At 64.3% G+C, this 55,908-nt stretch carries 56 protein-coding genes and 1 riboswitch (2 of these 57 running past the window's edge); of the genes, 27 read left to right on the top strand and 29 right to left on the bottom strand.

All coding sequences use genetic code 11. The features are described 5' to 3' along the window. Together IG122_RS17850 and IG122_RS17845 are read right to left on the bottom strand one after the other, a co-directional pair. Positions 1–1,292, bottom strand: the 5' portion of a protein-coding gene (locus IG122_RS17850) for a YncE family protein (protein ID WP_193186821.1). 76 nt of this gene lie to the left of the window's left edge; only the first 1,292 of its 1,368 coding nucleotides appear in the window; its start codon is at positions 1,290–1,292; the stop codon falls past the left edge of the window. A gap of 115 nt (positions 1,293–1,407) precedes the next feature. Beyond that, the gene (locus IG122_RS17845) at positions 1,408–2,421 is read right to left on the bottom strand and encodes a methyltransferase (protein WP_193186818.1); all 1,014 of its coding nucleotides are present in this window, start codon (positions 2,419–2,421) and stop codon (positions 1,408–1,410) included. Positions 2,422–2,657: 236 nt separating this feature from the next. Here IG122_RS17845 and IG122_RS17840 point away from each other — a divergent pair, with 236 nt between their 5' ends. Next, positions 2,658–2,897 (top strand): hypothetical protein, encoded by a 240-nt coding sequence (locus tag IG122_RS17840; protein WP_193186815.1) that lies wholly within the window; start codon positions 2,658–2,660, stop codon positions 2,895–2,897. Between the two features lie 57 nt (positions 2,898–2,954). On the opposite strand, the gene IG122_RS17835 is transcribed toward IG122_RS17840, so the two are convergent. From IG122_RS17835 to IG122_RS17815, 5 genes are all read right to left on the bottom strand, one after another. Then, positions 2,955–4,664, bottom strand: coding sequence for a methyl-accepting chemotaxis protein (locus tag IG122_RS17835; RefSeq protein WP_193186812.1), 1,710 nt, complete (start codon positions 4,662–4,664; stop codon positions 2,955–2,957). A gap of 113 nt (positions 4,665–4,777) precedes the next feature. Beyond that, positions 4,778–6,574 (bottom strand): phosphomethylpyrimidine synthase ThiC, encoded by a 1,797-nt coding sequence (gene thiC / locus IG122_RS17830; protein WP_193186809.1) that lies wholly within the window; start codon positions 6,572–6,574, stop codon positions 4,778–4,780. A 116-nt stretch (positions 6,575–6,690) separates the two neighbouring features. Then, a riboswitch (TPP riboswitch) is annotated at positions 6,691–6,811 on the bottom strand. A 39-nt stretch (positions 6,812–6,850) separates the two neighbouring features. Continuing rightward, positions 6,851–7,789 carry an amidohydrolase family protein gene (locus IG122_RS17825; RefSeq protein WP_193186806.1) on the bottom strand — a complete coding sequence of 313 codons (939 nt, stop codon included), beginning with the start codon at positions 7,787–7,789 and terminating at the stop codon, positions 6,851–6,853. Positions 7,790–7,798: 9 nt separating this feature from the next. Next, a complete protein-coding gene (locus IG122_RS17820) occupies positions 7,799–8,287 on the bottom strand; it encodes an NUDIX domain-containing protein (protein ID WP_193186803.1) in 489 nt (162 codons plus the stop codon). 19 nt (positions 8,288–8,306) lie between these two features. Next, positions 8,307–9,854: a UxaA family hydrolase gene (locus IG122_RS17815; RefSeq protein WP_193186800.1), complete on the bottom strand. Its 1,548-nt coding sequence runs from the start codon at positions 9,852–9,854 to the stop codon at positions 8,307–8,309. Between the two features lie 125 nt (positions 9,855–9,979). Between IG122_RS17815 and IG122_RS17810 the strand changes: the two genes are divergently transcribed. Both IG122_RS17810 and IG122_RS17805 read left to right on the top strand, forming a co-directional pair. Beyond that, entirely contained in the window at positions 9,980–10,720 is a 741-nt protein-coding gene (locus IG122_RS17810; RefSeq protein WP_193186797.1) for an SDR family oxidoreductase, read from the top strand. Next, on the top strand, positions 10,720–11,673 hold the full coding sequence (locus tag IG122_RS17805) for a threonine ammonia-lyase (RefSeq protein WP_193186794.1): 954 nt from the start codon (positions 10,720–10,722) through the stop codon (positions 11,671–11,673). Before IG122_RS17810 ends, IG122_RS17805 begins: the two co-directional genes overlap by 1 nt. A 3-nt stretch (positions 11,674–11,676) precedes the next feature. On the opposite strand, the gene IG122_RS17800 is transcribed toward IG122_RS17805, so the two are convergent. Continuing rightward, a complete protein-coding gene (locus tag IG122_RS17800) occupies positions 11,677–12,276 on the bottom strand; it encodes a LysE family translocator (protein ID WP_193186791.1) in 600 nt (199 codons plus the stop codon). 137 nt (positions 12,277–12,413) lie between these two features. Between IG122_RS17800 and IG122_RS17795 the strand changes: the two genes are divergently transcribed. Beyond that, positions 12,414–13,148 (top strand): AraC family transcriptional regulator, encoded by a 735-nt coding sequence (locus IG122_RS17795; RefSeq protein ID WP_193186788.1) that lies wholly within the window; start codon positions 12,414–12,416, stop codon positions 13,146–13,148. 9 nt (positions 13,149–13,157) lie between these two features. Here the strand turns inward: IG122_RS17795 and IG122_RS17790 are convergent, their stop codons facing one another. Together IG122_RS17790 and IG122_RS17785 are read right to left on the bottom strand one after the other, a co-directional pair. Further along, a complete protein-coding gene (locus IG122_RS17790; protein WP_319024921.1) occupies positions 13,158–14,720 on the bottom strand; it encodes a DHA2 family efflux MFS transporter permease subunit in 1,563 nt (520 codons plus the stop codon). 13 nt (positions 14,721–14,733) lie between these two features. Next, positions 14,734–15,864, bottom strand: a complete 1,131-nt coding sequence (locus tag IG122_RS17785) for an HlyD family secretion protein (protein WP_193186785.1) — start codon at positions 15,862–15,864, stop codon at positions 14,734–14,736. A 189-nt stretch (positions 15,865–16,053) separates the two neighbouring features. Here IG122_RS17785 and IG122_RS17780 point away from each other — a divergent pair, with 189 nt between their 5' ends. Continuing rightward, positions 16,054–16,722, top strand: a complete 669-nt coding sequence (locus IG122_RS17780; RefSeq protein ID WP_226893713.1) for a TetR/AcrR family transcriptional regulator — start codon at positions 16,054–16,056, stop codon at positions 16,720–16,722. Here IG122_RS17780 and IG122_RS17775 read toward each other — a convergent pair. Next, on the bottom strand, positions 16,719–17,195 hold the full coding sequence (locus IG122_RS17775) for a cache domain-containing protein (RefSeq protein WP_193186782.1): 477 nt from the start codon (positions 17,193–17,195) through the stop codon (positions 16,719–16,721). The two genes, IG122_RS17780 and IG122_RS17775, sit on opposite strands and share 4 nt — an antisense overlap. A 75-nt stretch (positions 17,196–17,270) precedes the next feature. Here IG122_RS17775 and IG122_RS24130 point away from each other — a divergent pair, with 75 nt between their 5' ends. Then, positions 17,271–17,414, top strand: coding sequence for a hypothetical protein (locus IG122_RS24130; RefSeq protein WP_226893712.1), 144 nt, complete (start codon positions 17,271–17,273; stop codon positions 17,412–17,414). Positions 17,415–17,431: 17 nt separating this feature from the next. On the opposite strand, the gene IG122_RS17770 is transcribed toward IG122_RS24130, so the two are convergent. The 7 genes from IG122_RS17770 to speB all read right to left on the bottom strand — a co-directional run bounded on the left by IG122_RS17770 (position 17,432) and on the right by speB (position 24,090). Continuing rightward, positions 17,432–17,665: a sulfurtransferase TusA family protein gene (locus IG122_RS17770; RefSeq protein WP_226893711.1), complete on the bottom strand. Its 234-nt coding sequence runs from the start codon at positions 17,663–17,665 to the stop codon at positions 17,432–17,434. Next, positions 17,577–18,575: a DUF1194 domain-containing protein gene (locus IG122_RS17765; protein WP_226893710.1), complete on the bottom strand. Its 999-nt coding sequence runs from the start codon at positions 18,573–18,575 to the stop codon at positions 17,577–17,579. The genes IG122_RS17770 and IG122_RS17765 overlap by 89 nt, the downstream gene beginning before the upstream one ends. Positions 18,576–18,886: 311 nt before the next feature. Beyond that, entirely contained in the window at positions 18,887–19,987 is a 1,101-nt protein-coding gene (locus IG122_RS17760) for a hypothetical protein (RefSeq protein ID WP_193186776.1), read from the bottom strand. Beyond that, positions 19,987–20,526 carry a hypothetical protein gene (locus tag IG122_RS17755; RefSeq protein WP_193186773.1) on the bottom strand — a complete coding sequence of 180 codons (540 nt, stop codon included), beginning with the start codon at positions 20,524–20,526 and terminating at the stop codon, positions 19,987–19,989. Before IG122_RS17755 ends, IG122_RS17760 begins: the two co-directional genes overlap by 1 nt. Beyond that, positions 20,523–22,181, bottom strand: coding sequence for a hypothetical protein (locus IG122_RS17750; RefSeq protein ID WP_193186770.1), 1,659 nt, complete (start codon positions 22,179–22,181; stop codon positions 20,523–20,525). The genes IG122_RS17755 and IG122_RS17750 overlap by 4 nt, the downstream gene beginning before the upstream one ends. 117 nt (positions 22,182–22,298) lie before the next feature. After that, positions 22,299–23,129, bottom strand: coding sequence for a hypothetical protein (locus tag IG122_RS17745; protein ID WP_193186767.1), 831 nt, complete (start codon positions 23,127–23,129; stop codon positions 22,299–22,301). Between the two features lie 4 nt (positions 23,130–23,133). Further along, on the bottom strand, positions 23,134–24,090 hold the full coding sequence (gene speB, locus IG122_RS17740) for an agmatinase (protein WP_226893709.1): 957 nt from the start codon (positions 24,088–24,090) through the stop codon (positions 23,134–23,136). A gap of 124 nt (positions 24,091–24,214) precedes the next feature. Here speB and IG122_RS17735 point away from each other — a divergent pair, with 124 nt between their 5' ends. Both IG122_RS17735 and IG122_RS17730 read left to right on the top strand, forming a co-directional pair. Further along, on the top strand, positions 24,215–25,333 hold the full coding sequence (locus tag IG122_RS17735; protein ID WP_193186764.1) for a serine hydrolase domain-containing protein: 1,119 nt from the start codon (positions 24,215–24,217) through the stop codon (positions 25,331–25,333). 93 nt (positions 25,334–25,426) lie between these two features. Then, the gene (locus IG122_RS17730) at positions 25,427–27,742 is read left to right on the top strand and encodes a sensor histidine kinase (RefSeq protein WP_193186761.1); all 2,316 of its coding nucleotides are present in this window, start codon (positions 25,427–25,429) and stop codon (positions 27,740–27,742) included. A gap of 19 nt (positions 27,743–27,761) precedes the next feature. Here IG122_RS17730 and IG122_RS17725 read toward each other — a convergent pair whose 3' ends face one another. Then, positions 27,762–29,165, bottom strand: coding sequence for an FAD-binding oxidoreductase (locus tag IG122_RS17725; RefSeq protein WP_193186758.1), 1,404 nt, complete (start codon positions 29,163–29,165; stop codon positions 27,762–27,764). 196 nt (positions 29,166–29,361) lie between these two features. Here IG122_RS17725 and IG122_RS17720 point away from each other — a divergent pair, with 196 nt between their 5' ends. The 4 genes from IG122_RS17720 to IG122_RS17705 are packed head-to-tail and all read left to right on the top strand — an operon-like array spanning position 29,362 to position 33,567. Next, positions 29,362–30,105, top strand: coding sequence for a TerB family tellurite resistance protein (locus IG122_RS17720; protein WP_193186755.1), 744 nt, complete (start codon positions 29,362–29,364; stop codon positions 30,103–30,105). 3 nt (positions 30,106–30,108) lie between these two features. After that, a complete protein-coding gene (locus IG122_RS17715) occupies positions 30,109–31,968 on the top strand; it encodes an ATP-binding cassette domain-containing protein (protein WP_193186752.1) in 1,860 nt (619 codons plus the stop codon). Further along, positions 31,965–32,837, top strand: coding sequence for a DMT family transporter (locus tag IG122_RS17710; RefSeq protein WP_193186749.1), 873 nt, complete (start codon positions 31,965–31,967; stop codon positions 32,835–32,837). Before IG122_RS17715 ends, IG122_RS17710 begins: the two co-directional genes overlap by 4 nt. Positions 32,838–32,844: 7 nt before the next feature. Then, the gene (locus IG122_RS17705) at positions 32,845–33,567 is read left to right on the top strand and encodes an N-acetylmuramoyl-L-alanine amidase (protein WP_193186746.1); all 723 of its coding nucleotides are present in this window, start codon (positions 32,845–32,847) and stop codon (positions 33,565–33,567) included. A 130-nt stretch (positions 33,568–33,697) separates the two neighbouring features. On the opposite strand, the gene IG122_RS17700 is transcribed toward IG122_RS17705, so the two are convergent. Next, the gene (locus IG122_RS17700; protein ID WP_193186743.1) at positions 33,698–34,450 is read right to left on the bottom strand and encodes a thioesterase family protein; all 753 of its coding nucleotides are present in this window, start codon (positions 34,448–34,450) and stop codon (positions 33,698–33,700) included. A 162-nt stretch (positions 34,451–34,612) separates the two neighbouring features. Continuing rightward, entirely contained in the window at positions 34,613–35,518 is a 906-nt protein-coding gene (locus IG122_RS17695) for a branched-chain amino acid aminotransferase (protein WP_193186740.1), read from the bottom strand. 124 nt (positions 35,519–35,642) lie between these two features. On the opposite strand from IG122_RS17695, the gene IG122_RS17690 reads away from it, so the two are divergent. The 3 genes from IG122_RS17690 to IG122_RS17680 all read left to right on the top strand — a co-directional run bounded on the left by IG122_RS17690 (position 35,643) and on the right by IG122_RS17680 (position 38,345). Next, the gene (locus IG122_RS17690) at positions 35,643–36,167 is read left to right on the top strand and encodes a MarR family winged helix-turn-helix transcriptional regulator (RefSeq protein WP_193186737.1); all 525 of its coding nucleotides are present in this window, start codon (positions 35,643–35,645) and stop codon (positions 36,165–36,167) included. Next, positions 36,164–36,880 carry a response regulator gene (locus IG122_RS17685; protein ID WP_193186912.1) on the top strand — a complete coding sequence of 239 codons (717 nt, stop codon included), beginning with the start codon at positions 36,164–36,166 and terminating at the stop codon, positions 36,878–36,880. The genes IG122_RS17690 and IG122_RS17685 overlap by 4 nt, the downstream gene beginning before the upstream one ends. A 106-nt stretch (positions 36,881–36,986) precedes the next feature. Then, positions 36,987–38,345, top strand: a complete 1,359-nt coding sequence (locus IG122_RS17680) for an ATP-binding protein (RefSeq protein ID WP_193186734.1) — start codon at positions 36,987–36,989, stop codon at positions 38,343–38,345. 7 nt (positions 38,346–38,352) lie between these two features. On the opposite strand, the gene IG122_RS17675 is transcribed toward IG122_RS17680, so the two are convergent. The 6 genes from IG122_RS17675 to IG122_RS17650 form a co-directional block, all read right to left on the bottom strand. Next, on the bottom strand, positions 38,353–38,688 hold the full coding sequence (locus tag IG122_RS17675) for a tRNA-binding protein (RefSeq protein ID WP_193186732.1): 336 nt from the start codon (positions 38,686–38,688) through the stop codon (positions 38,353–38,355). Positions 38,689–38,818: 130 nt separating this feature from the next. Next, on the bottom strand, positions 38,819–39,244 hold the full coding sequence (locus IG122_RS17670; RefSeq protein ID WP_193186729.1) for a phasin family protein: 426 nt from the start codon (positions 39,242–39,244) through the stop codon (positions 38,819–38,821). A 187-nt stretch (positions 39,245–39,431) separates the two neighbouring features. Beyond that, positions 39,432–40,031, bottom strand: coding sequence for a TetR/AcrR family transcriptional regulator (locus IG122_RS17665; protein ID WP_193186726.1), 600 nt, complete (start codon positions 40,029–40,031; stop codon positions 39,432–39,434). 64 nt (positions 40,032–40,095) lie between these two features. Beyond that, positions 40,096–40,908, bottom strand: coding sequence for a pyrroline-5-carboxylate reductase (proC, locus tag IG122_RS17660; RefSeq protein ID WP_193186723.1), 813 nt, complete (start codon positions 40,906–40,908; stop codon positions 40,096–40,098). Between the two features lie 7 nt (positions 40,909–40,915). Beyond that, positions 40,916–41,419 (bottom strand): type III secretion system chaperone family protein, encoded by a 504-nt coding sequence (locus IG122_RS17655; RefSeq protein WP_193186720.1) that lies wholly within the window; start codon positions 41,417–41,419, stop codon positions 40,916–40,918. Between the two features lie 229 nt (positions 41,420–41,648). Beyond that, entirely contained in the window at positions 41,649–41,996 is a 348-nt protein-coding gene (locus IG122_RS17650; RefSeq protein ID WP_193186717.1) for an accessory factor UbiK family protein, read from the bottom strand. Positions 41,997–42,156: 160 nt separating this feature from the next. Here IG122_RS17650 and rfaD point away from each other — a divergent pair, with 160 nt between their 5' ends. The 10 genes from rfaD (at position 42,157) to ychF (ending at position 51,753) form a co-directional block, all read left to right on the top strand. Continuing rightward, positions 42,157–43,149: an ADP-glyceromanno-heptose 6-epimerase gene (gene rfaD / locus IG122_RS17645; RefSeq protein WP_193186714.1), complete on the top strand. Its 993-nt coding sequence runs from the start codon at positions 42,157–42,159 to the stop codon at positions 43,147–43,149. Between the two features lie 18 nt (positions 43,150–43,167). Beyond that, positions 43,168–43,983 carry a prolipoprotein diacylglyceryl transferase gene (gene lgt, locus IG122_RS17640; RefSeq protein ID WP_193186711.1) on the top strand — a complete coding sequence of 272 codons (816 nt, stop codon included), beginning with the start codon at positions 43,168–43,170 and terminating at the stop codon, positions 43,981–43,983. Beyond that, positions 43,980–45,092, top strand: coding sequence for a class I SAM-dependent methyltransferase (locus IG122_RS17635; RefSeq protein ID WP_193186708.1), 1,113 nt, complete (start codon positions 43,980–43,982; stop codon positions 45,090–45,092). Before lgt ends, IG122_RS17635 begins: the two co-directional genes overlap by 4 nt. Before the next feature lie 16 nt (positions 45,093–45,108). After that, positions 45,109–45,873: a peptidoglycan editing factor PgeF gene (gene pgeF / locus IG122_RS17630; RefSeq protein ID WP_193186705.1), complete on the top strand. Its 765-nt coding sequence runs from the start codon at positions 45,109–45,111 to the stop codon at positions 45,871–45,873. Between the two features lie 4 nt (positions 45,874–45,877). Then, positions 45,878–47,026 carry a M24 family metallopeptidase gene (locus tag IG122_RS17625; protein ID WP_319024919.1) on the top strand — a complete coding sequence of 383 codons (1,149 nt, stop codon included), beginning with the start codon at positions 45,878–45,880 and terminating at the stop codon, positions 47,024–47,026. Positions 47,027–47,132: 106 nt separating this feature from the next. After that, positions 47,133–48,065 carry a hypothetical protein gene (locus tag IG122_RS17620; RefSeq protein ID WP_193186702.1) on the top strand — a complete coding sequence of 311 codons (933 nt, stop codon included), beginning with the start codon at positions 47,133–47,135 and terminating at the stop codon, positions 48,063–48,065. 144 nt (positions 48,066–48,209) lie between these two features. Next, on the top strand, positions 48,210–49,145 hold the full coding sequence (locus tag IG122_RS17615) for a ribose-phosphate pyrophosphokinase (RefSeq protein ID WP_319024922.1): 936 nt from the start codon (positions 48,210–48,212) through the stop codon (positions 49,143–49,145). A gap of 153 nt (positions 49,146–49,298) precedes the next feature. After that, on the top strand, positions 49,299–49,937 hold the full coding sequence (locus IG122_RS17610; RefSeq protein WP_193186696.1) for a 50S ribosomal protein L25/general stress protein Ctc: 639 nt from the start codon (positions 49,299–49,301) through the stop codon (positions 49,935–49,937). 56 nt (positions 49,938–49,993) lie between these two features. Continuing rightward, positions 49,994–50,647, top strand: a complete 654-nt coding sequence (pth, locus tag IG122_RS17605) for an aminoacyl-tRNA hydrolase (RefSeq protein ID WP_193186693.1) — start codon at positions 49,994–49,996, stop codon at positions 50,645–50,647. 2 nt (positions 50,648–50,649) lie between these two features. Next, the gene (gene ychF, locus IG122_RS17600; protein WP_193186690.1) at positions 50,650–51,753 is read left to right on the top strand and encodes a redox-regulated ATPase YchF; all 1,104 of its coding nucleotides are present in this window, start codon (positions 50,650–50,652) and stop codon (positions 51,751–51,753) included. Positions 51,754–51,768: 15 nt separating this feature from the next. Here ychF and IG122_RS17595 read toward each other — a convergent pair whose 3' ends face one another. Beyond that, the gene (locus IG122_RS17595) at positions 51,769–52,254 is read right to left on the bottom strand and encodes an AAA family ATPase (RefSeq protein WP_193186687.1); all 486 of its coding nucleotides are present in this window, start codon (positions 52,252–52,254) and stop codon (positions 51,769–51,771) included. A 263-nt stretch (positions 52,255–52,517) separates the two neighbouring features. On the opposite strand from IG122_RS17595, the gene IG122_RS17590 reads away from it, so the two are divergent. Together IG122_RS17590 and IG122_RS24500 are read left to right on the top strand one after the other, a co-directional pair. Next, on the top strand, positions 52,518–53,186 hold the full coding sequence (locus IG122_RS17590; RefSeq protein WP_193186684.1) for a dienelactone hydrolase family protein: 669 nt from the start codon (positions 52,518–52,520) through the stop codon (positions 53,184–53,186). A gap of 95 nt (positions 53,187–53,281) precedes the next feature. Continuing rightward, on the top strand, positions 53,282–54,892 hold the full coding sequence (locus tag IG122_RS24500) for a cation:proton antiporter domain-containing protein (protein WP_193186681.1): 1,611 nt from the start codon (positions 53,282–53,284) through the stop codon (positions 54,890–54,892). Positions 54,893–54,916: 24 nt separating this feature from the next. On the opposite strand, the gene IG122_RS17580 is transcribed toward IG122_RS24500, so the two are convergent. After that, on the bottom strand, positions 54,917–55,908 hold the 3' portion of the coding sequence (locus IG122_RS17580) for a long-chain-fatty-acid--CoA ligase (RefSeq protein ID WP_226893707.1). It continues 646 nt past the right edge of the window; the window shows 992 of its 1,638 coding nt (coding positions 647–1,638); its start codon lies beyond the right edge, outside the window — the gene reads right to left on this strand; its stop codon occupies positions 54,917–54,919.

Raw genomic sequence — 55,908 nt, 5'->3', positions numbered from 1 at the left:
GGCAGGTCGAGATGACCGAGTGGGATCTGGGCGACGAAGCGGGGCGCGAAGGGATCGCTCACATCGAAGGCGGAGCAGACGGTCTGCCCCGCGTGTGGTGTGCCCGGCAGCTCGTCCTGCTCGTGCGCGACATAGAGCAGCGTATGGTCCGGATTGGTCCAGAGCCCGTGCGACTCCCGGCCATGGCTGAAGAAATGGCCGGCCACGGACCGGCGTCCCGCCGGCGCGCTCCGGTCGATGATGGCGATGCGGCTGGAGGCGACACCGCCCGGACCGTCATCGTCGATCCGCCCGAGGCTGGCGTAGATCACCTTGCCTTTGGCGTTTTCAACGAACTCCACGTGGTTCGGCCGCGCTTTCTCGCCAAGCGGCACATGGTCGAGCAGCGCGTGACCGTTCTCGAAACCGCGCGCCGAGAGCCCGTCGCCGATCTTGTGCGAGAACCACATCTCCTGCCCGTCCGGCGACACTTTCTGGAACGGCGTGAAACCGAACGGATCCTGCTCCCGGATATCGAGCAATGCACGGCTCTTCGGATTGCTGAAGCCGTCGGCGCCGATCCCGGTATCGAAGACCTCGATCATCGGGACCTTCTGGGAGATCACGAAGGCGATGCTCCCGTCCTTCGAGAACCAGACCTGGGCCGGACCGAGGATGGTCGGCACGTAGCCGCGCACGGCGCGGACGTTCTCGCCGGCGGATTCCCGTCTGGCGAGTTCGGTATCGACAATCGCGATCCGGCTCTCGCCGCGCAGCGCCACCCAGATCTCCTTGCCGTTGCGGCTCCAGGTCGGCTCGTGCGGCTCGCGCCCGACCAGCACTCCGCTGGTCAGCCGGGTCGCCAGCGTGGTCTCTCCGGCCTGCGGATTGGGCCCGTTGCCGATCGCCGCCATTGCCTTCACGTCGATAAGGTAGATGTTGCTGGTCCCGCGTCCGGTGACCGCGGCCATGGTCTGGTCCGGCGAAGGGGCGCCGCCATGGATATTGATCGCGCCGTGATAGAGCGGCTTGGTGACCATCGCGGCATGGGTCGGGATCGTCCCCCCGGTCGCGAAGCGGAAGGGCGGACGCGGATCCTCGTCGAAGCTGGTGAGGTTGACCGTCCCGGCGACCGCGTTGCGGGCCGGGTCGATCACGGTCAACGTGTTGGAATCCTCGTTGCAGACGAGGACCCGGTCCTCTCGCGCCACCGCTTCGGTCCCGGCCGCGAATACGCGCCCGGGTGCGCCGGCCGCACCGATCACGGCACCTGCCGCGGCTCCGGCGAGGACATCCCTTCGTGAAATTCCCATCAGCTCTCATCTCCGTATCATGCTTGGTTTGCCCCCTTCCCTCATCGGAAGAGGCACAGCACTTACGAAAGACGGAGCTGAATATTCCCGGGCTCCGGCGACACTCACGCCGAAGTTACCGCGGCTTCACCGCCTCCGCGAGCATGGTCATGCCCGGGATCATCGGCTCGACCTTCACATGCGTGAAACCGGTCGCCTCCAGTTCCTCCTGCAGCCACGCGTCGTCGAGCGACCGTGCCTCCGGCGTGAAGGCGGTGTGCTGGAGCTGCCAGAGCGCCGCGAGCTTCGGGCCGGTGCGGTCGGCGGTGACGATGAAATCGTGGATCAGCAGGCGACCGCCGGGGACCAGCTTGTTCCAGGCGCCCTTCAGCAGGTTCTCATGCTCGTCGCCGGGCACGCCGGAGAAGAGATAGGACATCAGGATCGCGTCCTGCCCCTCCGGCCAGTCGGTGCGGAGCGCATTACCGCGGATGTACTTGATGCGGTCGGTGAGCCCGGCCTTCTCGATATACTGCTCGCCGAGATCGGCGACGTTGGGAAAGTCGACGATGGTGGCCGTCAGGTCCGGAAAGGCCTTGCAGAGCGTGATGGCGAAGGCACCGGTGCCGCCGCCGACATCGAGCAGCTTCTTAGCCTGCGAGAGATCGATCTGCTTTGCGAGCCCGCGCGCCGGACCGAGGGAGCCCGCATGCTGGCTCCTCGAATAGAGCTTCGCCTGCTCCGGATCGGAAAACCACTGGGCGTAGGAGCTGGTCGCGTCGTCGGGCAGGTTGTTGGCGATCGCGTCCTCGATCTGGTCGAGCAGCCCGTACATCTGCCGGTCGACCTGAAGGCGGAGATAGTCGCCGAAATCGTACTTCGCCCCCTTCACCAGGAACGCCTCTGCCGCCGGCGAATTGGCGAAACGGCCGTCCTCTGAGGAGACGACATCGAGCGCGGCGAGCGCTGTCAGCAGGGTCTGGACCCGGTCCGGGTGGAGTCCGGTCGCCTCGCCGATCTCCTCGACGGAGAGCGGGCCGTCCTTCAGGGCGGTGAAAATGCCATGATGCAGCGCAGCGAAAAGCGCCTTCGACCCCATAAATCCGAAGGCGATGTCGGATATCTCTTCCGCTTTGGTGAGCAGCGTCATGGTCCAAACCTCTCCTGTTTATCGTTTTATCGACATAACTTATCCGATAACGACAAAAGAGGCAAAACGGCTGGGGTTTTCCAAGGCGGGACATGGGCTTAGGGGTCGTGGCAGCGCGCAATTCTTGCTGCAGCGCAAACATCTTCGCGCGGCCGGCCCACAGACGCGACGCATCGCTTGACCTGCACGCCCATCGGTTGAACCATGATGCAATCCGATGGCGAAAGGAGGCCGCGATGGCACTCTACAAGGACGATCGGTATCTCGTGAAAACCGACGAAGACGCGTTCGACTTCCTGCACCGGCCGGCGGACACGGCGCCTTTTTCCGGGATCTACCGCTGCGAAGGCTGCCGCAGGGAGGTGGCCTCGAACGAGGGCGACCCGCTGCCGCCGCAGAACCACCACCAGCACGACGAGGCGCTCGGCGACATACTCTGGCGGCTCGTCGTCTACGCGGATCACGATCCGAAATAGCGGAAAGAGAGGCCCTCTCCCCTTGCGAGGAGAGGGCGGACAGGTGAGCCGGCGTGCCTAGTCGCGGATGCTCGTGAGGAACTGGCGGATCTCTTCCTTCAGGCGATCCGCATCGCCTGTCAGACGCCGGGTCTCGTCGCGGATCTTCGAGGCGGCGTCGCCGGTCTGGTGGACCGACTGCGAGACCTCGGAGATGGTCGAGGAGACCCGGGCGGTGCCGGCGGAGGCTTCCTCGACATTGCGGGCGATCTCCTGCGTCGCGGCGCTCTGTTGCTCCACCGCCGCGGCGATCGCGCTGGCGATCTGGTCGACCTGCTCGATGGTCTGGGTGATCGCCGCGATCGCGTCGGCGGACTCGCTGGTCGAGGACTGGATGCCCTGGATCTGCGCGGAGATCTCCTCCGTCGCCTTCGCGGTCTGGTTGGCGAGGTTCTTCACCTCGGAGGCGACGACGGCGAAGCCCTTGCCGGCCTCGCCCGCCCGGGCGGCCTCGATGGTCGCGTTCAGCGCCAGAAGGTTGGTCTGCTCCGCGATTTCGGTGATCAGGCCGACGACCTCGCCGATCTTCTGCGCCGCCTCGGCGAGGCCCTGGACCTTGCCGTTGGTGTCGGCCGCCTGCCGGACAGCGCCGGAGGCGACATCGGAGGCCTGCGAGACCTGACGGCCGATCTCCGAGATCGAGGCGGTCAGCTCCTCGGTCGCGGACGCCACCGTCTGGATATTGCGGGCGGCGCTGTCGCTGTCCGACACCACCACGGACGACTTGGCTTTCGCGTCGTCGGCGGAAGCCGCCATGCCGTCCGCCGAGCCGCTGAAGGCGCGGAGCGCGTCCGCAACCTGCTCGACCGTGCGTGCGACCGTGCCTTCGAACTCGTCGGCGGTGCGGATGCGCATCTGCCTGCGGTCATCGCTCGCCTTTTCAAGCGCATCCGCGCTCTCCTGCGCGATGCGGCGGCGTTCGAGGGTCGCGGCCTTGAAGGTCTCGACGGCCTTGGCGAGATCGCCCACATCGTCGCGGCGCTCGAGATAAGGCACGTCCCGGTCCATCTCGTTGGCCGAGAAGCGCTGGATGATCTCGCGGAGCACTGGGAACGGCTTCATGATGGCGCCGATGACGACGAAGGCGAGGCCGGCGGTCACCAGCGCGACGACGACCATCAGGGTCAGCAGGCTGATGGTCAGCTCCTGCTCGATCGCTGCGATCGCCTGCTTGCCGACGCCGACATAGAGGATGCCGATCACCTTCGATGTCTCGGTCGTGGAGAAGATCGGCTGGTAAAGGGTGAAATAATCCTTGCCGAGAATGGTGGCGACGCCGCGATAGGTCTCGCCCTTGGTGACGATGGGGAAGACGCGCCCCGTCTTGCCAAGCGGGGTGCCGATCGCGCGGCTGCCGTCATCCTTCTTGATGTTCGTGGTCCGGCGCCAGAAGTCCCCGCTTTCCTCGTCCCAGGCGAAGATCGTCGCCGTCTCGCCGGTCGCGAGGCCGACAGTGTCGATCGCGTCATGGGTCTCGAAGGCCGGAATGGAGCCTTCCCAGGAAAGCGAGAGCCCGTCCGCTTTCCGCGCGACCTTCAGCTGCCCATAGGTCTTTTCCAGCAGCAGCGCGGCCGTGTTCAGGTTCTGACCCTGCGCGCGGGCAGCCTGTTCCTGGACATAGGAGCTGATGAGGAAGATCGAGGAAAACGCCGTCGCCAGCATCGCGACGATGACAAGAAGAATGGTGACCGCGGTCACCTTGCTACGCACACTCAAGCCGGACAGCATTGCAAACCCTCTCCACCGGACAAAGACTCCCCCGTCACGCGGGGGTTGCGCGCAGCATAAAATCTTTAAGGTAAATTTTATCTTACCAAGCGGCGAACGGCCGCCGGCGCCCCCTATTCGCGCGTACGCATATAGAGATCGCCGCCGGCGCGGTATTTCTCCGCCATCGCCGCCATGCCTTCCTTCTGCGCCTCGCCCCGGATCTCGTGGCTGATCCGCATGGAGCAGAATTTCGGCCCGCACATGGAGCAGAAATGCGCAAGCTTGTGCGCCTCCTTGGGCAGGGTCTGGTCATGGAAGCCGCGCGCCGTCTCCGGGTCGAGCGAGAGGTTGAACTGGTCCTCCCAGCGGAATTCGAAACGGGCACGGCTGAGCGCATCGTCCCGCCTCCTCGCCGCCGGATGGCCCTTGGCGAGGTCAGCCGCATGTGCGGCGATCTTGTAGGTGATGACGCCGGTCTTCACGTCGTCCCGGTCGGGCAGGCCGAGATGCTCCTTCGGCGTCACGTAGCAGAGCATTGCCGTGCCGAACCAGCCGATCATCGCCGCGCCGATGCCGGAGGTGATGTGGTCGTAGCCGGGCGCGATGTCGGTCGTGAGCGGGCCGAGGGTGTAGAACGGCGCCTCGCCGCAGACCGCGAGCTGCTTGGTCATGTTCTCCCGGATCTTGTGCATCGGGACATGGCCCGGGCCCTCGATCATCACCTGGCAATCCTTCGCCCAGGCGATCTTGGTCAGCTCTCCGAGGGTCTCCAGCTCGGCGAACTGGGCGGCGTCGTTGGCGTCCGCGATCGAGCCGGGGCGCAGCCCGTCGCCGAGGGAAAAGGAGACGTCATAGGCGCGGCAGATGTCGCAGATCTCCTCGAAATGCTCGTAGAGGAAGCTCTCGCGGTGATGATGCAGACACCATTTCGCCATGATCGAGCCACCGCGGCTGACGATGCCGGTGACCCGATCGACGGTGAGCGGCACGTGATGCAGGCGCAGGCCCGCATGGATGGTGAAATAGTCGACGCCCTGCTCCGCCTGCTCGATCAGCGTGTCTCGGTAGAGCTCCCAGGTCAGCTCCTCGGCGATGCCGCCGGCCTTCTCCAGAGCCTGGTAGAGCGGGACGGTGCCGATCGGGACGGCGGAGTTCCGGATGATCCAGTCGCGGATATTGTGGATGTTCCGCCCGGTCGAGAGGTCCATCACCGTGTCGGCGCCCCAGCGCGTCGCCCAGACCATCTTCTCGACCTCCTCCTCCATGGAGGAGGTGACGGCGGAATTGCCGATATTGGCGTTGATCTTCACCAGAAAATTGCGGCCGATCGCCATCGGTTCGCTCTCCGGGTGGTTGATGTTGGCGGGGATGATCGCCCGCCCGCGCGCCACCTCGTCGCGCACGAACTCGGGCGTGACGAAATCCGGGATTTCGGCGCCGAAGCTTTCTCTGTCGCGCTCCAAGGCTTCCTTGGCTGCGGCACGGCCAAGATTCTCCCGGATGGCGACGAACTCCATTTCCGGCGTGACGATCCCCGCGCGGGCATAGGCGATCTGGGTCACCGCCCGGTCGCCTGTCGCCCGGCGCGGTTCATGGCGCACCGGGAATTCCGGCGTCAGCCGCGCACCCTCGGCGAAACCGTTATCCATCGCCTGCACGCGCCGCCCCGCGTAGCACTCAGTATCGCCGCGCGCCGCGACCCAGTCTTCGCGGAGCCGGGGGAGGCCTTTCGAGATATCGATCTCTGCCGCGGGATCGCTGTAGGGACCCGAGGCGTCATAGACGATCACCGGCCGCTCGCCGGCGCTCGGGTGCAGAGCGATCTCGCGCATCGGCACGCGGATCTCCGGGTGGAGCGTGCCGGGCACGTGGATCTTGCGGGACGCGGGCAGCGCACCGGTGGTCACTTTCGGGTGGATGGCATTCATCGGCTCGGAGCCTCCTCAGCTCGCGTGGGCGTTGGAGACCCAGTTCGCGGAGTGAGGGGCTATGGCTTCGGGTGTTTCGAGGGGCTGTCCCTGTCCGCCTGCACTCGTTCAGAAGTGCTCCGAAGCGCGCACCGTCCCTACGCCAGTATGAACTGGATCAGGTTCGTCGGGTCACTGCGCTGCTCGGGAGAGCCAGCAATATCTCAGCCCCTTGTCGGGACCCCCCGGGTGATGAGGCGATGATGGGAGGCGAAGGGACGGCTTGTCAATGCGCGGCTAGTCGTCCGGCGCCACGGGCCAGGTCGCGAAGCCGTACAGTTCTTCCGGATTGCGCAGCAGGATGCGCGTGCGCACGCCCTTCGAGGGCGCCCATTCGGCCAGCAATTCGAGCATCGTCCGATCGGAGGCATCCTGGCCGTCCTCATCACCGCCGGCTTCGTGCTCCCGATCAAGATGCGGCCAGCCGCTGCCCCAGAGCATCCGTTCCGGCGCCCAGTCGGCGAGGGCCCGGGCCAGCGCCCGGACCTCCGCATCCGCCGCCACCCCGATCTTCGAGATTGCATACGGGCGTGCGAGCTTGACCCAGACACGGCCCCGGTCGATCAGGCGGCGGAGCGCCCGGAATCCGGGCTGGGTCAGGCTGCGGGAAAATCGGAAACCTCCACAGTCGGAGAGGATCGTCTGGCCCGGCCAGTCGCGCATCATCTGTTCCAGGTCGTGCAGGTCGGAACCGTCGAGGGAGATCTCGCGGTTCCAGCCGGTCAGGTCGTGGGTGTGGCGGACGTGGCGGTCAAGTTCGTCCCAGGGACAGGTCAGGCGCCCGCGCAACATGCAGAGGCGAAGCCCGTCGATCCCGGCCCCGGACAGATCGGCGAGACGCTTCGGATCCTCCCCCGGGCCGAGCGTCGCAAAGGCGCGCACGCAATCCTCGACCAGACCGTCGGGCGACGCCGCGAGCGCCTCCTTCGCCCGGAGCAGAAACTCCGCATCCGCTTCCGGTGCGTCCGGCTGGAACAGCACGACACGGGCGAGCCCCATTTCCTCCTGCCGATCACGATAGACATGCGGAGGATGTTCCGGCAGCCCGCCGAGCGCCTCCTCGCCGTCGAGACTGGTGATGGTCACCTCGCAATCGACGGCACCCGGCGGTGGCGCGACCTTCGCCCACTCGTCCGCATCGGAACGCAATTCGCCAAGAAAGGCTTCAAAGGACATGAGACGCCCTCAAAATAGCTGAAAGACGCCGGTTTCCCGGTAACGTGCGAAATACTCAAGCGTCACCTGGTGGGAGGGAAGCATCTCGGGCAGATCGTCCAGCGCAAACCAGTCAAGCGCCAGCGTCTCCTCGCCATCGGCAGTCGGCGTGCCTTCCCAGCGACGGGCGACGAAATCCAGTCCAAAGCCCTGGATCCGGTCGCCGTTCGGGTAGGTCAGAAAGTTGGTCTCCGGATCGGAGGAATGTCCCCAAGGCACCGGATCGAGTACGGTCAGACCGGTCTCCTCGGCGACTTCCCGCACCAAGGTCGTGAGCGCGCTTTCCCCCGCCTCGCAGAAGCCCGCGGGCAGCCCCCAGACATTCATGTCTCCGCGCAGCTGCAGAAGAACGCGGCCGTCCGCATCCTCGATCACACAGCGCGCGCCCGGCATCAGGACGAGCCGGTTTCCGATCAGTTTGCGAAGCTGACCGAGATAGCTCTCCTCGAAATCATTCACGACCGGATCTTCCCGATACTCACATCACCGCCCCGATCTGCCAGGGGATGAATTCGTGATCGCCGATGCCGAGCCGCTCGCTCTTGGTCTTCTCGCCAGAGGCGACGCGGAGCACCTGTTCGAAGATCTGCGTGCCCATCTCCTCGATCGAGACGCCCTGGTCCATGACCGGGCCGCAATTGATGTCCATGTCCTCGGACATCCGCTCGTACATGGCGGAGTTGGTGGCGAGCTTCATCGAGGGAGCCGGCTTGCAGCCGTAGCAGGAGCCGCGCCCGGTGGTGAAGGCGACGACGTTGCTGCCACTCGCGACCTGTCCGGTGATCGACGCCGGATCGTAGCCGGGACTGTCCATGAAGACGAAGCCCTTGGTGTCGATCTTCTCTCCGTACTTGTAGACCCCGGTGAGGTTGGTGGTCCCGCCCTTGGCGGCGGCGCCGAGGCTCTTCTCGAGGATGGTCGTGAGACCGCCCGCCTTGTTGCCCGGCGAGGGATTGTTGTTCATCTCGCCGCCATTGCGCGCGCAGTACTCTTCCCACCACTTGATGCGCTCGACCAGCTTCTCGCCGACCTCCTTGCTGACGGCGCGGCGGGTCAGGAGATGCTCGGCGCCATAGATTTCCGGCGTTTCCGCCAGCACCGCGGTGCCGCCGTGACGGACCAGCAGGTCCGCGGCGTAGCCGAGCGCCGGGTTCGCGGTCATGCCGGAATAGGCATCCGAGCCGCCGCATTGCAGCGCCAGGGTCAGTTCCGAGGCCGGACAGGTCTCGCGCCGGCTCTGGTTGGCGAGCGGCAGCATCTCCTCGATCAGCTGGAGGCCTTTCTCGATGGTCTTCCGCGTCCCGCCGGTCTCCTGCAGCGTCATGGTGCGCAGGCGCGGGCCGCGCTCGAGCTGGTTCGCTTCCAGCAGGAAGTCGATCTGGTTCACCTCGCAGCCGAGCCCGACCATGATGATGCCGGCGAAGTTCGGATGCCCGGCAAAACCCCAGAGCACCCGCTGCAGGTTCGCGTAGCCCTCGCCCGTATCGGCCATGCCGCACCCGGTCGCGTGGCTCAGCGCCACCACGCCGTCGACATTCGGGTATTTCACCAGCAGTTCCGGCGTCACCGCGTCGGCGAGGTATTTCGCCGCCGAGGCCGAGCAGTTCACGCTGGTCAGGATACCGATATAGTTCCGCGTCCCGACCTTGCCGTTCTTGCGGCGGAAGCCCTCGAAGGTCGCGCGCTCCTTTTCCGGCACGTAGTCGGTGTCGCGCCGGTCCATGCAGAAGGCGTAGTCGCGCTCGAAATCCTTCATCGCGACGTTGTGGGTATGCACATGCTCGCCGGGGCGGATGTCGGCGGTCGCGAAGCCGATCACCTGATTGTATTTCTTCACCGGCTCGCCGACGCCGATGCGCCGGGTCGCGATCTTGTGGCCGCGCGGGATCGGCGCGAGCGTCGCCACCATCTCTTCCGCGATCTTGGTGTTCGCCGCGATCTCGGTGCGCGACGTGACGACGTTGTCCGCCGGGTTCAGCCGGACCGTCAGTCTGTCGCCGCCGCGGCCTGCGTCTGCTTCGGCCATCACATGCATCTCCCTCATGATGATTGCTGCGATGATAGCTCAGCACCGGTGCCTCGCAAAAGCTTGCCGCGCGGAATTCCGATGCTTACTGATGAGCGATAATCAAATCAAAACGGGGAGACATCATGGCAGGGCGTCTGCAAGGCAAGAAAGCGCTGGTAACAGCTGCGGCCCAGGGTATCGGAAAGGCCACCGTCGAGGCCTTCAGCCGCGAGGGCGCAGAGGTCATCGCGACCGATATCAACATGGACGCGCTGGCCGCGCTCGACGGCCTCCCGGGCGTCACCCTGCGCAAGCTCGATGTGCTGGACGACGTGGCGGTGACGTCTGCCGCCAAAGAAATCGGCGCGCTCGACGCGCTCTTCAACTGCGCCGGCTTCGTCCATCACGGCACCATCCTCGACACAACCGACGAGGACTGGGATTTCTCCTTCAACCTGAACGTCAAGGCGATGTTCCGCATGTGCCGCGCCTTCCTGCCGGCGATGCTGGAGAACGGCGGCGGCTCGATCATCAACATGTCCTCGGTCAGTTCCAGCCTGAAGGGCATCCCGGCGCGCTGCGTCTACGGCGCCAGCAAGGCCGCCGTGCTCGGGCTCACCAAGTCGATCTCGGCGGACTTCCTGAAGCAGGGCATCCGCTGCAACGCGGTCTGCCCCGGCACGGTACAGTCGCCGTCGCTCGACGGCCGGATCAACGCCTTCGACGACCCGGTCCAGGCGCGCAAGGATTTCATCGCCCGCCAGCCGCTTGGCCGGCTCGGCACCGCCGAGGAGATCGCCGCCATGGTGCTCTATCTCGCCTCGGACGAAAGCGCATACACAACAGGCCAATTCTTTATCGTCGACGGAGGCATTCTGAACTGATGTCGTCTCAATCTCTTACCCGCGTTGACTTTGACGCCGCCGCCGCCCGTATCCGCGGCAAGGTCCGCCGGACGCCCTCCCTCGAGGCCGTGGCGCTGAAAAGCGATCCGGCGCCGGACGCGCGCCTGCTGCTGAAGCTGGAGAACTTGCAGCCGACCGGCTCTTTCAAGGTGCGCGGCGCGACGAACACGGTGATGTCGCTTACGGATGAGGAAAAGGCGCGCGGGCTGATCACCGCGTCCGGCGGCAATCACGGCCTCGGCGTCGCCTTCGGCGCCCGCATGAGCGGCTGTCCTGCTGTTATCTTCCTGCCCGAAAGCACGCCGCCCGCGAAGGCGGCGAAGCTGAAGGAGTGGGGCGCCGAGGTGATCGTCCACGGTGCGGTCTGGGACGATGCAAACGAGGCTGCGCTGGCGCGGGCAGAGGCCGAGGGCCTGACCTACATCCATCCCTTCGCCGATCCGAGGGTCGTCGCCGGGCAAGGCACCATCGCGCTCGAGATGCTGGAGGACAATCCGGAGATCGACACGCTGGTGGTCGCCATCGGCGGCGGCGGATTGATCGCCGGCGTTGCGACGGCCGCGAAACTGCTGAAACCGGGCATCCGCGTGATCGGTGTCGAGCCGACCGGCGCCCCGACCCATCATGCAGCCCGCGCGGCTGGCCATCTCGTGACCCTGGAAAAGATCGAGACGGCCGCCGGCACACTCGCCCCGCGGACGTCGGCGGAGCTCAATTTCGGGCTGATCTCGGAGAATGTGGACGAACTGGTTCTGGTCTCCGATCCCGATATGAAAGCGGCCGCCGAATGGCTCTGGGCGGAGACCGGGATCGCGGCGGAACTGAGCGGGGCGGCGGCGCTGGCCGCACTCAAGACCGGTGCCGCCAAAGCCGAAGCCGGCGGCACGGTCGGCGTCATCGTCTGCGGTGCCGGGACCGACGGGATCGGCTGACCCTCAGAGCCCGCGCAGCGCGAGAGCGACCGAGAGCAGCAACATCGCCGCGAAGGCGATGTTCGCCGCGCGGCCAAGCCGCGGGTCGCTCAGCAGCCGGGCGAAGAGAGAACCGAAAGCCAGCCAGGACGTGTTGACCACGAGGATGACGAGGACGAGCGCTGCGATCTTCGCCAGCGCGTCCGTCAGCGCATCCCCCGGAAAGACCGTCTGGCTGGCAAAGACGGCGCCGATCGCCGCGAAGGCCTTCGGATTGGCGATCGCAAGCGCGAAGGCGGGAACGAAGCCCGGAGCCTTTCCGGCATCGGCAGCGCGCACGCCGACCGGCGCGGACGCGATCTTCCAGGCGAGATAGAGAATGTAGGCCGCTGCTGCGACGGTCAGCGCGGTGACCAGCGCCGGCTCCGTCAGGATCAGCGCCGTCACACCGCTCGCGATCATCAGCAGGACTCCGGTCGTCCCGATTACGATACCCCCGAGATAGGCCAATCCCCGGCGGAACCCGTAGGCGGTCCCGAGCCCGGCGAGGCTGAGGGTCGCGGGCCCGGGGCTGCCCATCAGGGGAAAGGCTGCGAGCCAGAGCAGGAGGAGGCTGCTTGTCATTCGTCTCTCCGTCACGGATGCTGGTCCGGAATGTGCGGCGCAATTGCAGACGCGGTCTTGAACGAATGTGCAGCGGGTGGGCCAGCCAGGAGACGGGGCGAGTACGCTTTCGCACGGCGTGCGACGGATTGCAGATCGTGGAAGCCTCCGGTTTTCGCCATGCCTTCGCGCCGCACCGTCATGACGAATATGTCATCGGCCTGACCACGCACGGGGTACAGAGTTTCAGCTACCGGCGGGAGGAACGTGCCGCCCTGCCGGGCCAAGCCTTCATCATCCATCCGGATGAGGTGCATGACGGCCGCCCCGGAACCGACGGCGGTTACAGTTACCGCGCCGCCTATGTCTCGCCCGCGCTGATCGGCGAGGCGCTCGGCGGGCGGCCAATCCCCTTTGTTGCAGAGGTCGTCGGCACCCTTCCGGAGCTCGTCGCCGCGATTTCGGAAATGCTCGAACTTGCGGAGGGGGAATCCGGCGAGCCGACCGGTGCCGTCACGCAGCTTGCGGATCTGCTGTTGCGCCTTTCCGGTACGCCGACATCCCGCCTGCCGGACAATCGGGAGACCATGCTCCGGATCCGCGATCATCTGGCGGAGAGCTGGTTCGACGGCATCTCCATGGCGGAGATCGAAGCCGAGCACGGACTCGACCGCTTCACAGTCGCACGGCTGTTCCGGCGCCATTTCGGCATCAGCCCGCACCGCTTCCTGACGCTGCGTCGGCTCGAGAAGGCAAGAGAGATGATCGGCGCCGGAGCGGATCTCGCCGATATTGCGGCCGCGACCGGTTTCGCCGACCAGAGCCACATGACCCGTCAGTTCAAGCAGGCCTTCGGCGTCACGCCCGGCCAGTGGCGGCAGTTGCTGAACTGAGCGCCGGGCCTAATGCCCGCCGCCGCCTCCACCGGCCGCCTGCGGGCGGCGCATCAGCGGGGTTGCCAGCACCAGCAGGAGGAACAGCCCGGTCATCAGGTAGAAGACGTCGCCGAACGCCATCACCGTCGCCTCCCGCCGAACCATGCCCGCCACCTGTTTCAGCGCGGCGCCGTCCGCGAGAGATCCGAGGCTGGCCAGCCCACTGGAGATTTTCCCCAGCGTGTCTTCGGCAACCGAGCTGCCCCAGGTCACATGCTCGCGCAGGCGCAGCAGGTGCAGGTCCGTGCGGTCGTTCAGCACCGTGTTGATGATCGCGAGCCCGACCGCGCCGCCGAAATTCCGCGTGACATTGAAGAGGCCGGAGGCGTTCTTGATCGTCTGCGGCGGCAGGGTGCCGAGGGAAAGGTTGGTGATCGGCACCATGCAGAGCATGAGCGAAACACCGCGCAGGACCTGCGGCAGGAACAGTTCCCAGAAATCCCACTCGGCGGTGATCTTCGAGGCTTCCCAGGTGCCGAGCCCGAAGCCGATGAAGCCGATGGCGATCATCAGCCGCGGGTCGAGCTTGCGCGAGAGCCGACCGGCGATCGGCGCGGTGAAGAACATGCAGAGCCCAGTGACGAACATGGTCTCGCCAATCATCAGCGCGGAGTATTCGCGGATCCGGGAGAGATAGACCGGATAGAGATAGGTCAGCCCGTAGAGCCCGATCCCCATCACGAAGCTAAAGGCGGAGCCGGTCGCGAAATTGCGGTTGGCGAAGGACCTCAGATCGACCACGGGCACGGCAGCCGCGAAGGCGCGCCAAAAAAATCCTGCGCCGGAGATAATGGCGAGAACAGCGAAGAATAAGATCGTGTCATCCTCGAACCAGTCGTTCCCCGGCCCCTCCTCCAGCACGAATTCGAGACTGCCGAGAAACCCCGCCATGAAGATCAGGCCAGACCAGTCGAACCGCTCGAGCAGCGACAGTTCCGGCTCGTCGAAATCGATCAGCGTCACCGCGGCGAAGGAAACCAGGATGCCCGGCACGATGTTCACCAGGAACAGCCAATGCCAGGAGAAGAGCTCGGTCAGATACCCGCCGACAGTCGGGCCGATGGTCGGCGCAAGCGTGGCGACCAGCCCGATGACCGGGCTGATCACATGCTGCTTGCTGCGCGGGAAGACCGTGTAGGCGGTCGCGAAAACGGTCGGGATCATGCCTCCGCCGATGAAACCCTGCAGCGCGCGGTAGACGATCATCTCCTCGATCGAACTCGCGGTCGCGCAGAGGAAACTCATCATGGTGAAGCCGGCGCAGGCGAAGGTGAAGAGCCAGCGCGTCGAGAAAGCCCGGGAGAGGAATCCGGAGAGCGGGATCATCACCACTTCGGCGATCAGGTAGCTGGTCTGGACCCAGGAGATCTCGTCGTTGCTGGAGGAGAGGCCGGCCTGGATCTCGCTCAGCGACGCCGAGACGATCTGGATGTCCAGGATCGCCATGAACATGCCGAAGACCATGCAGACGAAGGCAACAACGTGCCGCGTGGGGATGGGCTCCTCGGCGGCGGGAAGAGCGGCGCTCACGACCGGACCCGCCTCAATCCTTGGCGGCGAGCGCGGGTGACCCTGCCTCGGCTGCCAATGCGCCCGAAGTACTGTCGTTGCGGGTGTCGATCGTCACCTCGACGGACATGCCCGGGCGCAGCATGCGGTTGCCGCCTTGGTCGGTGGCGAAGCGGACCCGGACCGGAAGGCGCTGCACGATCTTGGTGAAGTTGCCGGTCGCGTTCTCCGGCGGCAGCAGGCTGAAGACGGCACCCGAGGCCGGCGAAATGCTTTCTACCCGGCCGCGGAAAACATGGTCCGGATAGGCATCGGCGGTGAAGTTCACCTCCTGCCCGACCGACACACGGGAGAGCTGGGTCTCCTTGAAGTTGGCGTCGATATAGACGTCGTGGATCGGCACAACGGCGGCGATCCGGGTACCGGGCATCAGATACTGCCCGACCTCGACCGCACGGTTGCCGACGACGCCGTCGATTGGCGCCCGGATCACCGTGAAAGTGAGATCGCGCTTTGCCTGGTCAAGCGCGGTGCGCAGTTCGCGGAGAATATGCTCCTCCTCGATGCGTTGCGCGTCGAGCACGCCGCGCCCGGCCCGAGCCGACGCGAGACCGGCCCGGGCGGCCGCGAGGTTCGCCTTGGCGCCGTCGCGGGCGGCGCGGGCATTGTCCAGCGCCTGCCGGCTCGCATGGTTCTTCGCCACCAGCTTGTCCTGACGGACGAACTCCAGCTCCGCACGCTCCAGTTCGACCTTCGCAGCGGCGACCTTGGCTCCGGCCTCCTCGATCTCGGCTTCCTTCGAGACCGTTTCGACATCGAAGCGCGCGATGGTCGCTTCCTGTGTCGCGATCTTGTCCTCGGCGCCCTGGAGCGCCAGACGGTAGTCACCGTCATCCACGCGGGCGATCACGTCGCCCTTCTTCACCGCTTGGTTTTCCTCGACCTCGACGGTTGTGACATAGCCGGAGATCTTGGCGGAGAGCATGCTCATGTCGGCGCCAACATAGGCGTCATCGGTGGAAATCTCGAACCGTCCCCGGGTCCACCATTCGTATCCTTTGTAGCCGCTTCCGGTGAGGACGAGGGTCAGCAGCAGCAACAGGATGAAACGCCGCTTGCGGGACCTGCGGACCTCCGGGAGGCCGCCTTCGAACTTGGAGCTCATGTCGGATGTCGATCTTTATTTTGACTGAACGGTTCGGTCAATGATATGAACTATGTAAATTGACTGAACGGTTCGGTCAACGTGAATCTATTGCCAATACGAAAGAGCGGTGCTTCTTAAGCTATGCTTCCCGTGCTTTCCGCCGGGAAGCACGGCACTTTAAGTTGCGCCGCCGAGGAAACACGACCGATGACAATGTCGCCCCAGCTGCAGGATCTCTCCACGTCGGACGACGGGTTCGCCGACACGCCCAAGCGGCGGGAGATCATCGACGGTGCACGTCAAGTGTTCCGGGCGGAAGGGTTCGACGGCGCCAGCATGGGGCAGATCGCCCAAGCTGCCGGTGTCTCCAAGGGCACGCTCTATGTCTATTTCCAGAGCAAGGAAGACCTCTTCCACGCCCTCGTGGTGAACGACCGGCGCGAGGCCGCCGAGCATATGTTCCAGCTCAAGGAACAAGCGGGGCGGCTGGAAACGCGCGAAATGCTCTGCCAGCTCGGCGAGAGCTTCATCACCATGATGGTCCGGCCGGAGCATATCGCCCTCGTCCGCATGGTCATGGGCGCGGCCGAGAAACTGCCCCATGTCGGCCGCACCTTCTACGAGACCGGTCCTTGCCTCGGCATCCGCCGTGTTTCGGAATATCTCGCCCGCGAGGTGGAGGCCGGGCGGCTGGAGATCGATTGCGAGCTCGACCTCGCCGCCGGTCACTTCCTCAATCTTTGCCAGGGCAACCTGATCAAGCCGCAGTTCTTCTGCTCGGAGAAGCCGCCCTCGAAGGAAGAGATCTCGTCCACGGTCGAAAGCGCGGTCACCGTCTTCCTGCGTGCCTTCGGCCCGTCAGCGGAACACTCCTAGACGTCCGCCCCCGCATAACCGGCGCAGACGATCACGCCGCCCGCACGTTTCGCATAGGTTTTCTTCGGAACGAGAGCGCCCGTCACCGGATCGGGCCACATGTAGAGTGTCCAGGCGCCTGAGGGTTGTAATGCCGTCGCCGCGATGATCTCGCGGATGAAATAGGTACCGTTGCGGTCCCTGCTGCCGGAGACATTGTCTCCTTCCGCCCGCTTATCCGGATGCAGCAGCAACGTGCCGCTCTCGTCCATCACGTAGACATAGAGTCCCTCGTCCGGCCGCACCCAGGCCCGGCGCGGGCTGTCTTCCAAAGCTCCCGGAAATCCGTTGGCCGCGATCGCCGCCGCTGCGGTCTCGACCATCTCGACGACAGCCTCGCGCGTGCCGTAGGCATGCCCGATGCCCGGACAGACCAAGGCCGTCGCAACACCGGCGATCAACGTCAGAACTCTTCGGCGTGTCCGGTCGGTCATCTTTTCTCCCCGGTCAGCGCCTGGATCGCCTGCGCCGTCACCGCCGGATCCTTTGCCCCCCCCCGGAAAACCCCTTTGGTGACGGGCCCGGCCTGCACCCCCCCCCCCGGGCCCGCCGCCTTCGCCACCACCGAGAGGATGCGCTCCGGCGCGGAGTTCCTCCCGCAGCTCCGCTGGCTGCGGGAGGAACTCCGCGCGACGGCCCTCGAACTCGCCTGAACGGTCGAGTGACCTGCTCAGGCGCCCTTGCGGATCACAAACGTGAAGGTGCCGCCGGTCTCGTCTTCGCTGACCAGCTCGTGGCCGGAACTGTTGCAGAAATGCTTGAAGTCGAGGGGCGAGGCCGGGTCCGTTGACTGCACGGAGATCAGCTGGCCCGCCTCAAGGCCTTTGATCGCCTTTCGGGTTTTCAGGACCGGTAGCGGACATTTCAATCCGCTCGCATCCAGCGTCAGCGCCGGTTCGCTCATTTTCATTCGCCTCGCAGATGGACTCATGCGCCGAATATTGGGGCGGAAGCAGGCGCTTGCCAATCCCCGCCTGTTCCGGCCCGCGCCCCGTCGGCCGAGCATCGGCGATTTCACGGATGATCTTGGCCAGCAGGACGTCCGCAAAGCGGGTCTCCTCGTCCGCCACCATGACGAAGGCACCGACGCCGCCTATGATGTCCAGACGGTAGTGCATCTCCAGCGGCATGCCTCCGGGTCCCGGGCGGTTCCCGCCCCGGCTCTTCACAGCGAGCGCGTTCACCGTGATCCCGGCATCGACCGCCCGATCTCTCGCCCAGTCTATCGGGCGGCCACCGATCTGCGGGCCGTCCCCGGACACGTCTATCACCAGGCGCGTGCCCTCGTAGGCATTGCCAAGGATCCTGTCGGTCGAATAGGCGATCGCCTCGCTGATCGAATTGTATCCCCAGGCGGCGCGCGGTGCCGTCATCAGCGCCTCGCCGAATGCGCGAGCATCCTCCGGTCCGGCGATTTCCGACCAGTCGACGATGGTATGCTGGGAGGCGGCATCTCCCCATTCGATATAAGTAACCACAATTTTACCCCGGCGACCCGACGCAATGGCGTCGAGGACCCTCCTGTCGGCGAGCGCATCGGCATACCCTTTGCGCTGCAACCGCAGTTCCTCGTCGTCGATGGAACCGGACCCGTCGGCGGCGAATACCAGCTCCAGGTCGACCGGCTCCGCAAAGCTGGGGGACGCCCAGACGGTCAACAGAGCAAGTGCGAACAACTTCGCCCGGCCACCGGAAAACACGCCATACGCGCGACTTAACATTATTGAAACAAAACGGAATTTATCTGTGGATAACTTTTTTCGCGCTGCGGAACGGTGAGAAGCTTCAAATGCAAGAGATCGCGTTCGCCCCATGTTTACCCGCCCCAAAACATTTCGTTTGCAAAGCGCATCGCCCAATTCGGTTTTAAAAACAAAAGAACGACATTATTCACAAGCCATGCACAGCTTGGCGTTTCGCAGCCTCTCTGAGCACCCGATCCGGGTCAAATAAATTTCCGTTTCCGACAGCCCGGCTCGGCAATAAAAACGCGCGAGCGGCCACAAATCTATAATTGAAATGTGGTCAATCTCCAAGATATGGAGGCGCTTTACTGCACTTGTGCGTCGAACCAGATCTTCCATTGCCGCAACCTTAAATAAAAATCCATTGAATTTTAAACGATTCAATAATGAAAATGGCCACTGGGTCGAAGCTCGATACTGCGCCCGGCGAATTGCACCGGCTGGCCGTCCATCGCCAACTGTGTGACTTCAACGTCAAGTCTGAGCGGCTGCCGCATCCAATAAGGGAAATCGATCCGGAGCACCAGCTGGTCTCCGCCGGCGGCAACACGGTGCAATTCCCTGCGATAACGGTCGGCATCCGCATAAGTCAGAAATCCGCCGGAGACGGACGCCCGGATACGGAATTCTCCGTTCCGCCGGACCGTCACGATGCCGGCGCAGGCGGCCCCGTCAAAGACGCCGGTTTTCGGAGGAAGCACGACCGGCACGCCGCATCCGAGCTGCTCCCGCGGCACGATCTCGACCTGCATCATCGAGCCCGCCCCCACGCTCTCCCGCTCGGGCTCCGCCTCCTGATACCGATTGATTGAACCATAAAGAATTGCGGTCAGTCCGCCCGCGACCGCTATCCCGGCCATGACGGCACTGCGCTTTCGCGGACCTGCCCGCTCCTTCCCGTCAGGGGACGTTTGCCGCGAGGCCCCGAAGAGTGTTTCCGAGATGTCCGGCCCGAGGCAGGCCAAGAGGGCCTGTTCCGGATGATCAACCGGCAGAAGGCTCCAGCCTTCGGTACTGTCCGGGATGTCGCCGGAAGCCGGGAGCACGAAGAAGCCATGGCCAGAAGCGGCCGTCCCTGCCCGCTCAAGTTTTGCCCCGACGTGATCGACCGCTCCGACATTGAGGTCCCTGTCCACCCGGCCGGTTACCAGCAGATCGGTCTCGGCCGGCGCGTCACCTTCGGCGAGGAGATCCTCACGCTTCAGCATGTGTGCGAGAAAAAGTCCGAGTTGCCAGCTCTCGCCACCGTCAATCGCCGCCGACAGATCCGTCCGATAGACCGGATGTCCGGTCAGCCGCTCGACCACGCCGGTCGGCTCGCGCACGAAAGAGTCGTAGTCGGCGCTGACAGGCAACGCAGCGAGAGAGCCGGAGAGACAGAGAGCGGACCGGACCGCCGGATTCTCGGCCGAGATCCGCACCACGCGAACCGCCCCGCGGGTCGTCGCGACGAAAACCCGTACCCGTTTCGTGCCGGCCATCACGTCAGGTAAAGCCTGCTGTCCGGATTGCGGAACGCCCGGAGAAACGGCGCATCGGCATCAAACATGAGCTGAAGCGGCAATGTTTCCGCCTCGGGCAAGACGGCATATTCCGGGCGCGCGCGCGGAGGAATGGCGACGAGCACGCGCGGCAGCCCCGTCTCCGGCCGCACCTGCTCGATCAGCAGATATGTCGGTCCGCCCTCGGCAAGCGACGGCGCCAACCGCAGACGGAAGCCGGCACGTTCGCGCATTTCGAGGCCGCCGCTGCTCGCCGCTGCGGCGGCAGGAAACTCGGCCAGGGCAATCCGGCGGAGCAAGGCTTCCGCCGCCGGGGCAAAATTCGGATCATCGAAAGCGCGGTCCAAAACCGCATCCGCTCCCTCCCCCTCCGGCCGCAACAGACAATGCACCAACTCGGAAAAGCAGATCGCGCCGGCGGCCTCCTTCGTCGCGCCACGCAGGTCCTGCGCCAGTGAGGCTGCGGTAAAGAGCGCCCTGGCTAACGGATCGGCCGCCGTTCCGTCCTCGCCGGTCATGCGTGCTCCCGGTAAAGCGCCGCCAGAGCAGTGGCGAAACGGCGGCAATCCTCGTCGAAAACCTGATCCGGCGAGATCAGGTCAAAGTGCCGGCCGAGCGACTTCAGCAGGTCCTGCAGGCTTTCAGCGCAATCACGAACCAGCGGATCACTGACTTCGGCCGCCTCCAGAATCTCGCGCTCCAGCACCCGGCTTTCCTCGAAACCGCGACGGTTGATCTTGGCGAATGCGCCTCGGGCGGCGCGAAAAAACCCGGCTTCGGGTGCCGTCTCCGGATCGCCGGAGAGCGCATGCTCGATCAATCCTCCGACCACCTGCTCCGGGCGAAGCGGGACCACGTTTCCCTCGAAATGTCCTGGACCGGAAACACTCGACTTGAGGGCCGGCGCCATCTCCGGAAAGAGCGAGACCGCAATCGCCAAAGCTTCCGGTCTTCGGTTCCGGAACAGAATGTACATCAAGGCCTTGCGAATTTTCCGGAGATGCGTTGCGATCGTCCCGTAGCTTGTGACGGCGGTCGCGTATGTCTCTTCCGGCGAGGTGCCGATCAGACCGGCCACCAAATCCTGCCCGGCATGCCCGCTCCGCCGGCGCAGCGCTTGGATGATACGCGCCTGATGCGCGCCGAACACTTCGGCGCGCAGGATTGTCAGCGGCAGAATGCCCGCCGCCTCCCCGGCCTCCAGAACGAGTTCAAGCCGCGCCGCCTCCCGCTTGTTCACCGATTTGAGCCGGTCCGCTGGAGGCGAGGAAAGTTCGCTGAGGATGGCCCGTCTTCCGTCTACGACCTCCAGCGCCTCCAGCACCTGTTCGGGATCGACCTCTCCCTGTTCGCGCGATGGCCCGATCGGTGCGGCGCTTTCAACCGCCCGCCGGACCGCAGCCTCCTTGAGCGCCGTCCGGAGCCGGAAACAGTCGAGAGCGACAGTGCGAAATCCCCTGAAGTCCCCACCGTCGGAATGCAGCGCGCAACGCAGTTCCCAGAACGCGAGGATCGTGCGGTCATCGATGGATTCGGCTGTGGGTCTGCGTCCGTTTCGTTCGGCGAGAAAACCGCATATGACGCCGAACTTCCGCTCGTATTGCTGCGAGGGGAGATGCCGCTTCAGAAACTCGTAGAGGCGTCTGGACAAGGCGTTGGCGAGCGCCTGCGCCTCTCCCCGCCCATGCGGGCCTGCAAGAAATGCCGCGATTTCACCGTCCACCGCCTCGAAACCGAGGGCCGTTACGCAAAAATCGAGCAACGCGGCCAGGAAAGGGATCCGGCCATAGCTGATGCGGAATTCCGGCGAGGCGGTCCGGAGGACAAGCTCGTTCGCTCCGGCACGCACCTCGGACCCGTTTAGGTCGCGCCGCACGGAGGCGATCGACGCCGCTTTGAAGGCCGAAGCGGTCGCTGTACGTACGCCCCAGAGATAACCGATATACCCTCCGCGTCCCGCGATCCGGTCCGCGGCGGAGATCAGGAAGGCGAGTTCCAGCAAAGGCCGGCCATAGGCCCTGGCGGCGACCGTCTGGATAAGGGAGCGGCGCACTCTGGCATCGTAGCGCCGTCCGCCATCGCCCGAGGCTTCGACGACCGCGGCGAGCGCCGAGGCAAGCTCGCCGCTGATCTCCGTTCTCAGGCCAGCTGCTCCACCACCATGCTCAAACACGCGCGCAGCCCCTCAAAATCAGTGAGTAATTTTATATTTTCTCGCCTTATGCGTGCTTATCTTGGGTGATTTCCTAACCGACCGCAACACTCCCGTATGCAGCCGGCTTCCCGCGGATCAGGGCGCGGACAGCTCCAACCGCCGGTTGGCGAGATCGACGGAGACGGACACGCGCTCGCCCAGATCGGCGGCAATCTTTTCGAGCCTCCCGGCAAGCACCGTGAGGTCGAGAGCCGTTCTGTAACCAAACGATACAGGACCGCGCTCATCGCGGCGCCGGATACGCAAGGGCGATGGAGGATCGACGGTCTCCACAGCGAGGATGTCCGCAACCGTCAGGACTTTGTCGAATGGCACGCCGGAAAAGACGAGCTGGACATCAGAGCTCTCCCGCTCGGCAGCAGATACCGCCGCGCCTTTTCCTGCCCTGATCCGGTAGGGGACCATATGGATCTCGACATCTCCGAGCCACGGCGCAGTTGCGAGTTGATGGAAGAATGTTCCGGCGGATGGTGCGTCGCCCGGCAACTGAATGCCTGCTATGGGAGCAAGGCTGCCGAATTCGGGCGGTCGGCCTGCGGCGAGCAAAACGATCAGGGCTTCACGATCGGATGCCGCTCCGGTCCGCGGCGACACGAAATAGCCCGAGGTGCCTCCGACCCGGACCCGCCGTTCCGCCCCTTGGGAAATGCGCAGCACCCGCCCCGCTTCATTCGTGCTGCCCCTTTGCTTTAAGGACAGCCCCACGACCGAACCGTTCGCCGTGCGCGCATAGATGGCCGCCCACCGATCGACCGGCCAGCGTACGAAGCGCAGCTCCGGCACCGCTCCCGACACGAGCTCCGGATCCGCCAGAAAGACAGTTGGATCCGCGTCCTCGGACCGGGCCGGAACCACTCCGAGGAGAACCGCGACCAGAACTCCCCATGCGATGCCGCGGATGTTCATTGCCTCAAGCGCGGCGCGCCGCGACCGCCTCGGCCAGAATACAGAGCAGCTCGAACATGACCGTCGCGCCGGTCAGCGCGGTGATGCCGCTCGGATCGAAAGGCGGCGCGACCTCGACCACGTCCGCGCCGATCAGATTCACCCCGCTCATGCCGCGGACCAGGAGCTGCGCCTCGAGTGCCGTGAAGCCGCCGATCTCCGGCGTCCCGGTTCCCGGCGCATAAGCCGGATCAATGCCGTCGATGTCGAACGTGAAGTAGGTGGGCCCGTTGCCGACGACGCGCCGGGCCTCGGCGATGACCGCCTCCAGTCCCATCGCATGGGCTTCGTGCATCTGGATGACGCGCATCCCGTGCTCGTAGCTGAAGGCCCACTGGTCGCGCCCGTTTATGCCTCCGCGAATGCCGATCTGCACGCAGCGTTCCGGATCGAGCACGCCTTCCTCCACCGCCCGCGAGAACGGTGAGCCGTGGTGGAAGCGGGAGCCGAGATAATCGTCGCCGGTATCGCAATGGGCATCGATCTGGATCAGCCCGACCGGCTGCTTGCGTCCAAGGACCCTCAGGATCGGCAACGTGATCGAATGATCGCCGCCGGCACTGAGCGGCACCGCACCGGTCTCCGCCAGCTTTTCATAGTAGGCCTGAATCTGTTCATGCGCTTGCTCAAGCTGGAACGGCCGCTCGACCACCGCGTCGCCGACATCGGCAATCGAGCAGAGTTCGTAGGGACAGGTTCCCGTTGCTTGGTTGATGGTGCGTATCATGCTGCTCTGATTGCGGATCTCCCGCGGCCCGTGCCGGGCGCCGGGACGATTGGTCACCCCGCCGTCATAGGGAACACCGACCAGCGCAATATCGAGCCCTTCGGCGCTCTGCCGGTAAGGCGTTCGCATGAAGGTCGGCAGACCGGTATAGCGCGGCGCCTGCATCGCCTGAAAATCCTGCTCCGACATGCCCATGAGACCGCTCCTGCGATTGCTTTCGTTCCAGTCTGCGATTGCGCCTGATCGGAATGCAAGTCTGGACCGCCTCTCGGAGCCGGGGCTACTGTCCCCGCTCCCGCCTCGAGACCAAGAGATCGACATGACCACGTATTTTCCCGCCTCCGGCGAATCCTGGGACCGTATCGACCCGCGCGACGCCGGCTTCGACGCCGACGGCCTGAAGGCCGCGAGCGATTTCGCGATAGCCAATGAATCAACGATGGACCGGGACGTCAGGAAGGCGCTCGACAACGATCTGTTCGGCGAACCGGAGGGCCTGCGGGACGTCATCGGCATCACCCGGCCGCGCGAGGACCCGCATGGGCTCATCATCCGCGGCGGCAGGATCGTCCACGAATGGGGGGATACGCGACGCCCGGACATCACCTTCAGCATCGCGAAGAGCTATCTCTCGATCTGCGCAGGCCTGGCGCTCGACGAAGGGCTGATCCCGAGTTTCGACCGCCCGGTGGCGGAATTAGTCGATGATGGCGGCTTCGAGTCCGAGCAGAACCGGGACATCACCTGGGCCCAGCTTCTGCAGCAGACCAGCGAGTGGGAAGGCACGCTCTGGAGCAAGCCGGACTGGATCGACCATAACCGCGATCTCGACGCTGCCGCCGGCGAAGGCACCATGAAGGGTAAGGCGCGCGAGATGCAGAAGCCCGGGACGTTCTGGGAATATAACGACGTCCGCGTGAACCGCCTGGCGCTTGCCCTGCTCCGGGTCTGGAAGAAGCCGCTTCCCGAGGTCCTTAAGGAACGGGTCATGACCCCGATCGGCGCCTCCGCCGACTGGGAATGGCACGGCTACGAGAATTCCTGGGTCGAGATCGGCGGCAAGCGGATCCAGTCGGTCTCCGGCGGCTCGCACTGGGGCGGCGGCATGTTCATCAGCTCGCGCGACCAGGCGCTGACGGGCCTGATGATGGCGCGCGGCGGCGTCTGGAACGGCAAGCGGCTGCTCTCCGAGACCTACATCAACGCCGCGACGACGCCCTGCCCCATCAACAGCGATTACGGCTATCTCTGGTGGCTGAACGGCGCCGGCGGCAGTGCGCCGTCGGCTCCGCGCTACAGCTACTTCGCCAAAGGCAAGGGCTCCAACGTGATCTGGATCGATCCGGAGCTCGATCTTGTTGCTGTCGTGCGCTGGATCGAGCGCGATGCCTTCGACGGTTTCTGCGGGAAGGTCATGGAAGCCCTACACAAGCCGTAAGCATTTTTTAATATTATCAGGGGAGTATGTGCGCGGGTTTGCAGATTATACGGTTCGGCAAGCCGGTCCCGGTCCGCTGATAAAGGCTCTTGAATGCGCGAACGAATTCTCAGGTTCGCAGTACTGGTCATGATGGCGATCGTGGCGGCAACGGCTGCGCACGCAACGGTCTTGCATGACAAACGCATACTCTTCATCAGCTCCTATCACTTGGGATTCCACAGCGTCCCCAAGCAGATCGAAGGGATACGCGCAGGCTTCGACGATTTCCTGAAAGGCGGCACTCAGCCGCTTATCGACGTCGAATTTATGGACACCAAGCGGCTTGGTTCTGCCGTTTACGGGCGGGTGTTCCGGGAGAGCCTTGTCGCCAAACTTGGAGCGGTCGAGCCCTACGACCTTGTGATTGTTGGCGACGACAACGCTTTGGATTTCGCCCTCGAGGAACGGAACGGCCTGATCAAGGGTCTCCCGGTTGTCTTTCACAGCGTCAACAATGTGGCGAAAGCCGCGTCGCTCAATGACGACCCCCAATTTACCGGCGTCGTGGAAGAACTCTCGCTCATCAACACACTAGATTTGATAAAGCGGCTGCTTCCCGGTTCCCGCAAACTTTATGCCATTGGCGATGCGACCCCGACCGGGCGTGTGAACATGAGCCAGCTCACCTCGATCCCGCGGGAACAGATTCCGTTCGAGATCGTCACCCTGTCGCTGGACAAGATGACCCACGAGGATCTGGCCCTGTCGCTGGCGAATCTCGAACCGACCGATCCTGTGCTGCTGGTATCGGCCTACAGGGACTACACAGGTCGATCGCGCTCCCGCTCTCAGATCATGGATATGCTCGCCGTCAATCTGAGAGCTCCGTTTTTCCACCCGATACCGTTTCAACCCGGAGATGGCCCCGTCGGCGGATATGTCGTCAGCCATTTCGAGCAGGGCAAAGCGGCGGCATTGATGGCATCACAGATCCTCAGCGGCACTCCCGTCAAGGATATCCCCGTGCTTCTCAAGAGCCCGAACCGCTACCTCGTCGACATGGATGCGGTGAAACGTTTCGGACTCGAAGAGGATGGCGTTCCCGAGGGGGCGATCCGCTTCAACAACGAAGCGAAATTCGCCGGTCTGGACATTCGCGTTATCTGGGTCGGGGCACTCTTCATCCTGTTTGAGACCGCATTGATCGCGATGCTGGTCATCAACCACCTGTATCGCCGCCGCGCGCGGATCGCTTTGAAGAACAGCGAACGCCGGTTCAGGGATATCGCCGCGATTTCTTCCGACTGGTTCTGGGAGTCGGACCCGGATCTGCGCCTGACCGAACTCTCCGACCGTTTCGAGGCCGTTAGCGGCGAATCTCCGCTTTCGCGCCTCGGCACCTCGCATTTCCAGTATGAGCGGCTGGAATGGAATGCCGGTCGGGAAAACGAATGGAATAATCACCGCGCCCAGATCGACGCTCATGCCCCGTTCCGGAACTTCGAATATGCACGCGTCGGCCCCGACGGCGAACGCCGTTACGAGCGGATCAGCGGCACACCGGTTTTCGACAAAGGCGTTCTGACAGGATATCGAGGTACCGGGACCGACATTACCGGTGAACTCGAGCGCCGCAACCAGCTGCTCGACGCCATCAACGAAGCCGATCTCGCCAACAGAACGAAGAGCGCCTTTCTGGCCAATATGAGCCACGAGCTGCGCACTCCGCTGAACGCGATCATCGGTTTCTCCGAGATTCTAACCGGTCAACTCTTCGGAAAGATGGAGAACGACCGGTATCTCGACTACGCGAAGGACATCAACGAAACCGGCAAGCATCTGCTTACGGTTCTGAACGACTTGCTCGACATCTCTCGCATCGAGGCGGGCTTCGTGAAACTCGACGAAGGCGTGATCGACATCCGCCGGATGCTGAAATCCTGCGCTCGCATGCTGGGCGACCGGGTGGCCGAGGCCAGTCTCGATCTGAAGCTCGATATCCCGGGCGACCTCCCCGCACTCTTCGGAGACGAGACAAGGTTGCGTCAGGTCTTGATCAATCTGCTGATCAATTCGGTGAAGTTCACCCCGCGCGGCGGAACCATCCATATGCGGGCGCTTCTGGCAGATGACGGCGGGATCAACATCGAGGTCGAGGACACCGGCGTCGGCATATCGCCGGAGGATCTGGAGCGTGTGATGGAACCGTTCCAGCAGGCCGAACAGGCGCTTTCAAGGCGCTATGGCGGCGTCGGCCTCGGACTGTCGCTCGCACGCAATCTGACCGAATTGCACGGCGGAACCATCACGCTCATGAGTGAGCAGGGCTCCTGGACGATTATCCGCATCCATCTGCCGGCCGACCGCGTGCGCGCCTATCCCCCCTCCGAGCAACGGGAAAGCGACAGCGCCACGGCGACGGCCTAGCTCACATCCTTGTCAGACCTCAAACCCGGACGATCTTGCCCGGGTTCATGATGTTGTTCGGATCCACCGCCTGCTTCAGCGCGCGCATCAGATTGAGCGCGGCCCCATGCTCCTCCTCGAGATACGGCATCTTGCCGTAGCCGACGCCGTGCTCCCCGGTACAGGTTCCGTCCATCGCCAGTGCCCGGCGGACCATCCGTTCGCTATGTGCCTTCGCCCGGCCCATCTCATCCGGATTCTCGGGATCGATGATGTAGACGAGGTGAAAGTTCCCGTCGCCGACATGGCCGACCAGCGGCGCATACAGCCCGGTTTCCTCGAGATCCGCTTTCGTCTCGCGGATACATTCGGCGAGCCGCGAGACCGGCACGCAGACGTCGGTCGGCCAGCCCTGCGCACCTGGCCGCTGGGCCAGCGCCGCGTAATAGGCATCGTGCCGTGCCTGCCAGAGCACGTTGCGATCCTCGGTCCGTGTCGCCCACTGGAACGAGGAACCGCCGAACTCGGAGGTGATGCCCTCGACCGTCTCCGCCTGCTCCTTCACGCCGGCTTCGCTGCCGTGGAACTCGAAGAAGATGGTCGGCTTGGGCTGATATCCTTCAAGCTTCGAATAATCGATGCAGGCGCCCATTTGCACCTCGTCGAGGAGCTCCATTCGCGCGACGGGAACGCCGGCATGGATCGTGGTGATGACGGAATCAACCGCCCCTTCCATCGTGTCGAACTGGCAGACGGCGGAGGAGATCGCCTCCGGAATGCCATAGACCTTGAGCGTGATCTCGGTGATGACTCCGAGCGTCCCTTCCGAACCGACGAAGAGCCGCGTCAGGTCATACCCCGCCGAACTCTTGCGGGCGCGACGGGACGTGCGGATCACCTCGCCGCTCGGCGTGACGACACGGAGCGAGATCACGTTCTCCCGCATCGTGCCGTAGCGGACCGCATTGGTGCCGGACGCACGGGTTGCGGTCATGCCGCCGATCGAGGCGTCGGCGCCGGGATCGATCGGGAAGAACAGACCGGTATCGCGCAGATGTTCGTTCAGCTGCTTGCGCGTCACGCCGGGCTGCACGACAACGTCGAGATCCTCCGCGTTGACCGAAATGATCCTGTCCATGAGCGACGTATCGATCGTCACCCCGCCCTTCATTGCCGCGACGTGACCTTCGAGAGAGGTACCGGTGCCGAACGGGATAACCGGAAAGCCGAGCCGGTTGCAGACCGTGACCGCCTGGGAAATCTCGTCCTCGGTCTCCGCGAAGACCACGGCATCGGGCGCCATCGGCGCATGATAGCTTTCGTCCTTGCCGTGCTGGTGACGAACCGCCTCGGCGGTCGTGAAACGGTCCCCGAAGATCTGCTTCAGCGCGTCGAGTGCCGCCGCTCGGGTCTTTTCATCCACGGGATTCGCGTCCACGTTCATCCTGGCGGTCTCCGCTCTTGGTTTGGATTGGCTGGTTGTTTGCAGCAACCTACTCCCCCTTGCCAGAAGCCAGCAAGGGGCCGCCGCTGCGGCATGGCAGACCTCCGGTGACTGCCTGTTGACGGATATCCCTTCAGCCGACATGTTCCACCTGTGTTCCAGAGTTAGGACTATTCCAGGCAGCCGGGCGTCGAACGTGAGTATCTGGGGAAAAATCATCGGGGGGACGGCCGGTCTCGCACTTGGCGGTCCGATCGGGGCCTTGCTGGGCGCGGTGGCGGGTCATGCCGTCGACCGTTTCGCCGGCAATGACGCTCCGAAGAACGAGAAGGACGAGCAGGCGGCAACCCGCAAGATCGCCTTCACCATCGGTGTCGTCGTCCTCAGTGCGAAAATGGCAAAGGCCGACGGCGTGGTCACCCGCGACGAGATCGCCGCCTTCCGTGAGGTCTTTCACATCCCGCAGGAGGAGATCCGCAATGTCGGCCGGGTCTGGGACATGGCCCGCCGCGACGTCGAGGGTTTCGAGATCTACGCGCAGCAGATCGCGCGGCTGTTCAATCCCGGTTCTCCGGTGCTCGAGGAATTGCTGCTCAGCCTGTTCCACATCGCCAAGGCGGACGGCGTGGTGCACCAGAACGAACTCGCCTATCTGGAACGGGTCGCCGAGATCTTCGGGTTCGACGAGATCGCCTTTCAGCGCATCCGCGCGGTCGCCGGCGACAAGGACGCGGAAGATCCCTACAGCGTGCTCGGCATCTCGCACGATGCGGACGAGGCCGAGATCAAGCGGGTCTACCGCACCCTGATCCGAGAGCATCACCCGGACCGGCTCATCGCCGAGGGCCTGCCGGAGGAATTCGTCGACGCGGCGACGGAAAAGATGGCCGCGATCAACGCCGCTTATGACCGCATCGCAAAACAGCGCGGCATCAGATAGACCATGGCCCGAGCCTCTTCCGCCCCGCCCATCGTGGCGCTCCGGGGCGCGCGCCTGACCCTGGGTGAGCGTATCCTGTTCGAGAATGCCGACGTCACCGTTGCCAAGGGCGAGCGCATCTGCCTTGTCGGCCGCAACGGCTCCGGCAAGTCGACCCTGCTGAAATGCCTCGCGGGGCAGATCGATCTCGACCAGGGCGAGCGCTTCGTCCAGCCGGGCGCCAAAATCTCCTATCTGCCGCAGGACCCGCCGCTGCCGAAGGGCATCCCGATCCGCGAGCACGTCGCCGGCGGCCTCGCCTCTGCACCCGGGGATCACCCGGCGGAATATCTGGTCGATGCCGTCATGGCGCATCTCGGCATCGACGGGGAGCGAACGACCGACGGTCTCTCCGGCGGCGAGTCGCGCCGCGTCGCCCTCGCCCGTGCTCTCGTCTCGGAACCGGATGTCCTGCTGCTTGACGAGCCGACCAACCATCTCGACTTGCCGACCATCGAATGGCTGGAAGAGGAACTGGCCAATTTCAAGGGCGGCATCCTGCTGATCAGCCACGACCGGACCTTCCTCAGCAAGCTCTCCAACCGGACCTATTGGATCGACCGCGGCGAGGTGCGCCGCAACTCCGAGGGCTTCGCGGCCTTCCCCGACTGGGCGGACAAGGTGCTGGCCGACGAGGAAGCGACCCAGCGGCGGCTCAACAAGCAGATCGCCGAGGAGACCCGCTGGCTTCGCGAGGGGCTGACCGCCCGGCGCAAACGCAATATGGGCCGCGTGCGCACCCTGCTCGGCATGCGCCGCGAGCGGGCGGAACGGATCAAGCGTCCGGGCCTCGTGAATATGAGCGTCGGCGACGCCGAGGGCGGCAGCCAGCTCGTAATAGAGGCGAACCACATCTCGAAATCCTTTCCGCTGCCGGACGGCGGCGAGAAGAAGATCGCCACGGACTTCTCCACCATCGTCCGGCGCGGCGACCGCATCGGCCTTGTCGGCGCGAACGGCGCGGGCAAGACGACGCTGCTGAAGATGCTGATCGGCGAGGAAAAGCCGGACAAGGGTCGGGTCCGCGTCGGCTTCGGCGTCGAGACGGTCTATTTCGACCAGTACCGGGAGACGCTGGACGGCGAGGCGACGCTCTGGTCGACCCTCTGTCCTGGCGGCGGCGACACCATCTTCGTGCACGGCAAGCCGAAGCACGTGGTCTCCTATCTCCGCGACTTCCTCTTCGAGGAACGGCAGGCCCGCGCGCACGTCAAGAATCTCTCCGGCGGCGAACGCAACCGTCTGCTGCTGGCGAAACTCTTCGCCGCCCCGCACAACCTGCTGGTGCTCGACGAGCCGACCAACGACCTCGATATCGAGACCCTCGATCTGCTGCAGGAAGTGCTCGCGGACTATGACGGCACCATCATCCTGGTCAGTCATGACCGCGACTTTCTCGACCGCGTCGTGACCTCGGTCATCGCCGTCGAGGGCGACGGCAGGATCGAGGAGTTTGTCGGCGGGTTCAGCGACTATGCGGCGCTGCGCAACCGGGAAGAACCCGAAGCGCCATCCGCGCCGAAGAAGAAAGAAAGCAAACCCGCCGCCCAGCCCGAGAAACCGGCGCAGGCGAAGACGAAACTGAGCTACAAGGATCAGCGCGCGCTCGAAATGCTGCCCGGCCAAATCGAAAAGCTGGGCAAGGAGATCGCCGCACTGGAAGGAAAACTCGCCGATCCGGATCTTTTTACGAAGGATCCCGGCAGCTTCCAGAAAACCAGCGAACGGCTCGCGGCGGCCCAGGCCGAACTCGACGATGCCGAGACACAATGGCTCGAGTTGGAGGAAATGCGCGAAGATCTGGAGAAAGCACGCGCTTCATGAAGCCACTCGACATTCTGGTCGGCGTCATCGTCATGGTCGTCTGGGGAATGAATTTCGCCCTCGGCAAACTGGCGATGGCCGAGTTCCCGCCGATGATGCTCATCGGCCTGCGCTATCTTCTGACCGCCATTCTGCTGATCCCATTCCTGAAACCGCAGGGCATGAAGTTCGCGCACATCTTCGCGCTTTCGGTCACCCTCGGCGTCCTGCACTTCGCCTTCATGTTTACCGGCCTCAAGGGCACGGACGCGTCACTCGCGGCGATCGCGGCTCAGATCCAGGTGCCGTTCGCCGTCATTCTTGCGGTGATCTTCTTCCGGGAACGGCCGAACAAGAAGCAAATCCTCGGGATCGCCATTGCATTCACCGGCGTCGCCATGCTCGCCGGTGCGCCCAAGACCTCAAGCAGCCTGTTCGATCTCGGCCTCGTCATCATCGCCTCCCTGCTCTGGGGCCTTGCCCATATCCAGGTGAAATGGATGGGCGCGGTAAATCCCTTCGTGCTGAATGCCTGGATGGCCACACTGGCCGCGCCGATGATCCTCTCCGCCTCTCTCGTGATCGAGGACGGACATTGGGAAGCGCTACAGAATGCCGGGCTCGCCGGCTGGGGCGGAGTGGTCTACATGGCGGTCGGGGTGACCGTCTTCGGTTACGGCCTCTGGTACCGGATCCTGCAGAAATACGACGTCTCGCAGACCATGCCGCTCACCATTCTCGCCCCGCTCGTCGGCGCCGCGTCCGGGATCGTCTTCCTCGGCGAGCATATGGACGCCTTCCAGCTGACCGGCGCCGCGCTTACAATCGTCGGGGTCGGCGCCGTCACGACGGGCGGCAAGACCAAGGCGAAAGTGGAAGCCGAAAGCTAGGGGCCGCATGACGGACGCTCTCTCCATTATCGAACGGCCGTCTCCCAATAACGATGCGCGTCCGGGCGGAACCGCCGTCGATATCCTGCTGCTGCACTATACCGGGATGAAGAGCGCCGACGCGGCGCTTGACCGGCTGACGGACGCGAACGCGAAGGTCAGCGCGCATTACCTGATCGACGAGGACGGCACCTGCTGGCGCATGGTCGCGGAGGAACGCCGGGCCTGGCATGCGGGGGTCGCCTGCTGGGCGGGTGCGACGGACATCAATGCCCGCTCCATCGGCATCGAGCTGGTCAATCCGGGCCACCAGTTCGGCTACCGGCCGTTCCCGGCGCGGCAGATGGAAAGCCTGACGGCGCTTTGCCGCGACATCCTTGCACGCCATCCGATCCCACCGTCGTGCGTGCTCGGCCATTCCGACGTGGCGCCGGAGCGCAAGGAGGACCCGGGCGAACTGTTCGACTGGGCCGGTCTCGCGACGAACGGGGTCGGGCTCTGGCCGGAACGGGATACGTCCGGTGATCAGGAGTTGCCTTTCGAGAAAGCGATGCGGATGCTGACAGAGATCGGTTACGCAGCGCCGGAGACGCCTGTCATGTCCGGCCCTGCGCGCAATGTCCTGCTTGCGTTTCAAAGGCGCTGGCTGCCATCCGACCTTTGCGGAGCGCTGACGCCAGCAACGGCAGCCCGTATTCTCGAAGTCCATGCGGCGCTGAAGAGCGCATAAAAAACATCCCCCAAACAACGTCGTCATTCCCCCGAACGCGGGGACCCAGGGAAGACGGGTTCGACCCTACGATCTCTGAGTCCCACTTGCGTGGGGATGACGACCGTTTTAATTGCAAGCGAGTGAAACGCTACTCCATCACCGCGAGCACCACCGGCTGGGTCGCGCGGCCGAGATAGCCCTTCGTGTCGTAAAGATCGCTCGTGGTGATCCCGAGGCCGTTCGCGTTCCAGTGCGGCTGGGAGTCAACCGCCAGCCACTCTCCCTCGATCGGACGCTGGAGATGGATGGTGATTTCCGGGTTCGGGAACATCACCCGGTTCCGGTCGACCCAGTCCGGACGCGAGAGGCCGGTTGCCCAGTCGGCGAGCGAGAGCACGCGCGCGAGGCCGCCCATATCCTCGACCACCGGATTGCGGTGCCGCATCCAGATCCGCCCGCCCGCTTCGCGGCGCATCTCGCAGGCCTCGAAGAACCAGGGCGCGTCGGTGACGTGGCCGACATGGAAGGGTTCGCCGCCGACTTCGGCCGGGATCAGGTCCCGTTCTGGGATGAAGGAGAGCGGCTCCGCGGTCAGAAACAACCCTGACGCCGCGGCGCAGAGTTTGCCTTCCGAGGTGAGCTCGGCGGAGAGCTGGAGCGACCGCCGCCCCTGCCGGAGCGTGCGGACGGAGACCTGGATCGGCGCCATCGGGGTCGGGCGCAGAAGCGAGAGCGACATCTGCAGGCCGTCGCCGGCGCCGAGCTCGGCTGCCTGCCGCTCCATCGCCGCCGCGAGCAGCCCGCCGGAGACACCGCCATGCAGGCCCGGAAACGGTCCCTTGGCGAGCGGGCCCGGGAGCCAGTTTTCGCCGTCATATGTGCAAACGGGGGAAGCTTTCATGGCGAAAGCTTCCCCCGCTTTTGGTCTTCAAGTCCAGTGCCCGGACGGAACGGTATCCGTCACTCGAAACGTCATACCGGCGACGGCCGGTACCCAGAGGATTGCGAACTCCGTCCTACGTTCCCTGGGCCCCGGCCTCCGCCGGGGTGACGGTCTAGGTCCTTACTCCGCGGCGACCGCGACCTCGGTCGCATGGGCGCGAACGGTCTTCTCATAGGCCTCGACCAGCGTCCGGGTCATCTCGCCCGGCGTGAAGCTGTAGGTGCCGATCTTGCCGACCGGGGTCACTTCCGCGGCAGTGCCGGTGAGGAAGCATTCGGTGGCGCGGGTCATGTCTTCCGGGCGGATATGCCGCTCGACCACCTCGTAACCGTTGTCCTTGGCGAGCTGGATCACTGTGCGGCGGGTGATGCCGTCGAGGAAGCAGTCCGGCTTCGGCGTGTGCAAGCGGCCGTCATCCATCAGGAAGAAGATGTTCGCGCCGGTGGCCTCGGCGACATAGCCGCGATAATCGAGCATCAGCGCGTCGTGGAAACCGCGCGCCTCGGCGTCGTGCTTGCACATGGTGGCGATCATGTAGAGACCGGCCGCCTTGCTGTTCGTCGGCGCGGTGTCGGGAGCCGGGCGGCGCCATTTGCCGATGTCGAGGTTGATTCCCTTCATCTTCGCTTCCGGGTCGAAATAGGACGGCCATTCCCAGGCCGCGATGGCGAGATGAATGGTGTTCTTCTGTGCCGAGACCCCCATCATCTCGCTGCCGCGCCAGGCGACCGGACGGACATAGCCGTCGACGATGCCCATGGAGTCGATCACGGCCTGCTTGGCGGCCTCGATGGCATCGACGTCATAGGGGATCTTGAAGCCGAGGATTCCAGCGGAGCGGTGCAGGCGCTCGGTGTGCTCGCGCGACTTGAAAATACGGCCGCTATAAACCCGTTCGCCCTCGAAGACCGAACTGGCATAATGCAGCCCGTGGCTCAGTACATGAAGTTTGGCATCGCGCCAGTCAAGCAGCGCACCATCCATCCAGATGGCGCCGTCCCGATCGTCAAAAGGAAGCAGGCTCATGAGGTTTCATCCCGGCAAGCTCCAAAGTCTAACCCGTTCGATTTATTCAACTTGACGGGCTCTTTGGATAGATTGTTACCCAAACACGGCCTGAGAACTAACATTCAGAAGGAAATATGTCAACATGGTTGACGTAAAAAGCATGGCGAACCCGCTCTTCCTGCGGGAGGAGGAATTGAGGCAGGGCATCGAGATGCTGTTTTTCGCCTATCGCGACTTCACCGGAGAGCCGGACGCGATCCTCGGCGAGCTCGGTCTCGGACGGGCGCATCACCGGGTGATCTATTTCGTCGGGCGCAATCCCGAGATTACCGTCACGGACCTTCTGAAGATCCTCAAGATCACCAAGCAGAGCCTCTCGCGGGTGCTGAGCCAGCTCGTCAGCGAAGGCTATATCAACCAGGAGACGGACCAGGCGGACCGGCGTAAGAAGCTGCTGACCCTGACCGAAAAAGGCGTCGATCTCGAACGCAGTTTGACGGCGAACCAGAGGGCACGGATCGCCCGCGCCTACCGGGCCGCCGGCGCAGAGGCGGTACAGGGCTTCCGTGAGGTGCTGCGCGGTATCATTGACCCGGCGGACCAGGAGCGTTTCGAGATCGCCAGCCCGACCATGCCGGTTCCCCGGCGCAGCAAGGGACGCGGCTGACCGTGACCGAGGGGGACGACCTCGCACATATTCTCGTCGTCGACGACGACAGCCGTTTGCGCGACCTGCTGACCCGGTTTCTGAGCGAGAACGGCTTCCGGGTGACGGCCGCGGGCGACGCCGCCGATGCGCGGCGCAAGCTGGCCGCGATCGAATACGACCTGATCGTGCTCGACGTCATGATGCCGGGCGAGACCGGTTTCGAGCTGACCCGCGCCCTGCGCAAGACACGGGAACTGCCGATCCTCCTCCTGACCGCGATGGGCGAGGTCGAGAACCGGATCGAGGGCCTGGAGACCGGTGCCGACGACTACCTGACCAAGCCGTTCGAACCGCGCGAGCTGCTGCTGCGCATCCGCACCATCCTGCGCCGGACCCGCTCCGTGCCTGAGGTCGCCGACGCCGGCAACGAGGTCACCTTCGGCCCCTACAGCTACGATCGGACCCAGGGCGAGCTGACCAAAGGCGGGCAGACCGTGCATCTGACGGAATCAGAGGCCCTGTTGCTCGGCTGCTTCGCGCAGGTCCCGGGACGTACCCTCAGCCGCGAGGACCTCGTCGCGCGCAATGCGGTGAATGGGCACGAGCGCGCGGTCGACGTGCAGATCAACCGGCTGCGCCGCAAGATCGAGAAGGATCCGAAGTTTCCGCGCTTCCTGCAGACCGTGCGCGGCAAGGGCTATGTCCTGAAAGCCACACCACCGGGCACGTAGACGCTCGATGACGGCCCGGTTCCTATCCGTCGGCTGGAAATTCACCTAGTATGCGCCACGTCCGGTCCAACCGGGCAGTGCGAACAGAGAGAGCTGCAACCGCCTCATGGCAACGCTTGCCGAAAACAGTCCCAGAACCCGCAAACAGTCCTGGCTGAAACGCCACTTGCCGAAGACGCTGTTCGGCCGGGCGCTGGCGATTTTCCTGACGCCGCTGATCCTGATGCAGGCGATCTCGACCTTCGTCTTCTACGACCGCCACTGGGACACCATGGTGCGACGGCTGGCGAGCTCGCTCGCCGGCGAGGTTGCGATGCTGGTCGACGAGGTTGAGGAGGATTCGAGCCCGGCCTCGCTGGCGCGGATCGACCGCAAGGCCCGCAACAGTCTCGCTTTGGTCGTCACCTACCGGGCCGGGGCGATCCTGGAAAACCGGACAAGCGATACCCTGTTCGATCCGACGCTGCGCCAGATGCTCAGATCCATGGAAGAGCAGGTCCGCCGGCCGTTCGTCGTCAATCTGGATACGGACGAGCGGCAGATCGCGATCGAGGTCCAGCTGCCGGACGGCGTGCTTGAGATCCTCGCGCACGAGAAACGGCTCTACAGTTCGACGACCTATATCTTCGTCATGTGGATGCTCGGCAGCGCGCTGATCCTTTTCGCCATCGCACTGATCTTCATGCGCAACCAGATCCGGCCAATCCGCAGATTGGCGATCGCCGCCCGCGCCTTCGGCCTCGGACGGGAGGTGGCGGACTTCAAGCCGGAAGGCGCCAAGGAGGTGCGGCAGGCGGCCGAGGCCTTCCAGCAGATGCGGGCGCGGATCCGGCGCCAGATCAAGCAGCGCACCGACATGCTGAGCGGCGTCTCGCACGACCTGCGGACCCCGCTCACCCGCATGAAACTTCAGCTCGCGATGCTCGGCGACGATACCGCGGTCCGCGAGCTCCAGGCCGACGTGCAGGACATGGAACGGATGGTCGAAGGCTATCTCGCCTTTGCGCGGGGCGAAGGGACGGAAGCCGCCGTCACAACCGACATAAAGTCCCTGCTCGGCGATTTCGCCATCGGCGAGCGGCGGGGCGGGGCGCCCCTGGAACTCGAGCTGACCACACAGCCGCTGCCACCCGTGGAGCTGAAGCCGCAATCGGTGAAACGGGCACTCGCGAACCTCGTGTCCAACGCGAGGCGGCACGCAAAGACGGTTCGGATCACGCTGCAGGCAAGCGAGGACGCCTTCGAGATCTTCGTCGACGATGACGGTCCGGGCATCCCGGAAGAGGACCGGGGCCGCGTCTTCAAACCGTTCTACCGCGGCGACCCCTCGCGCAACCCCGAAACCGGCGGCACCGGCCTCGGCCTCACCATCGCGCGCGACATCGTGCACAGCCATGGTGGCGAGATCGGTCTGGAAAACTCGCCCCTCGGCGGCCTGAGGGTGCGGATAAGAATCCCGGTATGACCGGGCGCTAGAACAGCCGGCCGCCGTTCGGCACCTTCAGGTCCGGGCCGAGCAGCACGACCCCGCCCTCCTCGTCGGGAAATCCGACGACCAGGCACTCGCTCATGAACTTGCCGATCTGCTTCGGCGGGAAGTTCACCACGCCGGCGACCTGGCGCCCCTTGAGCGCTTCCGGCTCGTAATGCTTGGTGATCTGGGCCGATGTCTTGCGCGTGCCGATCTCCGGGCCGAAATCGACCCAGAGCTTGATTGCCGGATTGCGCGCTTCCGGAAAAGGCTGGGCGTCGATCACGGTCCCGACGCGGATGTCGACCTTCAGGAAATCGGAATAGTCGATGGTCATGCTCTGCTCCCGTTTGGAGCGGACCTAAGGCGGCTGGGCGCGGCAGGTGAAGAGGAATTGCCCCCACACAAACAAAGAGCCGCCGGCGTGATCACGCCGGCGGCTCTTGGTCAGATCCCTGGAAGAAGGATTACTTCTTCGAGGAGAGGCTCTGCACTTCGTCGAGGCTTTCGGCGATCCGCTTGTTGATCACGTCGAAGGCTTCCTGGTTCGACTTGGCGAGCATCTCGGAGATCTCGCGGATGTTCGCGACGGTCCGCTCGATGGTCGTCTTGACGGTCTCGGCCTGCTTCGCGACACGGTCTTCCGGCGCACCCTGGGCCATCAGCTCGCCGAGCGCCTTCTGGGATTCGGCGATCGCCTGCTGGAACAGTTCGGCCTGACGCTTGCCGATCGCCTGCATGCCTTCGGCGGCCAGCTGGTTCGCGGCGGTGATCGCCTCGATGTTCTTCTGCTGGGCGTTCATCAGCGCGTCGGCGTCGATGCCCGGCATCTTGAATTCGGTCATGATTTTCTGGAAGTCGATATTGAGGAAGGGATTTTCCTGCTTAGCCATTGGACGTCTCCACTTATCCGCTTCGCCGGTCACCCGTAGCGAGAGACCAGACTGTTGATCCGGCACTTTATTACTGCATTGCAGCGCAGCTGCCGCACGTTGTGATTGGCGGTATATCGGGATATTTAGTGAAAATGTCAAGAGTAAATGTTGCACCGCAACAAAACTGTCGCGTGCAAAAAGACACTTAATACGTGCGAGGTTTTTTCGTCCGGAACGGCGAAGAAGCGACCAGCTCGTCGAGCTTCCTGAGACGCTTGTCGAGCGCCGCCATCGTGGGGCCGAGATCTTCGCTGCGATCATCCAACCACACATTGAGGACGGAAACATAAAGCGCGGCCAATACCTTGCGCCGCAGGCATCCGATCGGCCCCCGGGTCCCGATACCGCTCAGATGGAGCACGTCTCCCATAGCGGAATGTAGCCGCGGCAGGCCACCAAGCGCCATGCAGGGGTCCCGCCGCGCCGCCTTGAGCAGCGCCGAATAGCCGCCGCGATGCTCCTGAAGCAGTTCGAAACGGGTCATCAGCGCGTCAAATAGCCGCTCCGGCGCCGGCAGGTCCGGGTCTTCCGCGTCGGGATCGACAGCGGCCACCGCTTCGCGATCAAACCGGTCCGCGATCCCGTCCAGCAAGGCACGCTTGGTGCGGAAACTGCGCTCAAGCTCAACCGGCGGCAGCCCGGCATGCTCGGCCACATCGTGCAGGGTCAGAGCGAACCAGCCACGCGCGCCGGCAACGTCGAGTGCCGCGTCGAGGATCTTGTCGGTATCAACAGAGGACATCATCCGCTCTCTTGCCGGTTATCCCCTCGATATGGGCCAGCAAGAGACGGAAGCAAGATCGCCGGACTTAGCCGGCCAGTTCGCGAGACCGGTCGGCGGCGGCCTTGAGGGCACGATCGAAGACCGGGCCGATGCCGTCATCGGCCATCAGAACCTTCAGGGCCTCGGCCGTGGTTCCGCCAGGGCTGGTCACGTTCTGCCGAAGCTGAGCCGCCGGTTCGTCCGAAAGACGTGCGAGCTCACCCGCGCCGGAAACCGTGGCCGAAGCGAGACGCATCGCGAGGTCGGCCGGCAGACCAAGCTTCTCGCCCGCCGCCGCCATGACCTCGATCAGCAGGAAGACATAGGCCGGGCCGCTTCCCGAGACCGCTGTCACCGCGTCGATCAGGCCCTCGCTCGGGACTTCCAGAGCCTCGCCGACGGAGGAGAGCAGATCGCCGGCGAGATCCATCTGCGCCTGGCTCGCCGCCGTGTTGCCGACATAGGCGGTGATCCCGCGCCCGACGGCGGCAGGCGTGTTCGGCATCGAGCGGATGATCGCGGCGTCGGTCCCGAGCAGATTCTCGAAATAGGAAATGGTCTTTCCGGCGGCGATCGAGAGGAACGCCGTTTCCGGACCGGCATAGCGCGCGAGAGGTGCCGCCTCGTCCATGACCTGCGGCTTCAGCGCGAGGATGACCATGCCCGGATGGAAATCCGCCGGGATCTGGTCCTGGTCGCGGACGATCGTCACGCCGTCGGTATTCTCGAATTTTTTCGTCGCGGCCTCTGCGCGCTCGACCACGCAGACTCCGTGGGCGGCGTAGCCTTTTTCAAGCCAGCCTTGAAGAAGGGCACCGCCCATTTTGCCGCATCCCAGCAGCAGGAGAGATTTGTTCATTGGGAGCTCAAGCTTCTCCGACAACATCCAGCAGGGAGGCCTGCATGGCCTCTTCCGCCGATTTACCGCCCCAGATCACGAACTGGAACGCGGGGAAGAAACGTTCGCATTCGGTCAGGGCCACATCCACAAGATCCTCGAGCTGCTCGACGCTGGCCGAGTGGGCACCGCGCAGCAGGCTGGTCTGACGGAACATCGGCGTGCCGTCCTCGGTCGAAAGATCGAAATGACCGAGCCAGAGCTTCTCGTTGATCATCGCCAGGAGGGAATGCACCTCTCGCCGCTTCTCGACCGGAACCCGGCTTTCGAAAATGCAGGAAAAGTGGAGGGCTCCCATATCCTCCTGCCAGAGGAAAAAGAGCCTGTAATCCGCCCAGCGGCCTTGAATTTCGACTGCAAGTTCGTCGCTGCTTGCGCGCTCGTGAGCCCAGTCGTTGGCTCCGACAATTTCCTCCATCAGGTCTAACGGATTACGGGGAACTTCAACCGTTTCGACGTAAGTCAGAGACATACTATCTAACCCCCTCTGAGAGGCGCGCTGTCCGGCGCTCCGGGGCGATCGTAGACAGGAAGGCTTGGTCACGCGGACCGCCGAACACAGCCCGACTAGATCTAGCGTGGTGCCAATCGCCAAGCACCACGACAAGTAGACTCTCAAATGAGAGTCATGCGATCAACCTATATTTCGTGGGTCCCTACCGAAAACTAGGTATATTTAGTTTTCATTACAAAACAGTAGCTTATTTGTCTTTTGTCGCATTCTGGATTCCCGCCTTCGCGGAAGCCCCTGTTTTGGACTGCTTAGGCGCCCGGCGCACGGTTCTCGCCTTACCGTCCTTCAGAGCGGCGATTTCCTTCTCCAGCGCGGAAATCCGCTTGGCGAGGGCCTCCTGCTCCTTCCGGGCGGCAGCGGCCTGATCCCGTACGGCCGCGAACTCCTCGTAGGTGACGAGGTCATGCTCGCCGAGGAATCGCTCGAACTGCTGACGAATCATCTGTTCGAATTCCTCGCGGACGCCCGCCGCCGCCGACATCGCGCCGCTCGCCATCTTGGCGAGGTCGTCAAAAAATCTGTTGCTCGTCTGCATCGGCGGCTCCTTCCGTCCGGCTTCGGCACCGTTCGGACCCAGACCTACTACTTTCGGGCTTGCGAAAGCAATCGGCGTCGGGCCAGAACAGCCATATGGTGTCATGCGCCGTGGCGGAAAAGGCAGAGGGCCGATTGCCGCGGCCGGGAAGGATGCGCTCATGATTGTTGTCACCGGCGGCGCCGGCTTCATCGGATCGAACCTGGTCGCGGCGCTCAGCGAGCGCGAGGACACCGCCCGCGACCTTGTAGTCTGCGATACCCTGGGCAGCGGTGAGAAGTGGCGCAACATCGCGAAGCGCGAACTCGCCGACCTGATTCCGCCGGAGGATCTCTTCGGCTTCCTCGACGAACACAAGGACATGGTCGAGACCGTGTTCCATCTCGGCGCCAGCTCCTCGACCACCGAGCGCGACGCCGACTTCATCGTCAAACAGAACTTCCGCACCTCGATCGATCTCTGGAAATGGTGCGCCGACAATGATGCCAGCCTGATCTACGCATCTTCGGCCGCGACCTACGGAGACGGCACGGAAGGTTTCGACGACGATGCCAGTCTCGATGGCCTCGCCCGCCTGCAGCCGCTGAATCCATACGGCTGGAGCAAGCACCTCTTCGACCGCCGTATCGCGCGACTGGTCGCCGAAGGCCGCAAGACCCCGAAACAATGGGCCGGCCTGAAGTTCTTCAATGTCTATGGCCCCAACGAAGCGCATAAAGGCGGTCAGAAGAGTGTCGTCGCGCAGATCTATCCGCGCGCCGCGGCCAATCTTCCGGCGACCCTGTTCCGCTCGCACCACCCGGACTACGAGGATGGCGGCCAGCTCCGGGATTTCGTCTGGGTCGGCGATTGCGTCGACGTGATGCTGTGGCTGCACGACACACCGGACGTTTCGGGCCTGTTCAATCTCGGCACCGGCCAGGCGCGGTCCTTCGCCGATCTCGCCCGCGCGGTCTATGTCGCGCTCGGCAAGGATCCGCGGATCGATTTCGTCGACACTCCGGTCGAGATCCGCGACCGCTACCAGTATTTCACCCAGGCCAACATGGACAAGCTGCGCAGCGCCGGGTACCCGGGCCAGTTCACCTCGCTCGAGGAAGGCGTCCGGCGCTACGTGCAGGATTTCCTGGATTCCGACGACCCCTATCGCTGACAGCGGGAGCCCGGCCTCATGGAGCAGAGTTTTCTGCAGTTCCCGAACATCGATCCGGTGATCTTCTCCATCGGTCCCTTCGCGATCCGCTGGTACGCGCTTGCCTATATCGCCGGGCTACTTCTGGGCTGGCGCTACTGCGTCCATCTCTGCCGGCAGGCGCCGCGCTTCATGGAGCCGCAGGCGCTCGACGACCTGCTGGTCTATGCCACCCTCGGCGTCGTGCTCGGCGGGCGGATCGGCTACGTGCTGTTCTACAATCCGGCCTACTATTTCGAGAACCCCGCGCAGATCCTCCAGGTCTGGCAGGGCGGCATGGCGTTCCACGGCGGCATGCTCGGCACCGTCCTCGGGCTGGTGGTCTTCGCGCTCCGGCGCGGCATCAATCCGCTCGCCGTCGGCGACATGGTCGCGGCGGCGGCGCCGATCGGACTGTTCTTCGGGCGCATCGCCAATTTCATCAATGGCGAGCTGTTCGGCCGGCCGGGCGACGTGCCCTGGGCGATGGTGTTCCCGAACGGCGGGCCGGAGCCACGGCATCCGAGCCAGCTCTATGAAGCCGCGCTCGAAGGTGCCCTGCTCTTCAGCTTGCTCGCCTTCCTGATCTGGCGCACGGACATCAGGCGCTATCCGGGCGCGGTAGGCGGCCTGTTCCTCGCCGGCTACGGGATCGCACGCTTCACCGTCGAATTCTTCCGCGAGCCTGACGCCCAGCTCGGCTATCTCTTCGCCGGGGCGACCATGGGTCAGCTTCTCTCCCTGCCCATGATCATCGTCGGCATCGGCGTCGCGCTCTGGGCCCGGCGCCGCCCGGCCATGACCGAGGGCGCATGACCGACGGACCGCTTGTCCAACATCTGAAAGACCTGACCGCCGCCGAAGGACCTCTGAGCGTCGCGCGCTACATGCAGGAAGTCCTGCTCCATCCGGAGCACGGCTATTACACACGGCGAGAACCCTTCGGAACGCAGGGCGACTTCATCACCGCACCGGAAATCTGCCAGGTCTTCGGCGAGCTGATCGGGCTCTGGTGCGCCTCGGTCTGGCAACAGTCCGGATCGCCCGAACGCGTCGCCCTCGTCGAATTCGGCCCCGGGCGCGGCACCTTGATGGCGGATGCTCTCAGGGCTGCCCGAATTGTTCCCGGCTTCTCAGAAGCCGTAGAGGTGCATCTGGTCGAGGCAAGTCCGCGACTGCGCGAGATCCAGCGGACGGCTCTTTCCGGCATCGAAGTGACCTGGCACGACGTGCCCGGCACCCTTCCCGCCTGCCCCTCACTCATGACCGGCAACGAGTTTTTCGATGCGCTACCTATCCATCAGCTCGTCTTTCGGTCCGGCACCTGGCAGGAACGATGCATTGGCTGGGATGTCGAGAAAAGCGGGTTGAGCTGGACCGCGCAGGCTGCATCCGCGGACTTGGCCGCGCTGGTCCCGGCAACGGCCGGGACGCCGGAAGAAGGCGATATTTTCGAGATCTCCGTCGATGCACGCGCGCACATGAAAGAGATCACCCGGCACATCGATCGCCACGGCGGCGCCGGGCTCTTCATCGACTACGGTCACGGCCGGAGCGCTTTCGGCGATACCTTCCAGGCGGTGAGGGCCCACAAGCCTGTTGATCCGCTTTCCGTGCCGGGCACGGCGGACCTGACGGCCCATGTCGATTTCGACGCCCTTCTCGGTACCGCCGCAGCCACTGGCTGCTTCGGGTTCGGAACCGTCACACAGAGCGCCTTCCTGACGGCGCTCGGGATCGAACAAAGGGTCCAACGGCTGCTGCAGAAGGCCTCGGAGGCACAGGCTGCGACGCTGCGCAGCGGCGCACGCCGCTTGATCGATCCGGCTGAAATGGGCACGCTGTTCAAGGTCATAGCGGTTGCCGCTCCGAAATTGGGTGAATTGCCCGGGTTCGGCCCGCCGAGAGACCAGGCACGGACGTGAGAGGGGACGCGAGAGCGTGATCCAGCTTGACGAGTTGAATACGGACAAGATCCGCCATGCCTTCTATACGAGGCGCGGCGGCGTCAGCCAGGGCATATACCGTTCGCTGAATTGCGGATTCGGCTCGGGAGACCAGCGCAAATCCGTCGCGGCGAATCGCGCCCGCACGATGGCCGCCCTCGACTGCGAGCCGGAAATTCTCGTCACCTGCAACCAGATACATTCCAGCATCGTACACGTGCTCGACAGCGACGAGCGGCCTGCGGAGCCGCCGCGTGCCGACGGCCTGGTGACAATCCGCAAGAACGTCGCGCTCGGTGTTCTGACCGCCGATTGCGCTCCGGTCCTGTTCTCCGATCCGGCGGACGGGATCATCGGCGCCTGCCACGCCGGCTGGCGCGGCGCGCTGAACGGCATTATCGAAGCGACGGTGGATGCGATGATCGAGCTCGGCGCCAGGCCGGACAACATTCAGGCCGCGGTCGGCCCCTGCATCGGCCGGGCGTCCTACGAGGTTGGCCCCGAATTCCCGCAGCCTTTCCTCGAGCAGGACCGCAACAACGCCGAATTCTTCTCGCCCGGCGAGCGCGAGGGACATTTCCAGTTCGACCTTTCGAATTACTGCGCCTCACGCCTGTCGCGGCTAAGGCTGGGCGAGATCTACCGACTCGACTGCGATACCTGCCGCGACGAGCCGAACTTCTTCAGCTACCGGCGCTCCCGTCTTCGCGAGGAGCCGGATTACGGGCGCCAGCTCTCCACCATCGTCATCGCGGAGTAGCATCGTGCTGCATTTCACCGAGGAAGAACTCGCGGGCCGCCGCGCGCGCGCCATCTCGCTCATGGAAGAGCGTGGCCTCGACGGGCTGCTGATGTTCCGTCAAGAAAGCATGTTCTACCTGACCGGCTACGACACTTTCGGTTTCTGTTTCTTCCAATGCCTCTATCTCGGCACCGACGGGCGGCTCGCGCTGATCACCCGGGCGCCGGATCTGAGGCAGGCCCAGAACACCAGCATGGTCGGTGACATCCGGATCTGGGTGGACCGCGACGGCGCAACGCCGGCGAGCGAGCTCAAGGCGATGCTGAGCGAGTTCGGCTGCGCCGGAAAAACCCTCGGGATCGAGTACGAGGCCTATGGCCTGACGGCCCGCAACGGCATGGCAGTCAATGCCGAGCTGGAAGGATTCTGCACGCTGAGGGACGAGTCCGAACTGGTCTCGGAACTTCGGGTCGTCAAATCACCGGCGGAACTCGCCTATGTACGCCGGGCCGCGGAGCTGGCGGACGACGCCCTCTTGGCGGCGCACGAGCTGACCGCGCCGGGCGCCTTCGAGGGCGACATTCTCGCCGCCATGCAGGGCGCCGTCTTCAAGGGCGGCGGCGACTATCCGGGTAACGAGTTCATCATCGGATCCGGCTCGGACGCCCTGCTCTGCCGCTATTTCACCGGACGGCGGACACTGGCACCCCAGGATCAACTCACACTGGAGTTCGCCGGGGCCTACCGGCACTACCATGCCTGCATGATGCGGACGATCCCGGTCGGACCGGTGAGGGACGAGCATATCGACATGCACTCCGCCTGCGTCGAAGCGCTGGAGGCCTGCCGCGACGCGCTCCGTCCCGGCGGGACCGTCGGCTCGGTGTTCGACGCCCACGCGGCGGTGATGGACCGGCGCGGCTACCGCCACGCCCGCATGAATGCCTGCGGCTACTCGCTGGGTGCGGTCTTCGCGCCGATCTGGATGGACTACCCGATGTTCTACCATGCGAATCCGGTAGTGATCCGGTCGGGCATGGTGTTCTTCGCGCATATGATCCTGATGGACAGCGAGAAGGACCTTGCGATGAATGTCGGCGAGACCTTTATTGTGACCGATGACGGCAACGAGCGGCTCTCCAAACTCCCGCTCGATCTGGTTTGCCGATAACCGAAGACGCGGAGCGCCGCGGCGATGCCTCACCTGCAGATCCTCTTCGCGGCAACCCTCCTCGGGCTGCTTGTCAGCTGCATTCTGGTCGTTTAAAGCGACGCCCATGAGAAACGCAGCCCGGCCCCGTCCCGGCCGCTCCTTCCCGGGCGCGGTCCTCGTCCTCCTGATGGCACTCGCGCTCGCGGCCTGCGGCGAGATCCCCCGCCCGTTCGCGCCGGAATTCGACAAGAAATCCTACAACGCGTTCCTGTTCGTCCCGGAGACCGCCGGCATACATGTCGAACCGGTGGAAGGACCGGTCCCGTGGGTCGGCGAGGCGATGGCGCGGGCCATGGCCGGTGCCCTGGTCGATCACAATGTCGTCGCGAGCGACAGGACCCGCAATCGCCGCAGCTTCATTCTGAAGAGCCGGGGCTATCAGCAGCTCCGCAATGACGGGCCCGCGGAACTCGTGATGGACTGGACCCTGGTCACCCCCGAAGGGGAGAAAGTCGGCGAGAAGACCGTGATTTCCGTCCCGCCGCCCGCCTTCTGGGAAGAGCCGGAAGACGCGCATTTCGCGGAGATCGCGGAAGCGACGGCGCCAGGGGTCGCCGCATGGCTGGTCCCGGAGATCGGCACCCGCACCGCGGCCGACCTGCCGCCCGTGCAGCTCGACCTGATCGACGGTCCCAATCAGCACGGCAACGCGATCCTGCGCCAGACCATGCTCCTCAGGCTGCAGTCGCGCGGCATCGAGATCGTCGACAGCAGCGCCATTCCCGACGGCGCACTGTCCCTCAAGGGCCGGATCGACATAAAGCCGCTGAACGGCGAGACCGACCTTGTCGCGATTTCCTGGCGCCTCGCCGATCCCCGCGAACGCGAGATCGGCGTGATCGATCAGAACAATACCGTGCCCGCCGGGAGCATGGAGAAAAGCTGGCTCAGCGCCGCCCCCCTGATCGCCGACGGCGCGCTCGAGGGCCTGCTGCCGCTTCTGGAGGCCTACGAGCGCCAAAGGATAGGCGGTAATACCGTCATAAAGCGGCAATAACCCTTGCACCTTTTCGACCCGCGCTGATATGGTCCGCCCGCTTTCAAAGACGCCGCGCTACTGGGCATCCGGCTCAGCTCTACAGGGACTTCGCCGCCTCCTTTCCCAACTAGCGACCACAGGGCACGAATGTCAGACGTTCGTATGAAGATCTTGGCCTGCAACAGCAACAGGCCGCTGGCGGAAACCATCGCCGCCTACCTGAACATGCCGTTGACGAAAGCCGATGTCCGGCGCTTCTCCGACATGGAAGTGTTCGTCGAGATCCAGGAAAACGTACGCGGCGAGGATGTCTTCGTCATCCAGCCGACCTCCTATCCGGCAAACGACAACCTCATGGAACTGCTGGTGACGCTCGATGCGCTGAAACGCGCGTCCGCACGGCGCATCACGGCGGTCATTCCCTATTACGGCTATGCCCGCCAGGATCGGAAGTCCGGCTCCCGCACGCCGATCTCCGCCAAACTTGTCGCGAACCTGATCACCGTCGCGGGCGCGGACCGGGTCCTGACCATCGATCTGCATGCGGGTCAGATCCAGGGTTTCTTCGACATCCCGACCGACAACCTCTTCGCCGCACCGGTGTTCCACAAGGACATCACCGACCGCTATGGCGACGAGCAGATCACCATCGTCTCGCCGGATGTCGGCGGCGTCGTGCGGGCCCGCGCGCTCGCCAAGCCGCTGAATGCAGATCTCGCCATCATCGACAAGCGGCGCGAGCGCGCCGGCGTGTCCGAAGTGATGAACATCATCGGCGACGTGAAGGACAAGCGCTGCATCCTGGTCGACGACATCGTCGACAGCGGCGGCACGCTCTGCAACGCCGCCGAGGCCCTGATCGAGTCCGGTGCGGTCTCCGTCGACGCCTACATCACCCATGGCGTGCTCTCCGGCGGTGCCGTTGCGCGCATCACCTCCTCGCCGCTGCAGTCGCTGGTCACCACCGACAGCATCGCGACGACGGAAGCCGTCCGCGTTGCCCGGAATATCCGGCAGATTTCCGTCGCCCCGCTGCTCGGCGAGTCGATCCGGCGTATCGCCGAGGAACGCTCGGTTTCCAGCCTCTTCAATTTCTGACCGGACCCGCGCAGGGCGCAGGATCCGGCTTGGCGTAAAAGGCTGGCTTTTTCCCGCGAAAGCCACTAAAACGCCCCGCTCATCCGTTCCGCTTGACGGGTCGGCACCCCTGGAGGTCGGCCGTGGGCGGGACTTTTCTATTGGAGATACGAAATGTCTGACGTGATCGAACTGAGCGCCCAGACGCGTGACCGGGTCGGTAAGGGGTCCGCCCGCGCTGCCCGTCGTGCGGGGCTCGTCCCGGCCGTTATCTACGGCGACAAGAAAGACCCGGTTTCCATTACCCTGGAAGAGCGGGTGCTGGTGAAGCAGCTGCATCAGGCCGGCTTCTTCTCGACCCTGATCGACCTCGATATCGAGGGCAAGAAGCATCGCGTGCTCGCGCGCGACGTGCAGCTCCACCCGGTCTCCGACCGTCCGGAGCATGTCGACTTCCTGCGGATCAGCGCAACCTCGACGATCCACGTCGAAGTGCCGGTCGAGTTCACCAACGAAGAGAAATGCCCGGGCCTCAAGGCCGGCGGCGTTCTCAACGTCGTGCGCCACGAAGTCGAGGTGAGCTGCCGTCCGGACCAGATGCCGCACTCGCTCATCATCAACCTCGAAGGCTACAAGGTCGGCGACAGCATCCATATCAGCGCCGTCGACATGCCGGAAGGCGTCGCCCCGACCATCACCGATCGTGACTTCACCGTCGCCACCATCGCCGCTCCGTCGGCGCTCCGCGGCAAGTCCGAAGATGAAGCGGACGAGGCGGACGAAGCCGAAGAGGCTGAGGAAGACGAAGAGTAATCCACCTAGCGACGCCGCGCTGAATATGGCGCGGCGTTTCGGGAAGGGACCGTGCGATGTTTCTGTTCGTTGGCCTAGGCAATCCCGGGCCGAAATACGAGCTGACGCGCCATAATATCGGGTTCCTCGTCGCCGACGAGATCGCCTCGAGCTACGGTTTCGGCCCCTTCCGCGCCCGTTTCCAGGCCCTCACCGCCGACGGCACCGTCGGTGGTGAGAAGGTCCTGCTGATGAAACCGACCACCTTCATGAACGAGTCCGGCCGCGCGGTCGGCGAGGCGGTCCGTTTCTTCAAGATCCCGCTCGAAAACATCATCGTCTTCTATGACGAGATCGACCTTGCCCCCGGCAAGATCCGTGTGAAGCGCGGCGGTGGCGCTGGCGGTCACAACGGCATCCGCAGCATCGATGCGCATGTCGGCAAGGAGTACTGGCGGGTCCGCCTCGGGGTCGGCCATCCGGGCGACAAGAACCGGGTGAAGGACTACGTGTTGAACGATTTCGCGAAGGCGGAACGCGAGGGCTGGCTGTCGAAGCTGATCCCGGCGGTCGCCGACGAGGCGGATTTGCTGGTCAAGGGTGAGGACGGCAGCTTCATGAGCCGGGTCAGCCAGGCCGTGTTCCCGCAGCGGCCGAAGCCGCCGAAACCGAAAAACCTGCCCAAGGCCGAGGAGGCCGGCGGCACAGAAGACAACAGTCAGGATCGTTAGTCATGGGCTTCAAGTGCGGCATCGTCGGTCTGCCAAATGTCGGCAAATCCACCCTTTTCAATGCCCTGACGCAGACGGCCGCGGCCGAAGCGGCGAACTATCCCTTCTGCACCATCGAGCCTAATACCGGCCGCGTCGCCGTGCCGGATCCCCGCCTCGACAAGCTCGCCGAGCTCGCCGGCTCGAAGCAGATCCTGCCGACACAGCTTGAGTTCGTCGACATCGCCGGTCTGGTCCGTGGCGCCAGCAAGGGCGAAGGCCTCGGCAACCAGTTCCTCGCCAACATCCGCGAGGTCGATGCTATCGTGCACGTCCTGCGCTGCTTCGAGTCCGATGACATCACCCATGTCGAGGGCTCGGTCGATCCGCTGCGCGATGCCGAGACCATCGACACCGAGCTGATGCTCTCGGACCTCGATAGCCTGGAGCGCCGGGTCGCGCCGCTGGAGAAGAAAGCGAAGTCCGGCGACAAGGACGCGAAGACCCAGGTCGCGATCATGACCCGGATCCTCGACGCGCTCCGCGACGGCAAGCCGGGCCGCTCCATCAAGGACTGGAGCCCGGAAGAAAAGAAGATCGTCGACACGCTGCAGCTCCTGACCACCAAGCCGGTGCTCTATGTCTGCAACGTCGAGGAAGAGAACTCCGCCGAGGGCAACGGGAATTCCGCCAAGGTCTTCAAGATGGCGGAAGCCGAAGGCGCCGTCGCGGTCGTCATTTCCGCCGCCATCGAAGCCGAGATCGCGCAGCTCGGCAGCGCAGAGGAAAAGAAAGAATTCCTGGAGACCCTCGGCCTCGAGGAAACCGGCCTCGCCCGCGTGATCCGCGCCGGCTACAGCCTGCTCGACCTGCTCACCTTCTTCACCGTCGGCCCGAAGGAGGCCCGCGCCTGGACCGTTGGTCGCGGCGCCAAGGCGCCGAACGCGGCGGGCGTGATCCATACCGATTTCGAACGCGGCTTCATTCGCGCCGAGACCATCTCCTACGACGATTTCGTCGCCTGCGGCGGTGAGAGCGGTGCTAAGGAAGCTGGCAAGATGCGGGTCGAGGGTTCGGAATACCTGGTGAAAGACGGCGACGTCTTCCACTTCCGCTTCAACGTCTGAGCCTGGCGGCGGGCCTCACGGCCCGCCATGGACGAGGACGGGCAAGCCCTCCCCCGTCTCCGGCGCCTCGAAATACCCCGAGATCAGGTCGAACTCCGCTTCGCTCGGCGAGAAAGCGTGCGCGCCGGACGCATTGCGTTCGCATAGCCGCTTTTTGCAGGCCACGTCCGGCAGGTCGAGATAGTGGAGCAAGGCAGAAACGCCCGCCTCCTCCGCAATGCCGCGCATCCAGCTGCGCAGCGTCCGCGTGTTCGCGGGAAAATCGAGTGCGATGGAATTGCCCGCCTTCAGTAGCGCGACCAGATGCGGCGAGAGCGTCGCGCGCAGGCGCGCGGAGCAGCGGATATAATCGTCGAAGCTCTCCATCTCGGGGCCGAAGAGACCGCTTATCCAGTCATCCTCCGAGATCAGGAGAGCGCCGGACTGATGGGCGAGACGTTTGGCGAGCGTGGATTTACCGGCGGCGATCTTGCCGCAGAACAGGTGCAGTGTGGTGGACATGGCGCTTTTCCGAGACCGGGCGGCATGGGCCCGGATGCGGGTCTTCCCGCAGGGGTGAAACAGGGACAGCTGACGACCCGGCCTGAACCTTCAGACCGGGCCGCTAATAACTCGGCGCACCATCCTGGCCGCCGCCCTGTTTACCAGCGCATGCATGCGTCATGATTACTCCCGCCGGTGCGCGCCGTCACGCGGAATCCGGTTTGCGCGCTTCCGCCACGGGCACTAGAGTCCGCGCCGAGCGATTATTCAGGGAGAGACTGATGGGCGAATTCATCCAGCTGACGGCGTCCGACGGGCATAAGTTCGACGCCTATCTCGCACAGCCGAAAGGCAAGGCGCGGGGCGGTGTCGTGATCGTGCAGGAGATTTTCGGTATCAACGCGCATATCCGCAGCGTAGCCGACGATTACGCCTCGGAAGGCTATCTCGCGGTCGCGCCGGCGCTGTTCGACCGGATCGAACCGAAGATCGAACTCGGCTACGAGGCCGAGGACATCGAGAAAGGCCGGGACTACAAGGGCCGCTGCGCAGATGACGCGGCGCTGCTCGATATCGCCGCGGCACAGGGCACGGCGGCGGCGGCCGGCAAGGTCGGTGTGGTCGGCTACTGCTGGGGAGGTTATCTCGCCTGGCTCGCGACGACCCGCCTCGACGGTTTCGATGCCGGCGCGAGCTACTACGGCGGCGGGATCGGCTCGGTCGCGACCGAGAAGCCCAAATGCCCGGTGATCTTCCATTTCGGCGAGCAGGACCACGCGATCCCGATGGAGGACGTGAACAAGGTCAAGGCCGCGCATCCGGAACTGACGGTCAACCTCTACCCCGCCGGTCACGGCTTCAACTGCGACCATCGCGGCAGCTATGACGCCACCAGCGCCAAGATTGCCCGCGAGCGCACTCTGGAACTCTTCGCCGACAAGATCGGCTGAGCAGAGAACAATCTGGCCAGGACTGAGAGCGATCGAGCCTCAAGAGCAGTCCTGGCCGGCAACATGCCGAAGCCCGGTAGACGAGCACCCCAAGAGTGGAATCCCTCAGCATCCCGATCGATTACCGAGACCCGGCCTGGATCGCAGTCGCGTTTCTCTCCGGCCTCTTGGTCCGGCAGATCAACCTGCCCCCGATGGTCGGCTTTCTCATGGCCGGGTTCGTCCTGCATCTTCTCGGAGCCGAGAACGATGCGTTCCTGCTGGCGGTTGCCGATACCGGCGTCCTCCTGCTGCTTTTCACCATCGGACTTAAACTGAGGTTGGAAAGTCTTGCCCGCCCCGAGATTTGGGCGACGACCGGTCTTCACATGGCCTCGTCCGTCGCGCTGTTGGTCTGCTCCGTGCTGGCCCTCGGCTGGGCGGGGCTGCTTCTGTTCGACGATGTGGACTTCAGCAGCGCCCTGATCCTCGCCTTCGCGCTGTCCTTTTCGAGTACCGTTTTTGCCGTGAAGATGCTGGAGGACCGGGGCACCATGATGTCCCGCTACGGCCAGGTCGCCATCGGCATCCTGATCATGCAGGACATCGCCGCCGTGATCTTCCTGGCCGCATCCGCCGGCAAGCTTCCTTCGATATGGGCGCTCGGACTGCTCGCGCTGATCCCGGCGCGGCATCTGCTCGGCCACTTGATGGACCGGAGCGGGCATGGCGAGCTGCTGGCCGTTTTCGGCTTCGCCATCGCCCTCTCGGGAGCGGCGCTCTTCGATCTGGTCGGCCTGAAAGAGGATCTCGGTGCCCTGGTGGCCGGCGTCCTTCTGGCGCACCACCCGAAGGCCAAACATCTCTCGAACACCCTCATGAGCTTCAAGGATGTATTCCTTGTCTGCTTCTTCCTGACCATCGGATTGACCGGACTGCCAAGCTGGGAAACCGCGGGAACGGCCCTCGTCCTGCTGGTCTTCCTCCCGATCAAGACCCTTCTTTTCGTTTTGCTCCTTATCCGGTTCCGAATGAGAGCGCGCGGGTCCACCATGGGCGGACTGGCGCTCGGCAATTACTCCGAGTTCGGCCTGATCGTCGTCGCCATTGCCATCGGCGCCGGCTGGCTCGCCCCCGAATGGCTGACGGTAACGGCCCTTGCCCTGTCCGCCTCTCTCGTCATCGCCTCGTCGATCAATATCTTCGCAACCGGAATCTATGTCCGGATGCAGCATTGGCTCGCCGGTCTGGAGACCAAAGAACGCCTGCCCGGAGACGAGGACATCGATCTTGGGGGGCATCGCATCCTCGTGTTCGGAATGGGCCGTGTCGGACGATCCGCCTATGACGAGATGCAGGAACTGGCCGACGGGCGGATCATGGGGATCGACCTCGACGAGATCCAGGTCGCCAAGAGCCGCGACGAGGGTCGCAATGTCGTCCGGGGGGATGCGACAAATCCGGAATTCTGGTCGCGCCTCATCGCGCCGCACCACAAGACCGAGATGGTTCTGCTTGCGATGTCGAACCACAACTCGAACCTGGAGGCGGCACAGCGCATGCGGGAGCGCGGCTATACGGGGCCGATCGTCTCGACGTCCCTATTCCCTGACCAGGAAGCGGAGCTGTTGGAAAACGGCATCGATGAGGTCTTCAACATTTACGAGGAAGCCGGAAGCGGCGCCGCAACGCGCATGCACGAGCTGTTGAAAGGCGTGCGACAGTAAGCGCCGCTTTCGCGGATCCGAGGGCTAGATACCGGGCAGTTCATAATCCCTGAACCGCTCCCGAAGCTCCCGCTTCGAGAGCTTTCCGGTCGCGGTGTGCGGCAATTCGTCGACGAAGACGACATCGTCCGGCAGCCAGAGTTTCGCGACCTTATCCGCGAGAAATTCTTTCATCTCCGCCGCCGTCAGCCGGGCACCCTCCTTCAGCACGGCGACCAGCAGCGGCCGCTCGCCCCATTTCGGATGCGCCGCCGCGATCACCGCACATTCGGCGATCGCCGGATGGGCCAGCGCAGCGCTCTCGAGATCGATCGAGCTGATCCATTCGCCGCCGGACTTGATGACGTCCTTGGTCCGGTCGACGAGGAACAGGAAGCCCTCCGGATCGATCCGGGCGACGTCCCCAGTCTTGAGCCAACCCTCCTCGTCAAAAGCTCCCTCGGAAGCTTCCTCGTCGTTGAAATAGGCGTTCATGATCGCGGCGCCCCGGACATGCAGCTCGCCGAAAGCGACCCCGTCATGAGGCAGCCGGTTGCCGTCGGCATCGACGATCTTGAACTCGACCCCGAACATCCGCCGGCCTTGCGCGGTCTTCAGATGCATGCGCTCCGCCTCGGGCAGAGCACGGTGACGTGGCGTAAAGGCCCCCACAGCGCCGACCGGGCTCATCTCCGTCATGCCCCAGCCGTGGATGACGTTGACGCCGAAATCGCGTTCGAATTCCTCGATCATCGGCTTCGGCGCGGCAGAGCCGCCGATCAGCACGTTCTCGAAACCATCCGGTTTGCGGCCCTGTTTGCGCATCTCCGCGAGCAACCCGAACCAGACCGTGGGCACGCCCCAGCTGGTATTGACCTTTTCCCCGTCCATGAAGGCGAAGAGTCCGGGCCCGTCGAGCCGCGGCCCCGGCAGGATGAAGTTCGTCCCGACCAGGGGCGCCGCGAAGGGCAGCCCCCAGGCATTCACATGGAAGAGCGGCACCACCGGCAGCAGGGACCGTTCGGGCCGGAGCCCGA

Origin of the sequence: Nisaea sediminum (assembly GCF_014904705.1) — a bacterium.
Classification (GTDB): Bacteria; Pseudomonadota; Alphaproteobacteria; order Thalassobaculales; family Thalassobaculaceae; genus Nisaea; species Nisaea sediminum.
This window is presented reverse-complemented; position numbering and strand designations above follow the sequence as displayed.

What these genes read in the sequence shown, in the direction of transcription:
- IG122_RS17845 (WP_193186818.1), bottom strand. Translation starts at nt 2,421, where the DNA reads ATGACGCTGCTCACCAAAGCGGAAGAGATATCCGACATCGCCTTCGGA.
- IG122_RS17840 (WP_193186815.1), top strand. Translation starts at nt 2,658, where the DNA reads ATGGCACTCTACAAGGACGATCGGTATCTCGTGAAAACCGACGAAGAC.
- IG122_RS17835 (WP_193186812.1), bottom strand. Translation starts at nt 4,664, where the DNA reads ATGCTGTCCGGCTTGAGTGTGCGTAGCAAGGTGACCGCGGTCACCATT.
- thiC (WP_193186809.1), bottom strand. Translation starts at nt 6,574, where the DNA reads ATGAATGCCATCCACCCGAAAGTGACCACCGGTGCGCTGCCCGCGTCC.
- IG122_RS17825 (WP_193186806.1), bottom strand. Translation starts at nt 7,789, where the DNA reads ATGTCCTTTGAAGCCTTTCTTGGCGAATTGCGTTCCGATGCGGACGAG.
- IG122_RS17815 (WP_193186800.1), bottom strand. Translation starts at nt 9,854, where the DNA reads ATGGCCGAAGCAGACGCAGGCCGCGGCGGCGACAGACTGACGGTCCGG.
- IG122_RS17810 (WP_193186797.1), top strand. Translation starts at nt 9,980, where the DNA reads ATGGCAGGGCGTCTGCAAGGCAAGAAAGCGCTGGTAACAGCTGCGGCC.
- IG122_RS17805 (WP_193186794.1), top strand. Translation starts at nt 10,720, where the DNA reads ATGTCGTCTCAATCTCTTACCCGCGTTGACTTTGACGCCGCCGCCGCC.
- IG122_RS17800 (WP_193186791.1), bottom strand. Translation starts at nt 12,276, where the DNA reads ATGACAAGCAGCCTCCTCCTGCTCTGGCTCGCAGCCTTTCCCCTGATG.
- IG122_RS17785 (WP_193186785.1), bottom strand. Translation starts at nt 15,864, where the DNA reads ATGAGCTCCAAGTTCGAAGGCGGCCTCCCGGAGGTCCGCAGGTCCCGC.
- IG122_RS17780 (WP_226893713.1), top strand. Translation starts at nt 16,054, where the DNA reads ATGACAATGTCGCCCCAGCTGCAGGATCTCTCCACGTCGGACGACGGG.
- IG122_RS17775 (WP_193186782.1), bottom strand. Translation starts at nt 17,195, where the DNA reads ATGACCGACCGGACACGCCGAAGAGTTCTGACGTTGATCGCCGGTGTT.
- IG122_RS17770 (WP_226893711.1), bottom strand. Translation starts at nt 17,665, where the DNA reads ATGAGCGAACCGGCGCTGACGCTGGATGCGAGCGGATTGAAATGTCCG.
- IG122_RS17765 (WP_226893710.1), bottom strand. Translation starts at nt 18,575, where the DNA reads ATGGGGCGAACGCGATCTCTTGCATTTGAAGCTTCTCACCGTTCCGCA.
- IG122_RS17760 (WP_193186776.1), bottom strand. Translation starts at nt 19,987, where the DNA reads ATGGCCGGCACGAAACGGGTACGGGTTTTCGTCGCGACGACCCGCGGG.
- IG122_RS17755 (WP_193186773.1), bottom strand. Translation starts at nt 20,526, where the DNA reads ATGACCGGCGAGGACGGAACGGCGGCCGATCCGTTAGCCAGGGCGCTC.
- IG122_RS17745 (WP_193186767.1), bottom strand. Translation starts at nt 23,129, where the DNA reads ATGAACATCCGCGGCATCGCATGGGGAGTTCTGGTCGCGGTTCTCCTC.
- speB (WP_226893709.1), bottom strand. Translation starts at nt 24,090, where the DNA reads ATGGGCATGTCGGAGCAGGATTTTCAGGCGATGCAGGCGCCGCGCTAT.
- IG122_RS17735 (WP_193186764.1), top strand. Translation starts at nt 24,215, where the DNA reads ATGACCACGTATTTTCCCGCCTCCGGCGAATCCTGGGACCGTATCGAC.
- IG122_RS17730 (WP_193186761.1), top strand. Translation starts at nt 25,427, where the DNA reads ATGCGCGAACGAATTCTCAGGTTCGCAGTACTGGTCATGATGGCGATC.
- IG122_RS17725 (WP_193186758.1), bottom strand. Translation starts at nt 29,165, where the DNA reads ATGAACGTGGACGCGAATCCCGTGGATGAAAAGACCCGAGCGGCGGCA.
- IG122_RS17715 (WP_193186752.1), top strand. Translation starts at nt 30,109, where the DNA reads ATGGCCCGAGCCTCTTCCGCCCCGCCCATCGTGGCGCTCCGGGGCGCG.
- IG122_RS17710 (WP_193186749.1), top strand. Translation starts at nt 31,965, where the DNA reads ATGAAGCCACTCGACATTCTGGTCGGCGTCATCGTCATGGTCGTCTGG.
- IG122_RS17705 (WP_193186746.1), top strand. Translation starts at nt 32,845, where the DNA reads ATGACGGACGCTCTCTCCATTATCGAACGGCCGTCTCCCAATAACGAT.
- IG122_RS17700 (WP_193186743.1), bottom strand. Translation starts at nt 34,450, where the DNA reads ATGAAAGCTTCCCCCGTTTGCACATATGACGGCGAAAACTGGCTCCCG.
- IG122_RS17695 (WP_193186740.1), bottom strand. Translation starts at nt 35,518, where the DNA reads ATGAGCCTGCTTCCTTTTGACGATCGGGACGGCGCCATCTGGATGGAT.
- IG122_RS17690 (WP_193186737.1), top strand. Translation starts at nt 35,643, where the DNA reads ATGGTTGACGTAAAAAGCATGGCGAACCCGCTCTTCCTGCGGGAGGAG.
- IG122_RS17680 (WP_193186734.1), top strand. Translation starts at nt 36,987, where the DNA reads ATGGCAACGCTTGCCGAAAACAGTCCCAGAACCCGCAAACAGTCCTGG.
- IG122_RS17675 (WP_193186732.1), bottom strand. Translation starts at nt 38,688, where the DNA reads ATGACCATCGACTATTCCGATTTCCTGAAGGTCGACATCCGCGTCGGG.
- IG122_RS17670 (WP_193186729.1), bottom strand. Translation starts at nt 39,244, where the DNA reads ATGGCTAAGCAGGAAAATCCCTTCCTCAATATCGACTTCCAGAAAATC.
- IG122_RS17665 (WP_193186726.1), bottom strand. Translation starts at nt 40,031, where the DNA reads ATGATGTCCTCTGTTGATACCGACAAGATCCTCGACGCGGCACTCGAC.
- proC (WP_193186723.1), bottom strand. Translation starts at nt 40,908, where the DNA reads ATGAACAAATCTCTCCTGCTGCTGGGATGCGGCAAAATGGGCGGTGCC.
- IG122_RS17655 (WP_193186720.1), bottom strand. Translation starts at nt 41,419, where the DNA reads ATGTCTCTGACTTACGTCGAAACGGTTGAAGTTCCCCGTAATCCGTTA.
- IG122_RS17650 (WP_193186717.1), bottom strand. Translation starts at nt 41,996, where the DNA reads ATGCAGACGAGCAACAGATTTTTTGACGACCTCGCCAAGATGGCGAGC.
- rfaD (WP_193186714.1), top strand. Translation starts at nt 42,157, where the DNA reads ATGATTGTTGTCACCGGCGGCGCCGGCTTCATCGGATCGAACCTGGTC.
- lgt (WP_193186711.1), top strand. Translation starts at nt 43,168, where the DNA reads ATGGAGCAGAGTTTTCTGCAGTTCCCGAACATCGATCCGGTGATCTTC.
- IG122_RS17635 (WP_193186708.1), top strand. Translation starts at nt 43,980, where the DNA reads ATGACCGACGGACCGCTTGTCCAACATCTGAAAGACCTGACCGCCGCC.
- IG122_RS17620 (WP_193186702.1), top strand. Translation starts at nt 47,133, where the DNA reads ATGAGAAACGCAGCCCGGCCCCGTCCCGGCCGCTCCTTCCCGGGCGCG.
- IG122_RS17615 (WP_319024922.1), top strand. Translation starts at nt 48,210, where the DNA reads ATGAAGATCTTGGCCTGCAACAGCAACAGGCCGCTGGCGGAAACCATC.
- IG122_RS17610 (WP_193186696.1), top strand. Translation starts at nt 49,299, where the DNA reads ATGTCTGACGTGATCGAACTGAGCGCCCAGACGCGTGACCGGGTCGGT.
- pth (WP_193186693.1), top strand. Translation starts at nt 49,994, where the DNA reads ATGTTTCTGTTCGTTGGCCTAGGCAATCCCGGGCCGAAATACGAGCTG.
- ychF (WP_193186690.1), top strand. Translation starts at nt 50,650, where the DNA reads ATGGGCTTCAAGTGCGGCATCGTCGGTCTGCCAAATGTCGGCAAATCC.
- IG122_RS17595 (WP_193186687.1), bottom strand. Translation starts at nt 52,254, where the DNA reads ATGTCCACCACACTGCACCTGTTCTGCGGCAAGATCGCCGCCGGTAAA.
- IG122_RS17590 (WP_193186684.1), top strand. Translation starts at nt 52,518, where the DNA reads ATGGGCGAATTCATCCAGCTGACGGCGTCCGACGGGCATAAGTTCGAC.